The organism is Companilactobacillus kimchiensis, from assembly GCF_001438805.1.
Lineage (GTDB): Bacteria > Bacillota > Bacilli > Lactobacillales > Lactobacillaceae > Companilactobacillus > Companilactobacillus kimchiensis.
In genome coordinates this window covers 1-40394 of sequence record NZ_JQCF01000024.1, presented here as the reverse complement: position 1 = coordinate 40394, position 40394 = coordinate 1, and the positions used below count along the sequence as shown (strand labels likewise).

The following is a 40394-nucleotide window of genomic DNA, read 5'->3' as shown; positions in this document are numbered from 1 at the left end:
TTTATTTTGAGCAGAAAGAGCTATGTTATGTTCCACGTTTATACTGCATGTTTGAGTAAAAAGGCAGTTATGTCCCAAACTCATTTTTATATCTAAACTAATAATATTCCATATATTTATATCATACAAAAATCAAATTCATTTGTTTCAAAAATATACACAAAAAATCCTTTAGACTTCACATCTTGAGGTCTAAAGGAAAGGTAATACTAGTTAAAGATTTTATTTCTTAAGGTTTTTTTCAACAAAATCGCGTACTTCAGCATCCTTCATATCAAGGAATGGTTTTTCTGCTTCTTCTGTCTTAACTGTATCGTGATTGTTGTTCTCCATGAAATAGTCCCAAATAGCGTCACGAACAACTGTCTTATCATCGCTCCAGTCGAAAGCCTCACTCATCTTTAGGTTCAAAACTTCTGGTTCTTTAGCAATAGCTGCATCAGCCATTTTACTTTCGTCAACTTCTGCCATAATTTCAACAACCTCCTTAGTTACGAGTTCATTATAGTTCTAATCTGAAAAAGTGACACACTAAATGCCTATTTTTTTTAATAATTTTATTGCTTGGCATCATTTTTGTACTAATAAGTATTGATATCATTATCTTCTATCAATTAATATTACTTTTATACATTTTGTACAACAAATTTGATTGTGATTTGAGTTAATTATTTGACAGCATCATGATATACTAAGTATTCGCATTAATGTTCCCCAACTTCCCATAAATGGGATATTATTATGGGAGGTTGTCGGTTTTCTCCTTACAAGTAAATCTGACAATAATAAAGGGTCATCCGTTTTTGGATGATCCTTTTTTTAGTTATTCTTAATAACAAATTCATCCGTTGATACTCGATAAGCTACCGTAGGATTCTGATAGTCACCAAGATAAACGATTCGATCAGTTTTCCAAGCCGTATCAGATCCTAATTCTCGACTACTGCTGATTTTTTCTTCATCATTTATCAATGGAGTGATTTTTTCAATGTTTAATACCTTTGAAACTTCCTCATAAACATATGCATCTTTAGCTTCAACCCATTCGTTTGTGGAAACTCGATAATAATGTTTACCTGTAATTGTTGCCATTTGATCAGTAACCCAAGATGTTCCTGGTTTTAAAGCACGTTCACTGACTGGATTAAATTTATTATTACTAATTGCAAATAATTGTACTGGACCACGATCTAAGTAAGTAGCAATCGTTTGATTTAAATAATCATAATTAATCTTTTTAACATTATTATGTGATCCATGATTACTATTAGAATGATGATTTCCACCATTACTATTAGAATTATCATCTGTTGATTCATCTTTAGTATATTCAACGGATTCTAACGGTGTAATCGTACGATCAGGATTAACGGTAGCTTGAATGGTTTGTTTGTCAGCTGTATAACCCTTCACAACTGGTACAGCAACATCAATTGTACTGCCGATAGCCCCATGTTGTTTGGTTACCACTTGATCTGCTAAATTGGATGTGACTGTTACATCCGCTAATACTGGTTCAATAATATCTGGATCTATACTATATTCGGTTTTGGGATTATCAACGTTTTCATCTGAAGGTATCACTCCACTGACTTGCTTGATCCATTCATCAGTTGAAACCCGATAATAAGTAGCTGATTCAGTAGTCATCTTTTTATCAGTGCCCCAAGCAGAACCACCATTAAGCCCTCTGTCTGATAGACTCATATCTTTGTCATATAATGAATAAACAAAGCCCGCTGGTCCCGCTAATTCAATGGTTGCTCCAGCAGGAAGCTCCCCTATTGTTGTCGATAATAATTTAATTTTTACCACGGGAGCATAAGGGAAATCCTTTTCAGAATCACCATTCATTGAGGCAGAAACCGTTTCTCCAGCTTTGCCTTTATAGTCATATGTAAAATCACGACCATAATTGATTGATTTGACCGAAATTTGTCCCGAAATTATTCCATCATTATCAGCTGCTGGTAATATCTTATTAGTGACACTGTTGGCATCATTATATGGATAATCTTTTGGTACGACATTGTAAACCATATAGTCATTACTACCATCATTTGTCGAACCACCATCAACTCCGTTAGCTTGTTTGACCCATGTATCTTCATCAACTAGATGGTAGTATAAATCTCCATTGCTATCTTTCATACTTTGATCAACGTTTAAAACCGAGTCGCCGTTTCTGCCATTTGACATTTTATTACCATATTTATCATAGGTATTATATGAAAATCCAGCTGGTCCAGCGAGTTCTATCCGTGTATCATCTGGAAGCTTACCACTACTTTGCTTATTGATATTTACATAAATTTTATCACCAGCACTATTCTGAGCTGGAGCAATCGTTCCCACTTGCCCTTTTACTGAATACGTTTGATTCTGATACTGAATATCAGCTGTTACATTTCCAGAATCATCAATTGTTTCATTAGATCCACCAAAATATTCATTTGTTTGTGTATCGCTTGGTATCGATGTAGAATCACCATCTTGATTTGATGAATCCTCGTTATTTTCCTTTGAAACATCAGCTTCAGGATCAGCTTCTACTTGATTATTTGGCTGTTCAGAAGAACTTGCGGATTCACCTTCATTGTTACTAGCATTAGTTTCTGATTCAACTGTCGTGTCAGCTTTAACTGCGACCATATTATTTTCAATAGCTAGACCACCTGTAAAAAATAATGTTCCGACGACTAACCAAACTTTACCAGATTTACGTAATTTTTTATGTAAAACAACATTAGCTTGTCTTTTTAATTGTTCAAATCTCATGCAAATTTCCCCCTCAATTTATAAAATTAATTCCTATATTAATCATAAATCAAAAAAGCATTTCACATAACCGGTGAAATGCCTTTTAAATTAAATTATTAATATATTATTTATCTTTATTCTTATCAGCTTGAGCTTTTTTACCTAAGGTTGAATGATGCATTCCGTAAGCAAAGTAAACTACTAAACCAATAGCAAACCAGATACCAGCGTATATTTTAGCCTGAATATCTAGGCCCCAGAAAACAACTAGAGCACCTAAGAATCCTAAAGCTGGTAGAACGGGATAGAATGGAACTTTGAATTGCGGAACGGCGATATCTTTTCCTTCACGTCTTCTCAAGGGATAAATTCCTAGGGAAACGAACATGAAGGCAATCAAGGTACCAGCGGAGATCAATTGTGCTAAGAAAGCAAAGGGACAAAAGGCCCCAATCAAAATACCTACAATAGAAAGAACTAGTAAAGCATGATTAGGAAGATTCTTATCATTCAACTCACCTAACCACTTAGGTAACATGCCATCACGTCCGAATGAATAAACTAATCTGGAACCAGCTAACATCATTCCGATCAAGGCGGTAAACATCCCGACAACGGCAACGGCCTGAATAACACTAGCGATAATTGGATGTCCTGCATGTCTTAAAGCCCAGCCAACAGGTTCAGCATTGTTCGCATATGAAGAATACTTGAACATACCAACTAAGACTAAGGCTACAGCGACGAATAAAACAACCGCAATCAATAATGATCCTAAAATACCACGGGGCATAGTCTTCCCGGGATCTTTGGCTTCAGCTGAATTAGCAGCAATTGAATCAAAGCCGATATATGATAAGAAAATCATTGAAACACCTGCATAGATTCCTTGCCAACCACCAAAAGCAGTTCCATCTGGGTTGACCCGATACTTAGGAATAAATGGGAAATAATTTTCAACGTGAATTGCAGTCAAACCTACAATAATGAAGACAACTACGGCTAAAACTTTTAAAATAACTAAAACATTTTCAACTTTAGCAGCACCACTGGCTCCGTGAGAAATCAGCCACGCTACTGCGGCAATGACAACCACAGCGACTAAATCAACGATTCCACCGTTACTGCCAAAGGTATTGGCAATTGCATTCGGGAAATGGATTCCCAACGGTTCTAACAGTCCCCGGAAATTGGCGGACAACCCCGAGCCAACAAAGGCCAAGGCAATGAAATACTCAGCCAGTAACGCCCAACCAGCGACCCAACCGAAAAACTCACCAAACATAACATTGATCCAAGAATACGCCGAACCAGCAAATGGCATGGCAGCGGCCATCTCAGCATAAGCAAAAGCTACTAAACCAGCCACGATAGCGGCTACGATAAATGAAAATACCACTGATGGACCAGTATGTTCAGCAGCCACAACCCCTGGCAAAGTAAAAATTGAAGTAGAAACAATTGTTCCGACACCTAATGCCAAAAAATCCTTAACTGTTAAAACTCTAACTAAATGTGAATCTTTATCCTCATAAATACTCGGATCTTCTTTTAAGGTCAAACGTTTAAAAAAACCACTCATAAAAAATACCCTCCTCTTGATTTACCAACCTATTTTTTCATTACTCGGAATAATTACTTGATTATTTTCTGCAGCTGCAAAAGCGTCGTCCAAAACATTCAACGCACGATCCAACTCATCACGACTGATGACCAAAGGCGGTTGAAACCGCAATATGTTTCCCTTCAGTGTAATAATAACAACGCCGTGTTGAAATGCATAGTAAATAACTTTGTTAGCAAAATCAGAGTTTGGTTCTTTTGATACTCGATCTGTAACTAACTCAATTCCTCCATCGAGTCCATACATTCTCACATCACCAATCTCTCGATAATGTTTTTGCATTTCAAGGAATCTTTCTTCAGCATAGGCTCCTTCAGAAGTTGATCTGTCGAGTAATTCCTCATCTTCCAAAACATCTAAGGTTGCCATTGAAGCAGCACAACAGATCGGATTGCCAGCGGTGGTAAAAGTATGAGCTGGTGAATCGAGGCTTTCCATAATTTCTTTCTTACCAATTGTAGCTGATAAAGGCATTCCCGAAGCTAAAGACTTTCCAACAGACATCAAGTCGGGTTCAATGTTGTTAAATTGTTGGTAACTCCACATTTTGCCAGTGCGTCCCATGCCTTGATTGATTTCATCAACCGCAAACAAAATACCATTTTCATGACAAAATTTGTAAACTAGTTGCATATATTCTTCAGGCGCTTTACGAATACCACCATCACCTTGAATTGGTTCAATCAAAACGCAAGCTACCTCATCAGCTGGTAAAAAGCTTTCGAACGGTTCCTTAAATTCTTTGAATGACCTAATTGCGACATCGTGTTCGGTTTCGTTAGGATATCGTCGATATAAATCAGGATATGGTACGTGAACGATCCCTGGTAATAAAGGTCCCATCTTACGAGTCATATTTAAGCTGACTCCTGATAAAGACATCGAACCATAAGTTGACCCATGGTAGGAATCCATATAGGAAACGATATATTGACGCCCTGTGTAGGCTCTCGAAAACTTGATAATGGCATCATTTGCTTCGGAACCTGAATTTGAGAATGCCACTTGTTTATCTGTACCCGGAACTAATTTGGCTAGACGTTCAGCTAATTCCTGCCCTGGACGATGATGAAAATAAGCCGGTGTGTAATGAATCAGTTTTTCAGCTTGTTCCTGAATAGCTTTAACAACCTTTTCATTGGTATGACCAACGTTGATAGCAGATGCGCTTGCCAACAAATCGATATACTCGTTTCCATCTACGTCGATTAACGTTGAATTGTGTGCGGATTCTATGACGAGATCGTAATAATTAATGCGTGAAGCTTTGGCGTAATACTTATTTTCGTTTTGAATCAAACGCCGATCCACCTCGTGATCATGATCTACCTTTTGCGTTGTCATAATGACACCTCCTATATGATTTTTATTGATTGAAATATTGTTATTTTAATGTTTTTTTAATTTAGTTGCAAGAATTTTATTTATATCAAAGCCTATTTAATCAAGGATATTTAGCTATATCACATAATTTCACACTATGTAAGCGTTAAAATATTATTAAAGAAATTCTAATTTATAAGAAGTTGCTAATAATTAATTGGCGCACTACTATTGTTTTGGAGGTATTTAACAATTATGAATGACGAAAAAAAGTTGTTAGAATACATGTCGAACTTCTACAGTATTCCTGCTAAGAAATTGACAGAAACATATACAATCGACCAATTAAAAGATGCTTATATTGAAATCGAACACAAAACTAAATATCAAAAACATTTGAATGATAAAAAGGATTTCCCTAGCGAATATCTAATGAGAGAATTTAGTCCACTTTAAGGAAATCCTTAAATCAAAAATCACACCATATTATTGTGAATCCCGTAATTGGGAATATTCATAAACAATAATATAGTGTGATTTTTTTAGTATACCGAAGCCTTCCAATAACAAAACATGGAAAAAATTAAAATAGAAGTGTTAGTCTTTTGTGTACTTTTATTAAAAAGAGTATGATTTTTATAGACATTATTGTGTAATATATATCATGTTTTTGATAATTAAACTTACATTTAATAATAAAGAAGTGTTAATAATCAGGGGGAGTTTTATTATGAGATTTCAACAATTGAAACATAATCCAAATAATATAATAAGAAAGAAACTAGTCAAATCTGGGAAGAACTGGATCACTGTCTCCACTTTAGCAATTGCGGGTGGACTATTTTTAGTTGGTTCTCCTTCTACCACGGTTAAAGCTGACACTGTTAATAATTCAGTAACAACTTCGACACCTGATACAACCGATAATCCAGTTGTCAGTGATTCTCAAACGAATCAGAAACCAGATGTGACTCCAGTATCCGGTCAAGTATCTGAGCCTAATACTGAGACACCAAATAATGGGGCTGGTTCTACTCAACAACCTGCAGCTGCTGTTAATTCCACTCAATCATCAGACAATGGGGATGACACAACATCTGAAGCTACTAATACCATTCAAACTCAGATTCCGGCCGCTACACCAACTCAGGATACTAATAAATTTAATATTCCCGATGATGCTTGGGTCAAAAATGATGGCACTGCAGCCGATACCTCAGGTCCTTGGATTGGTGCCCCATGGTATATCACCCAATCGGGAGAAATGCATATTGGCGAAGGAAACCTCACTTCTGACGCTACAAGTTGGGCTGGTAACACTGGTGGTTCCGATAGCGAAAGCTATGCTAAGAAAATTAAAAAAATATCTTTTGACGGTCCTGTAACGACGACTGATCAATTTACCGATATGTTTCAGAATTTAACTTCATTAACAGAAATAGATAATATCGACAATTTAGATGTTAGTGCTACAACTAATTTGGCCAATGCTTTTTCCGGTGACAGTGCATTAACTTCTTTAGACTTATCTTTCTGGGATACTTCAAACGTTACTGATATGTCATATATGTTTTTAGGTGATACCGCTCTTGGAAAGATAATTTTTAATGATAGTCCATCCAGTACAAAAAAGGTTACTGATATGTCATATATGTTTGCCATGTCATCCGATCCAAATGCCACTGAAGGCATTTCAAGTAAACTTAAAAATTTGGATATTACAGATTGGGACACAAGCAATCTTCAAAGTGTTCAAGGAATGTTCGCTAACAATGCTGGCTTAACTGCGTTGAGTGTTCCTAATTGGAAGACTAAACAGCTTGAAGATTCAAGTGGTATGTTCAAGAATGACACTGCATTAAAATCTGTAGATCTTTCCGCTTGGACAATACCTGGTCTGAGTTATGTTTCTTCCATGTTCCAAAATGATACCGCATTGGAGTCAGTGAATCTTTCTGGTTGGGCAACACCTAGTCCTGGTTTAACTAGTATTACCGCTATGTTCCAGGATGATGTTAACTTGACAGATGTTGATATCTCTAATTTTGATGTTTCCAATATAACTGACTTTACTTATTTATTTCTAAATGATAAAAAACTTAAGGGTTTGGATTTATCTAAATGGGATATGAATACTGATGCTGATGTCGGCACAACCAAACCTGGTGAAAACACATATGGTATGTTTGATGGAACTGATATGAACTATATCATTCTTGGACCAAACAACCATTTCACAACGAACATTACATTGCCATCAACCAAATCAGATACTTGGTACAACACTGATAAAACAGCCACTCCCAAATCATTCTCTGCTACTGATGCTGCATCATCTATTGGTAGCATTTACAATAAGGGAGCAGACAGTCCTAAAACTGCTTTCACTTTTATTCCAAATTTTGATATTACAACCGATGTAACCATTCATTCTAATCTTGGTGATAAAGTTGTTAGCAATGTTAAAGCCACTGTTGGAAAAGATAAAACCGTCACCGTTACTGTTCCTAAAGTCGATGGTTATACAGTTTCTCCGACAACTGTAACTGCAACAGTGAATGACACCGGAACCATCACTACGGATGAAACAGTTACTTATACCCCAGATAAAAAACCTTCAGGTGGTAACCACGGTTCAGGCAGTAACAATAATAACAGCAACAATAACAATAACAACAATAATAACCAACCCAATGTAACTACTGAGCATAAAGTTCAAACAGTTTCAACATACAACGATCTCAGTGATACTCCTTTGTACACTCAAAATACTGATAAAGCCATGTCTTTAGTTACTGATCAAGCTTTGGCTAAAAACTCTGGTTGGTACAGTGATCAAAAAGTAACTATTAATGGTGTTGATTATTACCGGGTCGCTACCGACAGATATGTCAAAGCCGATCAATCATATGTTTACCAAGCAACTAATTCCGATATTAAAACACATACCGATTCACCTAAGAGGCTATATACTGCTAAGGGTGTTTTAGTAATGGATCGTGAATTATCCGCCAACAGCGAATGGTTCACTGATCGTATTATTGACATTGATGGTGTTCAATATTATCGAGTTTCAACTAACGAATTTATTAAAGCTGACGATGTTTCGATCTATTAAAATATATCGTTTCTTTTGATTAATTTTTAAATTATTACCTATAATAATAAAAGCCATATCGAGAGCAAGTTTTGCTTATCTCAATATGGCTTTTTTAATATATAGTTTCGCTTATCAATATTTGATTAATATTTAATTCATAAAAAGTTTTGTTTAACAAATATGTCAATACCAATAAACATTTCTTAACATAATTGAAATAGTTAAAAATAAAAAAATATTATAATTGTGTACGTAATGTATAAATTTAAAAATATAGAGGATTAAAAGGGGCATATATATAATGAGATTCGAACAATTAAAGCGCGACCCTAATAACGTTGTAAAGAAAAGATTAGTTAAATCAAAGAAGAACTGGGTCGTTTTATCTAGTTTATCTATTGCCGGGGGGCTCTTCCTACTTGGTGGTCCAAGCTATGTTGCTAAAGCTGACGTCACTACCGAATCAGTTAAAACAGCCGTAGTTGCATCAAGCAAACCAGCTGCCTCCCCCAGTGCTAGCGATAGTACTGCCAAACCTGTAGCTACTGCACCAAAAGCCACTACAACTGGTACAGCAGTTACTGCATCTACTGAAAAATCCACATCAACTAAAACTCCAGCAGTTACTGCAACACCTGTTACAAGTACACCTGCTGCCAGCACTACACCCGTAACTGTTGAAAAAACTGCTGCCCCTACTGAAAAGGCTGCCTAAATTCCTGCACCAACTAGTTCAGATAAGACTGAAACAGCTAGTGCAGCCCTTAGTGATACTGCTGCCAAGACTTCAGCCATAGAAACACCTGTTGTTACTAAAGATTCCAATGATACTGTAAAAGAAAACGTTAAAGCGTCCACTGATACAGAAACTGTTAAACCTGATCAATCTACCGTTGACACACCCGTTACAAATGAAAACAAAGGTAATACTGATACAACAGATACTACTAAAAAAGATGATGTAACTATTGACGATACATCTGACAATACGAATCCATCAGTTGTCACACCTAACTTAGATTCTTTATCAAAAAATATTTTATCTAATCTATCTGTTAAAGCCACTGATGCTTCACTTATTACAGCACTCGATGCAGCTGCTCCAGTTGCTGAAGACGCCGTTGTAAAATCTAATTCTGGTAATGGTTGGCAAGTTGATACTACTGGTACTACTTTAACTCTAGACAATACCTTTGGTACCGGTACTTTGGCTGAAAGCTCTGGTCAAGACGCTGGTCGTTGGGGTGGTAATTCTAGCACCATCACAACTATTACTGTTAACAATGCCCTACCAGCTCCAAAGAATTCATCATACTTATTCTCAGATATGCCTAAATTAACTACTATTAATAATCTTGAAAATCTCAAATTGGATAATACTACAGATATTCAAGGAATGTTTAAAAACGATAGTAGTATCACTAAAATTGATTTCACAAATAATACTTTGCATGCTATTAAGGATATTAGCCATGCTTTCGAAAATGACACAAATCTAGAATCAGTAGTCTTTCCAACTGGTAATGCAGTAAATCTTAGTGGAGTTTCAAACGCTAACTCTGCATTTGCCAATGATATTAATTTAGTTAATCCTGGTGTTAGTGCATGGCAAGTCGCACAATTAACTGATTCTCGTAGTATGTTTAAAAATGACGCTAAAATAGCAAGCCTTGACTTACACGGATGGTTGACATCTAAAAATTTAAATAGTGGAGATTCCTCAATTGGTGAGGGAATGTTTGATGGTACTGATTTACAATCTATCAGAATTCATAATCAAGCGTATTTCAGTAATTCAACTGCACTTACATCAACTTCAGGTAGTAAATGGCAAAATGGAAATGTAACATTCATGGGAATACCTACTGCTACAAGCGGACTAGGCTTTACATTTACGAAAGATGTTCCTGTTGCTTCTGCCGGTTATACTGCATCATCTGATGGTAATCAAAAGTGGGATCAATACGCTAGATTATATACTGCAGTCTCTTCACCTGACGGTACAACTGTCATGAATTTAGTCACTGTCCCAACAAACCACGGTAATATTACTGTTGAGGCACAAGGTATCATTGGTCAAAGTAATTCTGTTGCATTAAAACCTACTATTACAATTAATGGTCAAACTTATACAACAACAACATCATCCGTAATGGCTACTTTTGGACAAACTATGGCCACAGCTGATAAGGATGCTAAGGGTAACGCCCTTAATGAAGCTAATCCCGTCATTTATTTAGGTGCGGCTGTAAGTGGTACTTCTACTAAAACAATTAAAACTAGTCAAGGTGGAGATGTCACATTAACTATTCCAGCTGGTAACGTTGGTGGAACTAGTTCAGTAGATATTCCTCAAGACCAATTACCTGAGGGTTATCACGCTGTAAATCCAACTTTAACTGTTACTTATACTGATGATGCTACTGATCCTTATTCTCTTGATACTCCTGAAATCGAGCTTGTTGGAAATGATGTTACGCCAGTTGCCAATACATTCGAAACTCCGAATAATGTAACACCAACTGCCGGTTCTATTGTTTCTACTGATGGTTCTGATTCTACTATCATTAATGCTAAGGTTGGAGATAAAGTTAATCTTAAACTACCTACTGCCGAGGGTTACAAAGCCTTTGATAATAATGGTAAAGAAATCACAGAAGTTCCTGGTACCCTTAATCCTGATGGTACTTTCAAACCTGACAATACTGATCTTGATTTAACTAAGGTTACTTATGTCGGTAACGCCGTCGACAAGTTGCCTGTAGTTTCTATTACTGATCCTGATAATAAATCAACTGATGGCTCTTTCATTTCTTCTGATGGTTCTCCTGTTTCATCTGTAAAGGTCGGCGATAAAGTTAGTCTTAAAGTTCCTGACGTTACTGGATATGCCCCTACTGACGCTACTGGTAAAAAACTTGTTGATGCTGATGGTAAAACTCTTACTGAAATTCCTGGTTCTATTAACGCAGATGGTAAATTTGTTCCCGATGACAATAGTCTTGATGTATCTAAAATTGATTACGTTGGTAACACCGTTGACAAGATGCCTGTAGTTTCTATTACTGATCCTGATAATAAATCAACTGATGGCTCTTTCATTTCTTCTGATGGTTCTCCTGTTTCATCTGTAAAGGTCGGCGATAAAGTTAGTCTTAAAGTTCCTGACGTTACTGGATATGCCCCTACTGACGCTACTGGTAAAAAACTTGTTGATGCTGATGGTAAAACTCTTACTGAAATTCCTGGTTCTATTAACGCAGATGGTAAATTTGTTCCCGATGACAATAGTCTTGATGTATCTAAAATTGATTACGTTGGTAACACCGTTGACAAGATGCCTGTAGTTTCTATTACTGATCCTGATAATAAATCAACTGATGGCTCTTTCGTTTCTTCTGATGGTTCTCCTGTTTCATCTGTAAATGTTGGAGATAAAGTTAGTCTTAAGGTTCCTGACGTTACTGGATATACTCCTACTGACGCTACTGGTAAAAAACTTGTTGATGCTAATGGTAAGGCTCTTACTGAAATTCCTGGTTCTATTAATGCAGACGGTAAATTTGTTCCCGATGACAATAGTCTTGATGTATCTAAAGTTGATTACGCTGGTAACTCGGTTGACAAGATGCCTGTAGTTTCTATTACTGATCCTGATAATAAATCAACTGATGGTTCTTTCGTTTCTTCTGATGGTTCTCCTGTTTCATCTGTAAATGTTGGAGATAAAGTTAGTCTTAAAGTTCCTGACGTTACTGGATATACCCCTACTGACGCCACTGGTAAAAAGCTTGTTGATGCTACTGGTAAAGCTCTTACTGAAATTCCTGGTTCTATTAACGCAGACGGTAAATTTGTTCCCGATGACAATAGTCTTGATGTATCTAAAGTTGATTACGCTGGTAACTCGGTTGACAAGATGCCTGTAGTTTCTATTACTGATCCTGATAATAAATCAACTGATGGTTCTTTCGTTTCTTCTGATGGTTCTCCTGTTTCATCTGTAAATGTTGGAGATAAAGTTAGTCTTAAAGTTCCTGACGTTACTGGATATACCCCTACTGACGCCACTGGTAAAAAGCTTGTTGATGCTACTGGTAAAGCTCTTACTGAAATTCCTGGTTCTATTAACGCAGACGGTAAATTTGTTCCCGATGACAATAGTCTTGATGTATCTAAAGTTGATTACGTTGGTGATACTATTAATAAGCCTTCAACTGATGCATTATTTAACACTCCTAATGGTCAAACCACCGGATCACTTGTTACAACTGATGGTAATGCCATTCCTGATGGCACTTCCAAAGTTGGTGATAAGGTAATTCTTAAGTTACCTGTTGTTGGTGGTTATAAAGTTGCTGATGAAAAAGGTAACATCCTTAAGGGCACCGACGGTAATCCTCTTACAGAAGTTACTGGTACCCTTGGTATTGATGGTAAATTTATTCCGGATGATAGGTCATTTGATCCTGCAAAATTGACTTATATTGGTGACACTGTTACTACAATGCCAGCTGTTTCATTTAAGGATCCTAAAGACAAACCAGTTACTGGTTCTATCGTTTCTAATGATGGCCAAGATACTCCTCTTACTAGCACCAAAGTTGGTGATCATGTGGTAGTTAAAATTCCTAAAATTGATGGTTACCATGCAACTGGTAAAGATGGCAAACTAATTGATAAAATTTCAGGTACCATTAACCCTGAAGGCAAGTTTGTTCCAGATTCTACTAAGGTGGAAGATATCGCCTATGTTGGCGATTCAGTATCAAATGCCACTGCAACAGTTAAGGCTACACAAAACGGAACTACTGATTTGCCAGACTTCACTGTTTCAGATCTTACAGGTAAGGTTGGAGACACTGTGGAAGTCAAGGTTCCAACAAAAGCCGGATACACAGCAGACCAAACAGTTGTTAAAGGTGTTATCCAACCTGATGGTAAGACAGTCAAAGTTACTGAACCAGTAAATTACACTGGTAGCAAATACACAGATTCAGTTGCTACTATCCAGACTAATAATCACGGCCCACAACAAGTTCACATTAGCGGACAAGTTGGTCAATCTGTAACCGTTAACGTTCCCACTATTGAGGGTTACACTCCTGATAGAAAACAAGTTAGCGGAATTATGGATGAAAATGGTGATGTTAAGCCTACTGAAGTCGTAAACTACACACCAAATAACATAACCACTGGTACAGCAACAATCAGCACCCCAAATGGTGATCAAACAGTTACGGACTTACATGGTACAGTTAATGATAACGGTAAAGTTTCTATCACTGTTCCTAAAGTCACAGGTTATACTCCTGATAAAGAAACTATCACTGGTACGATGAATCCAAATGGTACCGTAACTCCAGACGAAACTGTTACTTACACTGGTAATCCTGTTACTGGCAAAGCTGTAATTATCCCAGCTACTAAAGATAACCAAAACACACCTCAAACAGTTACTGGACTAAGTGGCATTGTTGGTCAAACTTTAACAATTAGCGTTCCTCAAATCTCTGGTTACACAGCCAATGTCACTACTGTCAAAGCTGTAATTAATCCTGATAATACAATTACAACAACTGATAGTGTAATTTACACTAAAAATCCTATTAGTCACCACAGTAGTAGCAGCAGCGAAACACCGGTAGTGACAACACCTGATACAAACCATGAAGCAACTGCTCCTGTACATCAAAATGTAAATGTTGCAACCTTCTCAGATCAACCTGACGTTCAACTTTACGAAATTGATAGTAGCAGTAATGTCACACCAATCGATAACACGACTTTGAAACAAAATTCTGGTTGGTTCAGTGATCAAAAGGTTACTATCGATGGCACTACTTACTATCGTGTTTCTACAAATCAATGGGCTAAAGCTGGTCAAGTTTATACTTACAACAAGACTAACTTACACATCAGAACTTACGACGATTCCGCTAAGGACATTTACAAAGCCGAAAGCGAATTGGTCAAGAGCAGATTGATTGCAGCCGACTCTTCTTGGTTAACTGATCGGACCATTGATCTTGATGACACTGGTTACTATCGTGTTTCTACAAATGAATTTGTTAAAGCTGCCGATGCCTATGTTTATGAACCTATTAATAATGTAGTCAGAACTCACAGCAATACTCCACGCATCAGTCTTTACACTGCTAAGGGTGAACTTCTTAATGACAGATCACTTGCGGCCAATACTGATTGGTTAGCTGATAGCATCACTTATATCAACGGCGTTGAATACTATCGTGTTTCTACAAACGAATTTGTTAAAGCTTCAGATGTTGATGTAAATTATTAGATTTTAAGCAAAATTTTAGCCAGGTCATTTAATATGATCTGGCTTTTTTGTGTCCTTTTATCCAAATGTATTTTTATCAAATCTTTATAAAAATCAGCATACTTTTTATCGAATATTGGTTAGCCATATCAAGTTGGATATACGTTTCGTAAACCTATACTTAATGTGTAAACATCCCTAATCCAAGGATAGAAGGAGGATATTATGAGGTTCCAACAATTAAAGAGTGATCCAAATAATATTGTAAAAAAGCGATTAGTTAAATCAAAGAAAGGTTGGACTATATTGTCGAGTTTGTCCATTGCCGGTGGATTATTTTTTCTCACTGGCTCCAGTACCACTGTCAAAGCTGACTCTGCCACAGCTTCAGTTAAAACTACCATCAGTGAAAACAAGACCACTAAGTCAAGCACTAAAGCAATTACCACAGCCACACCTACCGTCAAACAAGTTCCTACTGTGACTGTGCAACCAACTAAAAAAATAACTACCACTACAACAGATACCGCCACTAAGACCAGCAAAATTGATCCTACAACTCCTACCACGAATACGGTCAAGAAACCAACTATTTCAAAAACACCTATCACAAGTCCTGCTAAAACAGAAGTTTCCACCACATTAACTGGTAACCGTACCACCGCTACCGTGCCCACTGTACCAGCAAAAACTAACCAAATAACTACTACCGATAAAACTGTCATGACAGCTACCCAACCAACTAAATCCGATAAAGTCGATATATCTGGTCCGACTGATCCAGCTCTACCAATTACTACTCCACTGATCAAGACCAATATTGCCGAGGGTAAACAAGGTACTAGCCACTGGTACATTACAAGTGACAAAACACTTCATATTGGAGCTGGAACCTTAGATGACAGTAAGTCAGTTACCACTTCAACTATTGATTACTCCAAACCTGGTTTTCCAGCTTTAATCAACACCACTCCTAACAATATTCCGCCCAAAGTAATTGATGACGCCAATATAGATACTGAAGATCCAACTACTATCAACAAACTTTCACCTAATGCAGTCCACAGTACTTCAACCTGGATAAATCATGCCAAAGATATTACCTCTATGTCAGTTGACGGACTTGTATCTGCTTCAAAGAATATGCAATATGTTTTTGCGGATCTATCTAAGCTAACGACTATCACTAACATTTCCAATCTCGATACTAGTAAAACCGAGAACATGGAAGGTCTATTTATGAACGACAAAGTTTTGAAAACAGTTGTCACTAATGAGGATCCTGTACCTGATCTAGTGGATCTCTCTAGCCTAAATGTTGGTCAAGTCGTCAATATGAAAAATATGTTCATGAATGATCACGCAATTAAGGCAGTCGAATTTAATCAAACTCCTTCAAAAACTATCAATCAGGTTAAAGATTTTAGTTATATGTATAAAAATGATTATGCCCTAACTTTTAATGACAATGCCGATAATGACAATCCTTATTTTAAAAATTGGCAATTAAATAATGCCCAAGATTTACGAGGAATGTTCCAAAATGATACCTCACTTAAAAAGTTAAATTTATTTGGTATGTTACAAGGCGGAGCAAATGCAGCTCTCAGCACTGGTGATTCCTCCAAAAATGAAGGTATGTTTGACGGAACTGATTTACAATCATTAACTCTGGGTACATTGAATACTTCACTACGTTTTAGCTCCACGACTGCTTTGCCCTCATCAACTTCTAACTCTTGGATCAATAGTCGCAATGAATCGTTTCTAGCTATGCCTGATAACAATCAAACAAATGCTGGTGGAATCGGTTCAGTCTTTGTTCAAGGTGGCGGTGTCCCTACACCAGAGCATAATTTCTCTGTTACTTATACCCCAAATTCAAATTACGATCCTATTCATAATGCCACTCATTTAACATTCAAAATACCTGCTAACATCACTATTCCTACTAATGGAACCGTTGATGTGCCTGATAGTCCCATCGGCAGCACTGTCTCCATCTCAGTTCCACAGGTTAAGGGTTATCTCCCGGATCGTACCAATATCAATGCCTTTGTAGTTGGTGATGGTGACATGACCTCGGATGATAAAGTCATTTATACTGGTAATCCGGTTCAACAATGGTCTGTCAAAGTTACCACTCCTAACCAAACAACTCAAATAATGACTGGAACAACTAATAAAGATGGCCAACCACTAAGAATTGGTGACTCCTTTACCATTAATCCGACCGTTGATGGCTATAAGGTAACCCCCGGAACTGATACTATCAGTGCCGATACCGAGGGAAATCCAATTATTACAATTACTGATACGCCCAAATATTCAGCCGTTCAGGCAGATTCTTCCACAGCGACTTTCACTGCTTCCAAAAATCATACTTCTAGCGTTATCATCCCTGCCGGAAACTTTGCTAATACGACAACTAAAATTAATGTTCCTCAAATTCCCGGATATTTGCTTAGCCCTGATTCCCCTACAGAATTACCAGTTATTTATACTGATCAAGGTAAATCAAGCGTTGACACTTCCAAAGTAACTTACGTTCTAATTCATATCGCTCAATCTACTACTACGATTAAAGTCTCCAACGATAATAATGTTAACGTCATTATTCCTGAGGGCGATTATGGTGATCTACATAATCTTGCTATAATTCCTACTATTCCTGGATATACTTCGAACGAATCAAGCCTTCCTGTCACTTATGACAAAAATGGTAAATCACATGTTGCTACTTCAAATGTCATTTATACTCCCATTAATTTTAAAGCCTCAACTAAAACTTTTACCGATGCCAATAATAATCAAGTCACAATCCATATTCCTGATGTTAACTACGGTGATCAAGGCAAATTTGCTCAAATTCAACCTATTCCTGGTTTCCAATTAACAGCTGACAGTTCCACACAATTGCCAATTAAATATGTCGATGGAAAAATTGTAGTTGATTCTACTAAGATCAAATTTGTCCCCATTCAAATTGCCGCTTCAACCACGAAAGTAAAAGATTTTAACAATCATGATGTAATTATCACTATCCCAGCTGGGTTCTTCGGTGATTCTAAAGAAAAAGCTCAGATTCCAGAAATTCCTGGTTATCAACTGGCTCCAAACAGTCCTAAAGAATTGCCGGTTCACTATACAGCTGATGGTGCAGCCATCGTTGATGCATCTAAAGTAAACTACGTTCCCATTCAAATTTCTGCCTCAACTACAACTATTCTAGGTCCTGATAATAAGCCTGTTATCATCAATATTCCTGGTAGTCAGTTTGGCGATAAAACACAAGTGGCAATAATTCCTCAGTTTCCCGGTTATAAAACTAAAACGGATCATTTATCAGTCAATTACTTAACCACTGGCAAATCATGGATCAATACGGATAATTTACATTACATCCCAATCCATCTTTCAGCCACACAAGTTATCGCCAAGGATTTCAACAATCAGGATGTTATCATCCCTATTCCCGATGTCGACTATGGAAAGAAAGACCAATTTGTTAATGTTACGAAAGTTCCAGGCTACAAATCTAATATTACGAAATTGCCAATTCAATACACTACCGACGGCAAAGCTACGATTGATTATCAAAGTATTAAATACACCCCAATTCATATCGATAAAACTTCTACAACCATTAACTATGCGCAGAATAAACACCTGACAATTGATATTCCAGGTGGTAATTTTGGTGATAAAAATAATATAGCTTTAATCAATCCAGTTTACGGTTATACAAATAATGTTTCTCAATTATCGGTTATTTATAAAACTGACGGCATGGCTCAAATTGACACTTCAAAACTTCAATTCACTCCCATTCACACAGTTGCCAAGGCAATCACGATCTCTTCACCTGATGGCAATAAAACTAAAGATGCCACATTAATAATTCCTGGCATTAACTTTGGGGAAAATGAAACTGTCAAAGTTCCTACATTTGCAGGATACACACCTCAAACCCCTAATTTACCAATTCAATTTGATAAAGATGGTAAAGCCTTCGTTGATCTAACTAAAATCAAATACTTCGGTAAACAGATTGCCACTGGAACAACCATTATTAATACACCTAATGGTCCGCAAACGATTAAAGTTCCGTCCGGCAGAGTCGGTGATACTGTCACTATCCAAGTTCCTAACATACCTAATTACACCCATGTTTTGCAGACAATCACTGGAAAATTAGACGGTCAAGGACATTTCGTTTCTGATACTAAAGTTATTTATAATAAAATTTCACGACATGCTGAAAAAATTACTGTTCAAGATAATTCGATTGAAAAACATAATTATTTAATTGCCACCTACGCTGACCAACCAGCCGTCCAAGTGTATTATTTGAACCATGGTCGAACAATGATTACCTTAGATAAAACCTTGAACAGCGGTACTGACTGGTTCAGTGACCAAGAAATCACTATTGCCAACGAAAAATACTATCAAATTAATGCCACCCAATGGATCAAAGCTAACCAGATCTATCGGTACGAAGCAGTCAAACAAAATATCAGTATCAAAGCAATTTCTTCACTCTACACTGCTGAAGGTAAATTGGTTACTGATCATCAGCTATCTGCTGACACTGTTTGGTTTACAGACCAAATTATTTACATTAATGGTATTAAGTATTATCGTGTTTCAACTAATGAATTTGTCAAAGCTAGTGATGTTTCTGAATTCTAAATGATGAAATAAATTTATTCTCATTATAATTTTATTGTTTTTATATACCAAAAAGTTCTATAATTTTGTTTATAAGGAAATTATTTTAATTATAGGATGGAAGGCTATATTTTATGAAGTTTCAACAATTGAAATCCGATTCAAATAGCATATTAAAAAAACAATTAGTTAAGTCTAGTAAAAATTGGATAGTTGTTTCTAGTTTTGCTATTGCTAGTGGCTTACTCTTGATGAACTACACTAACGTTCAAGCTGATGCAGTTGACGATTCATCCTCAATTACACCAGTTTCAGCTCAACAAGTCGATTCAAATAATAATTTAGTTGAACAAACGCAGGAACCTGCTAAAGCAGTTAATGATTCTGAAATAACAGCAAAATCAGTTGAATCTAATGGCTCTAACTTAACAGAAAGTCAAAATACTGGCTCAGTTCAACCTGCTGAGGACAAAACTCCAAAAGAAACTGAAACAGTGGATCCAGAAGTTTTATCTAAAGAAACAAACGACAATTTAGAAAATTCACTTGCTGATGATCCAACCGTCACTGATAAAACAACAAATGTAGATACAAGAACTGCTGATTTTAATATTCCAAATGACGCTCTTTACCAAGGATCAATTACTGATAATCCAGATAGTAGCAAGTGGTATATCTCAACTAATAAAACATTACATATTGGTCCTGGTACGGCTGGGACCTTTAATTATGATGACAGTCCCTTTAAGGAATATTCCGATAATATAGATACTATTTCTATTGATGGTCCAGTTATAGCGACTGATTATCCCGTAACAATTAAAAATCCTGGAATGACAGATCCCGCGTCTTCATTTGGTATTACTGGGCTATTTTCAAATTTAACCAATTTAACCAGTATTGATAATATTGATGAATTAGACGTTTCTCAGACTAGTTCCATTTCTTTCCTTTTTAAAAATGATCCGGTCTTAACTTCTTTAGACCTTTCTAAATGGGATACTAAGAATGTTACTTCTATGGCCGGAATCTTTCAGGGTGATCTTCAATTGAGCACCCTGAATATTAAAAATTGGAACGTTGAAAAAGTAACCGAAATGGACAACTTATTTGCCGATACAAATTTATCTTCTATCGATCTGTCAAACTGGCATGCTAAAGCTATTCAAACTATGAGTGGAATGTTTTCATATAATGAAGATATCAACCTCACTTCGCAACCTAGGTTGACTTACATTGATTTTTCAAATTTCGATACGAGTCATGTTTCCGCTATGGATTACTTATTCTATGGCCAAACCAAATTGACCACTATCAAATTTCCTCAAAATTTTAATACTAGTAAAGTTCAATATATTTATTTCATGTTTTATGGCGACGAATCACTTAAATCGATTGACATCTCCAACTATGACACAAAAGAATCTTTAAACGATGAGAATAACCTCGGTACCACTATTTTTTATGACAATCCTTCACTTGAGGCCGTTACTTTAGGGCCAAAAAATTATTTTAATAAATCATTCTCTTTACCATCTGATATTTCAGATACTTGGATTAATATTGGTAATGGTTCATTTGAAAAGCCTGAAGGTAATATCATTTTCAAAACGATTCTACCCGGAGGTGATCCATATGGTGACGTTTACAAAATATATAATGGTGATCCAAATGCACCAATAGATACCTTTGTCCCCAAACGCAACACTGTAACCGCCGATGTAACTATCCCATCCAACCTCGGTGATCAAATCGTCACCGAGATTACTGGCAAGGTTGGCACTACTGTAGATGTACCAGTACCAAATATTACTGGTTACACAGCTGATAAAACGACGGTTAAGGCCAACGTTTATAATAACAACACCATTGTAGCCGCTGAAAAGGTTACCTATACCAAGATAGACAATCCTAATAGTAATCATAGTAATAACCATAGTAGTAACCATCATAATCATGGTAGTTCAAACAGTAATTCTAATAGCAACAATAATTCAACTGAATATTATGATCAGGATATTGCTACTTATTACGACAAACCTGCTGTCCCACTCTATAACATTAATTCCAATAATACTTCTAACATTTCCAATCGAGAATTAGCAAATGGCACTAGTTGGTTTAGTGATGAAAAAGAGACTTCTGATAATCAAGTTTATTATCGCGTTTCAACAAGTGAATGGGTCAAAGCTAGCCAAGTCTATCCTTATTGGAATCTTGACCAAAATATTTTGACTAATAGTGACTCCAATAAACGACTTTACACGGCCGAAGGAAATCTCGTTTATGATCGTGAACTCGCTAAAGATAGTGCTTGGCATACTGACCGTTTTATTAAGATTGATAACGTTAAATACTATCGAGTTTCGACTAATGAATTTGTCAAAGCTAGTGATGTTTCCGAATACTAATTAAACAAAACAAATAAGTGATGTATTGGGGTTTAATCCAGCCTCAATACATCACTTATTTTTTAGTTAATTATCATAAAAGTCATTAATTGATATATATATATTACATATGTTTATTTCATTTAGGATTTTAGTCTATATTAAAGAGTTATATACTTATACTTGTAAGGAAAAATTTCTAATTATAGGATTGAAGGTAAAATTTATGAGGTTCCAACAGTTAAAACAAGATCCAAACAACGTACTAAAAAATAAATTAGTCAAAGCCGGGAAAAATTGGATAGTTATTTCTAGTCTCTCCATTGCCAGTGGTTTATTCCTAATGAACTCTATCACTGTTAAAGCCGATACTGCTCCTAACTCTACACCTATTACTCAAGACCAAGTACAACAACCTACTGCTACTAGTAATGAGCAACCACAGTCGACTCCATCAACTTCCACCCCTGAAGAAACAACTGCACCAGTTAAAGCTGATGTACCAGATCAAATTGCAGATTCAGATTTAACTAGTAATCAAGAAGGCGGAATTACTAAACTAAACACCAATCAACTCGAAGCTGAACAAGTACCAGAAAATGAGCCAATAAATTTAAAAGGCAACCCAACAATAACTGAACCAACTCCAACAGATGAACAATTGGGGAACCAACCTGATAATAAATCAGATTTTACTGTCCCTAAAGACAATATTGCTAATGGCGGAGGAAGTACATATAGTACAAGTCTTTGGTATATTTCAAATAATGGAACTCTTCATATCGGTCCCGGCACTTTACAAGGAGGAGGAATGTATACCGATAAACCTTGGCGAGATAATGATGATGACATTAAAGAAATTTCATTGGATGGTAAAGTTGAAGCTACAATGAATCCTAGCATTAATGTAACCCCGGGTATATTTCGCTACTTCGGAGACATGAAAAATCTAACTACTGTCAAAGGTTTAAACAATTTAGATTTGTCCAAATGTCCTGATATTTCCTTATTATTTTGTCATGATCCAAAATTAGTAAACATTGATGTTTCACAATTGGATGTCAGTGCCGTCACCAATATGGACTCAATATTTGAATATGATTCTAGTTTAACCAATCTCGATTTATCTAATTGGGATACTAGAAATACAGTAAATATGGGGGGGCTTATCTCTTATAATACTAGTCTGGAAACCATAACTCTTCCAAAGAATACGAGTAATGTTAAATACTTCGAGCTGATGTTCGCCGGAGATTCTAATTTATCCAACATTGATCTTTCTAATTTAGATACTGGAAATGCACTAGATATAACGGGAATGTTTGCTGATCTTCCAAAGTTAAAATCACTAAGCTTTCCTAAAAGCTTCACTACTGATAAGGTCGTAAATATGGGATTTGTTTTTGAAAATGATACCTCGCTCAAGAATATTGATATTTCCAATTTTAATATGATCAAAGCAGCTGGTCCTAATACCGATGGCTATGGTGTTTCTTTATTTGAAGGTACTGATCTCGATTCTATTACTTTAGGGCCTCAAAATGACTTTAATAACAAGGACCTTCCATTAGTAGTTCCATCAAGTAAAGCTGACCAATGGGTCAATATCGGTAATGGCACCAAAGAAAATCCTGAAGCCAACCTTAGTTTCACTACTGGTAATGATTCTGAAAATTCCACTATTGCAGACCTTTACGATGGCTCAGGTAAAAACGGTGTGGAAATATTTATTCCCTTTGGCAAGAAGACTATTCCGACCGTCCCTGCAGCTCATTTTATTGAGAATATTTATTTAAATGGCAACCTATTACCTAATCCCACTAAATATGATGTTGAGATCCCCAAAGATGGCCCCATCACTCCTGGTTCAGTCACTGAACCTAAAATTGACCCCACTTGGAAAATTGATCCTAGTCAAATTAATCTAGTTCTACCAGACTCTTCTGCGGATCCAATTAAATATGACCAATTAAAAGAAGCTCTTGGTGATAAAGATGTTTCGTTGACTAATTTAGTGGCTGCCATTTTGAATGGAAGAATTCAAGATAAGGATGTTTACACCTTAAATATGTATTATACGGGTAAAGAACCTGTTAAAACTCCCGATACTAATCCCAATCCTGCTCACCATTCGACATCCCATAATAATCACAACCATGGCAATAAACCAGTTGATAACATTCAAACTAAACAAATTAACCAAACTATTGCCACATATAGTGATAAGGATAATGTCCCACTTTATTTCAGAACTGATGATAACTTGATGAAATTATTAGATAATCAGGAATTAAGTCACGGTACTGATTGGTTCACCAATGAACAAATGACTATTAATAATGAAAGTTATTTTCAGGTTGCTACCGATGAATGGGTCAAATCAGGACAAGTTTATCCATATACTGCTATTTCTGAAAATATTCAAACCAATAGCGATTCTGCCAAACGACTTTATACGGCGGAGGGAAAACTAGTCATGGAACGTGAGTTAGCTCCTAATTCTGTTTGGTTTACTGATCAGCTTGTCACTATCAATAACGTTAAATACTATCGAGTTTCGACTAATGAATTTGTCAAAGCTAGTGATGTTTCCGAATACTAATTAAACAAAATAAATAAGTGATGTATTGGGGTTTATCTATCCTCAATACATCACTTATTTTTTATTTATGTTCGAGCTTGAATTGGTTTTATAGAAATGACCGTAAAATTTCTTTCATTGGTGGTAATTCTGGTAATGATTTCTTATCGATTACATGACCTAATCCAAACTTAGCATAACCATGTGCTTCATCCATCATAATTTTACCTGGAAGTGGAGCCTCATCAGTTACAGCAACATCCAACAAAACAGGTTTCTCCGGATTACGATATTTCTTAATGGCAGCTTCGAATTCAGCATCCGTTGTAATCCTTTCACCAATACCACCACAAGCTTCAGCAATTTTGGCAAAATCAATCTTAGGCAAACTGATTCCGTAATTTTGTTGACCGGCAGATTGTTGTTCGTATTCAATAAAGGCTAACAATTTATTATTCAAAACAATATAAATCATTGGCAAATTATATCTCACAGCTGTGGCAAAATCTTGCATAACCATTGAGAAAGCTCCGTCACCAGAAATTGCATAAACGGGACGATCTGGATAGGCCTCCTTAGCAGCAATTGCTCCTGGCAAAGCACACCCCATCGTTCCTAACCAACCAGAAATCGTATACTTCTGAGTTGATTTAGCAGTTAAGAACCTAGCCCCAAAAGCAGTCGAAGTTCCAACATCGATTGACCAAATTGTGTCACTAGGGGCACTCTTACTGATATTATGAAACATCAATGATGGCAAGACACCAGTGTGTTTCTTACTATAAACATCTTGCATCCAACTACGCCATTGACCAATTTTTGCAACAGCTTCATCTAGGAATGGACGTGATTTAACAGGATCACCTAAAGCATTCAAACGACTTAAAGCTTCTTTGGCATCAGCTTGAATAGCAATGTTAACATGACGACGTTTGCCTAATCTATCAGCATTGACGTCAATTTGAATAGCATCAACTTTTTGATTCAAATATGGTGAGTACGGATAATCCGTCCCAATCATAATAACTAAATCGGCCTTTTGCATCATTTCAAAGGATGGTTTAGTTCCCAGTTTACCCAATTGGCCTAGGTTATACGGATGATCATCGTCTACTAATCCCTTGGCCGGCATGGTTAAAATCAACGGGATCTTATACTTTTCAATGAACTCTTTGGTTTCTTTCTTGGCATCCTTGATACCAACTCCAGCTAACACGATTGGATTAGAGTGAATCTTGATCATGTCCAAAACCGATTTAATTTGATCATCATCAACTTGATAATTCTTCATTTGGAAATTATCAACATTAGGTGTGAAATTATCTTTGATCATATGGGCAGGAATATCATCCGGAATTGTCAAAACAGCAACACCTTTTTTGGCAATAGCCGTTCTAATAGCTTCATCAACGATTCTTGGTAAAGATTGTGGATCCATGATTATTTTATTATAGACAGCGACGTCTTCAAACAAAACGTGCGTGTCAACTTCTTGAAAGAAATCGGTATTCAATAATTTTGACTGAACCTGTCCAAGAATGGCTAACACTGGCGCATGATCCATCTTGGCATCATATAATCCGTTCAACAAATGAATGGCGCCTGGTCCACCAATTGACAAACAGACGCCCAATTTCCCAGTCAGTTTAGCATGAGCTGATGCAGCCAAAGCCGCTACTTCTTCATGTAACACGTGAGTAAATTTGATTTTATCCTGAGCACGATACAAGGCATCAATCGTTGTATCAACTGAGTCCCCTGGCAAACCATAGATATTATCTACGCCCCATTTTGATAGAACATCAATCATCTTATCAGATGCACGAACAGTCATAATTATCTCCTCCTACTATCTCATATACCTATAACGTACCACATTGATTTCACAATGAAAGTAATATGCTCTTCGTTGCTATTAGGCACTACTTATATAGTGATAACTAAGTTTGTGAAAGTTAGCTTTAGGTTTTATTCTATTTTGCAAGTTTTCTGTTATCATATAAATATAGGTTATTTAGGGGGAGTTCAAAATGGTTAGACAGTTCCAACTTTATCGTTGGCTACGTTTTATTTTTTTACTAGTGGCGGGGATTTTGATTGTGATCGAACCAATTAAAAGTTTCGACATTATCATCTATATTGTGTCAACTTACATCGCAATTTATGGAATTCTTTCCATTATAGACGGTTTGTATATTCGTAAAACTACTGGTGAAAATAATATTGCGATTGGCCTAGGTGTTGGAGCATTATTTCTGGCTCTAGGCGTTCTACTATTTGCTAGATTTTTTGTCCCTCTAGTACCACCAGTCTTAGGAATCATCTTAATCGTCAACGGAATCAACCAATACCGTGATTCTCATGAGATGACAAAAAGAGTTCAGATAACACCCTACTTAGACTATTTTTACTCAGCCTTATTGATTCTCGCAGGAATTGTGTTTATTCTGAACCCTTCTAAAACAATCATTTTTATCTATCAATTATTCGGCCTAAGCTTGGTAATTCTAGCTTTCTTCGAAATAATCAATTCCAGAATCTACCGTGGTTAGATCTGGATTTTTTTTAATGTTATCGTACTTAGACTATTAGTAATGGCACTTTTATCAAAGTGTGTCGTTGCTTGCCAAGTCTGAACGTTATTACCATTACGAACGGAAATCGCTTCAACGATTAACTTTCCTAATTTTAAATTATTCAAATTATGTAAAGAAACACCCAAAATTGCAGCTGAATTATCTTTCTCAACATTCAAATTAGCACCAATACTGGCAGCTGTTTCTGATAACATCGCATTAATGCTGCCAGTCTTTTTTTCTTCCATTTGGAGATGTTCTGAATTCAAATCCATCTGTAAAACTACCTTATGTTTTCCCTGTTCAACTACTTCAATTCCCATATCATCCAGCAAACTCATTTTGTACCTCAATTTTTTTCAGTAATTAACTCAATTCTATTGTTTAAATGCTTTACAATCAAGTTATAGTATTTTAATCGTATCAAATTTTCAAAGGAAAAGAGGTCATATTTTGGAAAACTGGTTAGTCAAACGTGCCAAACTCGATCCTGATAAAATTGCTTTAATTCTAGAACATGCGGATTTTACCTTCAGTGAGCTTAATTCTACTGTTCAATTATTTGCTAGCAAATTATTTACTAACGGAATTCGCAAAAATGATCCTGTCGCTTTGTTCTCTGATAATTGTTTTAATGGCTATGTTGCTATTTTAGCACTCCAACAACTTGGGGCACGGACGATTTTCCTAGATACCGAACTTCCTGCCGACACCTTGGAGTATCAAATTAAAGACTCTCGCCCCAAAACAATTTTGATCAGTGATTCTGTCGATACTTCAGAATTGGCCCAAGTCAACTATGATCAAACATTAATGTCAGAAATACTGAGTTTAAATTCTGATAAGAAATATCGGTCGATCTCTGAATTTAACGATAATCAAGTAGCCTCAATTTTTTATACACCCAACGCAGATAGCAACGATACGGGAGTTTTACTAACCTATGGAAACTATTTTTACTCGGCCATGGGTACCACTTTAAACCTCGGGATCACTAAACAAGACACTTGGGTTCTAACTATGCCCATTTTTAATGTTCCTGGTTTCTCGATTGTCATGCGCTCCTTAGTTTACGGCATTGGGGTCTATCTTATTGATGGTTTCAACATTGAACATATCAATAAGGTTTTGATCAATGAACAGGCAACGATTATTTCTTTGACTCCACCCCTATTACGTAAGCTTTTGAACGCCTTGCCACAGGGAAAAAACTACAATGACAAATTCAGATGTATTTTCCTAGGTACCGGTTTGATTGATAATTGGACTTTACTACGTTGTAATATGCTCGGCGTTCCCGTATTACAATCATATGGAATGACCGAAACAACTTCCAACATTTCTGCTTTAAACTTTAACGATGCAGAGATCAAGGCCGGTTCCTGTGGTCAACCCTTCTTTACCGCTCAAGTTCGAATCACTGATATCAACCAAGATAATATCGGTTCTATTGAAGTAAAATCTCCCACAATTGCTATTGGTTATCTCAATAAACGAGCCTTGTATCAATCTCGTTTTACTGACGATGGTTTTTTCAAAACTGGGGACGTTGGTTATTTAGATGATGACAATTTCCTCTATCTAAAAGGACGTCAAGCTGATTTGATCTATTCTGGAGATAAGATTATTTATCCAGAAGAAGTTGAAAATATTTATCGTGGCATCCAGGGACTCATTGATATCTGTGTTGTCGGTATGACTGACAACAGTGGTAAACATATTCCCATTGCCTATTTGACATTAAGAGCTAATGCCTTTTTGACTGGTGATAATTTAAAAGAATTCGGCCAACATAATCTGATCAATTATCAAGTTCCAACTGAATATCGGCTAATAGAAAAATTCCCCAAAACTACTAGTGGAAAAATTTTAAGAAATAGATTGCAACATTTATCCTATAAAACAATTTAAAAACTGTCATTTCAAGTATTAAAGTATAAATCAATGAGGGGATTATTATATACTTCCGTCTTCCACAAAAATTGAATTTGGCTGGAACGTAGTGGGTCGATTTGGCAAATAAGGTTTCGTTTCTAAAATAGTTAAATCCGTACTAGCTGACATTCTCATTTCAGTTAATACGGATTTTTAATTTAAAACATATTCCATTGATAAAAAATGAATTTGAATGGACGACGAAAGTTATAATAAATCCCTGCTTTATCTAGTTTTGAGTAAGAATCATATTTAAATTATAACTGTTTTCCTTCTTGTATTGCCTACTGACTCAGTGTAAGATAATTAATCGTTAGTTAACTAACGATTATTAAGGAGTAATATTAATGTCAGAGAAATATACCAACCGTTTACTAAAAATAGCTACCAATCAGATTACTCGTGAATTAGATCTTTTTGCTAAAAAATACGACATGACCTGGATGCAAATGTCAGTTATTGATTACCTAAGCCGGCAGAGTAATACCGAAATATTTCAACGTGATATTGAACAAGAATTTTTCATTCAACGTTCAACTGCTACGGTTTTACTCCAAAGAATGGAGAAGCAGTCGTTACTCTACCGGAAGTCGTCTCTCGATGATGCCCGACAAAAATCAGTTTATTTAACCGAAAAATCTCGTAATTTGGAACAACAGATCAATCAGTTTATGAAACGTCGTCAAGAAATACTGGTCGAAAATTTTTCTACTACTGAAATTGCTACTTTCGAAAAAATATTAAAATTCTATATCCACGGAGGTGAAGCCTAAATGAATCAATCTGAAAGAATTCCCTTAAAAGTTCTACTGGCCGTTATCGCCACCGGCATCATGTCTTTTTGCGGTGTGATTGTTGAAACTTCGATGAATATATCATTCCCTACTTTGATGAAAGAATTTAACGTCACCACCTCAACTGTTCAGTGGATGACTACAATTTATCTTTTGGTCGTCGCTGTTATTGTTCCTTTGTCATCATTCTTAAAAAAGAACGTTCCTACTAAAACTCTTTTTATTGCTGCCAACCTCTTCTTCATTCTGGGAGTATTGATTGATGCGCTTGCTCCATTTTTTTCAGTCCTGTTAATCGGTCGAGTCATTCAAGGTTTGGGTACTGGAATTGCTTTGCCTCTAATGTTTAATATTATTTTAGAAAATGTTCCGCAGCATAAAATCGGTTTAATGATGGGAATTGGTACTCTGATCACAGCTGTAGCCCCTGCTATTGGACCAACCTTTGGTGGTTTAGTCGTTAGTTCTCTAGGCTGGCGTTACATTTTTGTTATTCTATTGCCCATTTTGATTATTTCATTCTTTTTAGGAATTAAAAATATCCAACAAAAAAGTCAAATTCAACATTACAAATTTGACCTCGTTAGTTTGCTATTATTAGTGTTTACTTTTGGTGGTTTAATCTACGGGTTCAGCAATATGGCACAAATAAATCTACTTGCCATCATGGCCTTTATTGTCGGCATTTGTGGCCTAATCGGTTTCATTCAACGCTCCGATAAAATTGCCCAGCCGATAGTTAATTTAAAAATTTTACACAATCCTCATTTTAGAAGCCATGTACTAAGTTTCTTCATCTTCCAAATCCTATCTTTAGGTTTCGCTTTTATTCTACCTAACTATATTCAACTGGTTAACGGTGATTCAGCCACCGTTGCTGGTTTAGCAGTCTTTCCCGCTGGTGTAATTGGCGCTATTTTGGCACCCTTAGGTGGTAAAATTTTGGATGACTTAGGTCCACGTTTACCAATTCTCTTGGGTACGATTTGTGCTGATATTTCACTTTTACTTTTTACTATTTTTAGCTTGAAACTTAGCAATACCCTAATTATCTTTGTTTACATCCTGTATATGTTTGGAATGGGAATGGCTTTCGGAAATATTATGACTAATGGTTTGAAATATCTTTCCGGTCAAGATCAAGCTGATGGAAATGCCATTTTCAACACCTTACAGCAGTTTGCCGGCGCCACCGGAACTTCTATTGTTTCTGCCATTATTGCCCAGAGTCAGAATAATACTGCCCTTAGTAGTAAAATAGCCACTGCCATTGGCACTCAACACGCATTTATTGTTCTTCTGATTCTCGGCTTGATTAATTTTCTGATTATGTTAAGGGCTTTACCCAGAACTGATCATTCCAAGTAATATTCAAAGAAATTAGCAATTTTATCCATCAAACGAGTTTCTACTAAATGACCAGCTTTGTAGCCGGTAATAAAAGCCACTTGTTCAGCAAATTTTTCTGAATGGATTCGATCAAAAAATTGTTTTGACTGTTGATAAGGGATTCTTGGATCAGCTGTTCCATGCCAAAACAAAACTGGACGGTGATCAATGGCTTTAGGATGCCGATTGAGATCATAATGTTGCAACCAACTGGTCAAATATTCCATATCTTCAGGTAGATAAATTCCTCTCCGTTTAGCATCTTGTCGCACTAATTTAGCATACGCATCAAGATTAGGAGTCCCCATAATTATTGCAGCTGCCGTGATCTCTGGATGAACCGTCAACAAAGCCCCTGTGGTCATTCCACCCATTGAATAGCCCCCGACACCAATCTTGTTATCTTTGATCAAATCATTTTTCAAATAAAAATCCTTAATCAACGAGAACTCAGCTAAATTTCCCTGAATACTATTCCAAAAGGTCATTGAAGGAATTGATGAAATATCCGTATGTCTTTGCCCATGATTAAGTGCGTCAGGCAAAATTACACGGATATTTTTTTGTGCTAACTTGCGTGCTTGCGTCAACACCAATTCCTTACTGGATCTCCACCCATGATAAAAGACAATTAATGGTAATTTTTCATTCGATAAATTATCTGAAACAACTTCCAATATTGGGACATCCTGAATCATTTTTTGATATATTTTTACCATGCTGACACCTCTTGATAATAATATCATCAAGACAAAATAAAAATGCAGGAATAAAATATATTCCTACATTATATTAAATGTATGGCAAATTACGATTTTTGATTTTGAATAATAACTCTTCAACATCGCGATTATGGCAATGTCCAGTATTAATATCATATTCTAATAATTCACGTCGAAAATTGATTAATTCTGTTTCTAAATTATCATTATATTCCAACAGCTTTAAATGCTTAAACACTAGGTTAATTAACGAACCCTCAGAACCCAAATTGAAGGATCCAACTGATTCTTCAACGGAACGAATAAAGTTATCCCGTTCAACGTTGGAAACGCGTACTTGTTTCAAAATGTAACCACCCTTCTATTTGAAATTCCTTAAATTCATATACAATTATTTCTCTTCATCGTGAACATTATGCCCTATTACTCGGACAATATGTTTTCAACTTTATATAAAATACTTATACTTTTTTGAATTTATAATCTAGATACTTAGTTCTCTGTATTTTGATTATGCCATGGTTGAATTTTCTTGTCAGGTTTATCAGACAAGTGAACAAAATAATGTATCAATATAATGAATATTTTTAATATATTGCTATAATAATCAAAATATTTTTCCTTAATTGTAGAAAAAGTTTTATATACGACTTATAATTAATTTGGTTATATAAGCGGGATGTATTAACCTGACAATATTTTTATTGTTACCCTTTTCAAAAGTAGTACTCCTTCTCAACTGCTTAGGAATCAGAGTTAGTGGTAGGCTCTGATTAATATCCCGTAAAAATAAAGACTTGTGGTAGGTCTTTATTTTTTTTGCTTAAATCTAAACAATTCTTTATGCTAAACTGTTTATACATTAAATATATGTTTTATATTAAATTTATCGGGGGAATTATGTTAAACAAGCTCAATCTTAACGCCAAAAAAGTTTTTACGCTTTTAGCATTTTTGGTTTCTTTTATATACTTTGGAATTTTTAGATTTCTAATCATTCCATCTGGTGATGACTACTTCTGGTGGGGTGATGAAGGATCATACTTAGTACATCATATGTTCTACGGTCCACAATCAGTTTATGGCGGTAGTAGTAATGGTCGTTACTTTGGAAATCTGACTGAAATTATTACTATGCGTCATTTATCCCTAGCCACACTGGGATACGCTCTGGGATGGACACTTCTAATCTGGTGTCTCTGGAAATTATCCGGTAAAACAATTACAGCACTGCTATTATCACTCTTATTCGTTTTCACCTTACAAGGAGCCTTTATCAATAACATTCTCGTTTGGAACGCTGGTTTCGTTAATTACGTTCCACCAATGGTTTTGGTATTATTTTATGTTTTGATTTTGAACGCCGGGCGAACCCAAAAATTTAACAAGCTTATGCCCGTTCTAACGTTTTTAATCGCCTTGGCTGGCGGTTTGTTCACCGAAACGGTGACTCTAACAGCCATCTGTCTAGGAATCATCGTAATGCTTTACTTTAGAAAAAATTTAAAACTTTATCACATTACCTATTTTTTGGGAACCATCGTCAGTGCCGTTACGATGTTCAGTCATCCCGGATATCGTGGTCAAAGTGCCTATCGCAGTACTACTTTTGATCCCGCTCAAATCTGGAACAATTATGCAAAAGTTAATCATTTTTGGTTAATAACTTTTAACGTTGCTTTGTTAATTGCTATTCTATGTGCAATTTTGATTTTAGTTTTGAAATCTAGTTTCCCAACAATTAAAAAAACTATTTTAGCTATAATATCAGCAGCTTTTTTAATCTATTACATTGGAATAAATATCTATTTAAAATTAAATATTCCACTTAACGATTCTTATAACTACAATTCTATTAGCAATGGCCTTGGTAATTTGGAAGGTATCGTCAGTGTGGCGTTGATTATTTTTATCGGCTATTGTATCTTCACTTTCTTTAAAAATGATCCCAACCTTTGGCTTTACTTCCTATTAACTGGTGTTGTTGCCGGACAACTATTATTCGTTAACACCCCACTTAACTGTCGTGGGTACTTCTTAACTTATATCTTCATGTATTTAATCGGTATGAAATTTGTACTAGCGGCTATACAGGACCTCGCTTTCACTAAAACTGCTTTCAATATTATCTTGTTAGTTGGGCTAGTCTTTATGGCAGGTACCTATCAGGCAAAATTATATGCTAACAACCAAGCTAACCTAGAACGGGTCAACCACCCAGCCTTTTATAACAAGGGTGTCTTATTTACTAAACATGTCCCTTATCGTAAATTTGTTTGGGCTAACGATTTAACTGACCAACAAAATCCTCGTTATTGGAAATATTATCTTCAAAAGCATTAATCGATTAAGTCTAATCATCCTTGATGATTGGGCTTTTTTTATACTAGGGACAAAAAGGGGGTAAAACAAGCTCAAAGAGAGTTGATTTGTTTTGCCCGGCACAGTTATCCTACCAAAGCCTATGGTAGTAGCATTTCTGGACAATACAATACCATATCCTTAAAAATCAATTTACCAGATATGAATTAATTTTGTATCCATTTTTTCTCATAATTTAAGCCCAAAATTAAGCATAAAAAAATACAAGCTAACTAAAAATACGTTAATATTTTAGTTAGCTTGTCTACTATTATTCATTTTTATTATACTCAGGATCATCAAGATCTCTGACAATATCGACACCATATAATTTGTTAACTTCAGAATCTTTATCAGCTGGATGTACGACTACGATAGCAATAGCGCCCTTGCTGCTTACATAACCAACAAAGGTGGTCACCTCTTCCACATAATATGGTAAGCCATCAGAATGGATCAAATATTGCCCGGCAACTGGCATACTTTCGATGTAAACTTTGTTCATTCGGATATAGTCGTCACCGTCATGAAGCATGATTAATATTTTATACATGAAATACACCCTTTTCTTATTCTACCTATTGTTCTATCGTAATAGTATTGGGAATTAATTACTAGTTTTAAAGTTAATGAATATTTTTATGAGGAAGAAAATATGCAAAATAAACGCTCCATTACTGCCAATCGCATTGTCGTCAAAGTTGGAACAAGTACTTTAATCCGTCAGAATAGTAAAATAAATTTGAGCGTCATTAAATCACTTGCTCGAGTTCTGAGCAATTTGAAAAAAAGTGGCAAAGATGTCGTCTTAGTTTCATCCGGTGCTATCGGGGTCGGAATGGGTATTTTAGGAATTGAAAAACGACCAACTAAGATTTCCCGTCAACAAGCCGTAGCTGCCGTTGGTCAAGCTGAACTGATGCAAATTTATAATGAAGCTTTCCATGAATATGGAGTTTCTGTGGGTCAAATGTTGATTACTCGTGATATAATCGATTATCCGGAAAGTCACACTAATGTGATGAATAGTTTCCAAGAATTGCTTTCAATGGATAATACTATCCCCATCGTCAATGAAAATGATACCGTCACTGTTTCCGAACTAGATCACCATACTAAATTCGGTGATAACGACCAACTTTCAGCAATCGTAACAAACCTCGTTGACGCTGACCTTTTAATCATGTTGTCTGATATTGATGGTTTTTATTCTGCTAATCCACTCAAAGTACCAGATGCTGAATTGATTCAACGAATTGACACCATTACACCCTCAATCATCGCCGCCGCTGGTGGTCACGGAACAAAATTCGGTACCGGTGGGATGACTACTAAGTTAAAAGCTGCTGAGTTGATTTTGAAACACAACCAAGAGATGATCCTAGCAAATGGTAAAGACCCAGATATCATTACCAACATCATGGCTGGCGAACCAGTTGGTACCCTATTTTCTAAATACTAAAAATAATTAATAGTAATTGCAATGTACATGTTCACTAGCTCTCTTCACAAAGGGGAAAATATTTATTGATTTTTAATGATCTAAAATTTATATTTCAGTAATACTTCTATTTCTAGCTCAGATCATTATATATAAAGTCATAAATAAACAAAATAAAGCCAGCATTCTAATCTGGAACAAAAATTGGAATTGGCTCAATAGTGAACCACCAATACCAACCAAACCTTAAAAGTTATTGGAGGCATAATAATGAATTCTAAGTTCCCTATCGAAAAAGCCATTATTAACCTTATAACAAGCTATAAAAATCTTATCACCACTAATATGCGTCCCTTGGGACTTTATCCTGGTCAAGATATGATCTTGTTAGAACTGTTAAAAAATGATGGAGTTTCTCAGAATATTCTGGTAGTAACTCTGTGTGTCGATCACTCAACAATTGCCAAATCAGTCAGTCGCATGATCAAAAATGATTTAGTTAAAACTGAAAAATCAACCAAAGATAAACGTGTTACCCTAGTCAGTCTGACTGATCATGGTCGTGAGATTGCTAAACAAGTCGAAGCTATCTGGGTTGAATCTGAACGTAAAGCTACTGCTGGTTTCAGTGAAGAAGAACAACGGCTATTTATTGAAATGATCGACCACATTACACATAATTTAAATAATTAGCATTTTGTGTTGACGGCAACATAAAATAATGGTAAATTATCATTACGTTGACGGCAACACATTAATCGACGATATAAAAAAAATCAAATATTACTTAGACGTTAGATTAAATAGTGGATACAGCCGTCCACTATTTTTTTGTGCAATGATATACTTAAGACAAATTAAAAAGCGTTTTAGGAGTGATGGATATGACTGATCTTGAAACTATGGGTAAAAAAGCTCAAAGTGCTGCCTTTGAACTAGGACAACTAGGTACTATGCAAAAAAATGCTGCCCTACTGAATATGGCAAATGCTTTGGTAATGAATACTGGAAAAATAATCGAAGCTAACAAAGACGATATTGCTGCTGCCAAAAAAAATGGCATCAAAGAAGCGATGATCGACCGTCTTTTGTTAACTCCTGACCGTATCAATGATATGTCTGACGGCTTACGCCAAGTAATGGATCTACCTGATCCTATTGGCAAAGTTACTCGTGGCTGGGAAACCATGAGTGGTTTGGATATCACTCAAGAACGAGTTCCTTTAGGTGTAATTGGCATGATTTATGAAGCCCGTCCTAATGTCACTGTTGATGCTGCAGGTCTATGCTTTAAAGCTGGTAATGCAGTAATTTTACGTGGTGGCAAAGAAGCCATCAATTCTAATATCGTTTTATCAGAAACCTTACGTGCTGCTCTGAAAGACTCCAACATCAATCCCGATGCTGTCCAATTGATTGACGATGTTAGTCATGAAACTGCTCAAAAAATGATGGAACTAAAAGATTATATCGATGTATTAATTCCTCGTGGTAGTGGCAAATTTATCAAGATGGTCGTTGATAAAGCTAAAGTTCCCATCATTGAAACTGGTGCCGGTAATTGTCACATCTACGTTGACAAAGATGCCGATCTCGACAAAGCTTTGAAGATTATTATCAATGCGAAAGTTCAACGCCCTTCTGTCTGCAATGCTGCTGAAAAAGTTGTCTTGCACAAAGATATTGCAAATGAATTTTTACCAAGATTATATGACGCTCTAAATGCCAATAATGTTGAAGTTCGTGGCGATCTGCTTGCTAAAGCAATTGTTCCCGAAATTGTTCCGGCTACTGAAGAAGACTGGGGCACTGAATACGATGATTATATTATTGCTATCAAGATTGTTGATAATCTCGATGATGCCATCAAGCATATCAATAAATACAACACTAAACACAGTGAATCAATTATCACTGAAAACTACAGTGCTAGCCGTCAATTTATGAAACAGATCGATGCAGCAGTAGTTTACACTAATGCTTCAACTCGCTTTACTGATGGTCAGCAATTTGGCTTCGGTGCTGAAATTGGTATCAGTACCCAAAAACTACATGCTAGAGGTCCAATGGGTGCAAACGAGTTAACCACAACAAAGTACTTGGTTCAAGGCGATGGTCAAGTTAGAAAATAATTTAGTGATCCGTCCAATCAAGAAAGTAACTGCTCAACATTATCAATTATTTTTGAACGCTGACCCTTCTCGAAAAGTAGTCAATAGCTATTTAAACCGTGCTTATCAATTTGAGTTGGTTCATGATGAAACTCTTTTAGGAGTATTATTGCTGATCGATACTCGTCCGGAAACTATTGAAATAGTAAATGTAGCCGTCGATGAATCAGTTCAAAATCAAGGACTTGGTGAAAAGTTGATTCAATTTGCAATTGATTGGTCGAAACAACATCGATATCATACGATCGAGATTGGTACTGGTAGTACTAGCTTTGCCCAACTTTATCTCTATCAGAAATGTGGCTTTCGAGTTGTCAGTGTTGACCATGATTTCTTTGTAAATAATTATGATGAACCCATTATTGAAAATAAATTAGTTTTGAAAGATATGATTCGATTAAAAAAAGAACTCCACTAATAAGACTATTTCAAATGCTATTAGAATACTGTCGTCTTTCGTTCGGTAATATCACAATCTGAGCTCACGAATTGCTATCGATTCAGACTAACTAACACTTTGATTATTTGTTTCCGTTAATGAAAAAACATGTTTTCAACTCAAAAAGCCTGTATTAACTGATATTTTCAGTCAATACAGGCTTTTGTCGATTCTTAGAAAGATACATATTAATACTAAATATCTATTTTAAGGCGGTAACATAAAATAGTTCTCAATTATACAATATAGAAACTAATCAAGCTTGAGTAAGAACCTAATACCTGTTGATATAGGCTCTTTGTGTCCAAAATATTATGTGGAATAAATGGTTTAATAACAAATGATTTTTCATTAACAAAATAATTAAAACATGATTTAATCTGGAGTAAAATTTGGGAAATTAAAATACACCTCCGTCATAATTGAGTTTAAGAATCTTATTCTTTTCTATTATTTACGATAATGTTGTGCAATTTGATCAATGCGATAATCAGTATCCACCATAACTGCCGTTTGCACTTCTGCAATAGAAGTCTGTGTTCGTCCCCAATAATTAATAGCATTCGTTTGATGCTCAAGTTGGGCAGATACATGGTCATCAACATCACTAAGTTTATTGGTAATATCTTGGGCAGATCTACCAATCTGGGTAACTATCTTATCTGTAGACTTTTCAATTGCTTGGGTAACTGTATCTGTCATTTTTTTAAATTCTTCACTTCGTGAAACAAGGTTGTGTGCTTGATACCAAGTTTCAACTCCTGTCTCCAGTTCCATGTATATTCCGATCATATGAGGAATATTAGAGGAAATAGTTGGTGGAAAGAAAATTATATTATTTTGAACTGTTTCAGCCAATTTGTTCAATTCACTTGCGGTTCTACTATGCAATTGTTGCATCTTTAATACATAAGTTGAATAAATTGCTGGAAAACTAGCCGTATATTTAAATTCTTTGTCCAATGCTTCATCGCTACAATCATGTTCTTTACGATATTTCTCATCTGCATCTAAAATTGCTTTTCTATCCATCGCTATTTTCATATTTCGCCGAGTTGCCCAAGGTTGGGAAATGTGAAAACCACTTTTGGCAAAAAAAGAAAATAGTAAAGCTACCGGCAACAGTATAGTACCAAGAAAGATATCGAGTATTGCAAACATACTCAAAACCTCGGCTGGTGTACCTGGTCGATCAGAAATAGTTCCTAAAACAATTCCAGAAATAATCATAATTATGGCCGTTTTTATTCCCCGATGACTAACGGTAGTATCACTATAATCGATTGGTTGTTTCTCAGGTAATTTGCCATTTACCTCACAATAAGCTGCTTCATTAGGATGACGTTTTAAATATTTAAAATGTTTAAACTTATCATTAATCTGGTCGATTTTATCATTATAATAATTAAGCCCATCGTTTACACTTTGAGAATAGCTATCAGACAACTGTTCCATTGAATATTTAGCTCCCAAGAATGCCCCTAAATGATCGATCAATTCATCAACCGGTATTTTTTTAAAAGCACTGACCTGTGAACCATCCCAAGTATATTTTGGTAACAGCCATTCGCTATCATTTTCAAATTTTGTCACTGTTTGATATATATTTTGGACATCCCTATATGAATTTGACTTATATTCCGTATCTGCCATATTTAATCCCCACTTATTCGTATGTATTTTCATTATTATTATAGATTGCAGGGGTGTCACAATATGACATTAATTTAGTGTTAAGAAAAAATTTAAAACATAATTATTTTTGCTCTTTCAACTCAAATCAAACAGGCCATAGTAATTAAAATACGGTTCTTTACCAAGTTCGGTTGTT

28 protein-coding genes are annotated in these 40394 nt (G+C 35.9%); 16 read left to right on the top strand and 12 right to left on the bottom strand.

The window, feature by feature from the left end; all coding sequences use genetic code 11:
* Window positions 1-222: 222 nt before the first annotated feature.
* From IV57_RS10170 to IV57_RS10155, 4 genes are all read right to left on the bottom strand, one after another.
* Window positions 223-471, bottom strand: a complete 249-nt coding sequence (locus IV57_RS10170; RefSeq protein ID WP_157051949.1) for a P8 family protein — start codon at window positions 469-471, stop codon at window positions 223-225.
* A gap of 348 nt (window positions 472-819) precedes the next feature.
* The gene (locus IV57_RS10165) at window positions 820-2778 is read right to left on the bottom strand and encodes a KxYKxGKxW signal peptide domain-containing protein (RefSeq protein ID WP_057881414.1); all 1959 of its coding nucleotides are present in this window, start codon (window positions 2776-2778) and stop codon (window positions 820-822) included.
* 106 nt (window positions 2779-2884) lie between these two features.
* Window positions 2885-4342, bottom strand: a complete 1458-nt coding sequence (locus tag IV57_RS10160; protein WP_057881413.1) for an APC family permease — start codon at window positions 4340-4342, stop codon at window positions 2885-2887.
* Window positions 4343-4363: 21 nt separating this feature from the next.
* Window positions 4364-5728: an aspartate aminotransferase family protein gene (locus IV57_RS10155; RefSeq protein WP_057881412.1), complete on the bottom strand. Its 1365-nt coding sequence runs from the start codon at window positions 5726-5728 to the stop codon at window positions 4364-4366.
* 234 nt (window positions 5729-5962) lie between these two features.
* Here IV57_RS10155 and IV57_RS10150 point away from each other — a divergent pair, with 234 nt between their 5' ends.
* The 3 genes from IV57_RS10150 to IV57_RS10140 all read left to right on the top strand — a co-directional run bounded on the left by IV57_RS10150 (window position 5963) and on the right by IV57_RS10140 (window position 9522).
* A complete protein-coding gene (locus IV57_RS10150; RefSeq protein WP_057881411.1) occupies window positions 5963-6163 on the top strand; it encodes a hypothetical protein in 201 nt (66 codons plus the stop codon).
* Between the two features lie 274 nt (window positions 6164-6437).
* On the top strand, window positions 6438-8825 hold the full coding sequence (locus tag IV57_RS10145; RefSeq protein ID WP_057881410.1) for a BspA family leucine-rich repeat surface protein: 2388 nt from the start codon (window positions 6438-6440) through the stop codon (window positions 8823-8825).
* Between the two features lie 283 nt (window positions 8826-9108).
* On the top strand, window positions 9109-9522 hold the full coding sequence (locus IV57_RS10140) for a hypothetical protein (protein ID WP_057881409.1): 414 nt from the start codon (window positions 9109-9111) through the stop codon (window positions 9520-9522).
* Here the strand turns inward: IV57_RS10140 and IV57_RS13190 are convergent.
* Window positions 9519-9665, bottom strand: a complete 147-nt coding sequence (locus IV57_RS13190; RefSeq protein WP_157051948.1) for a hypothetical protein — start codon at window positions 9663-9665, stop codon at window positions 9519-9521. The two genes, IV57_RS10140 and IV57_RS13190, sit on opposite strands and share 4 nt — an antisense overlap.
* A 24-nt stretch (window positions 9666-9689) precedes the next feature.
* Window positions 9690-9995 (bottom strand): hypothetical protein, encoded by a 306-nt coding sequence (locus IV57_RS10135; protein ID WP_057881408.1) that lies wholly within the window; start codon window positions 9993-9995, stop codon window positions 9690-9692.
* 19 nt (window positions 9996-10014) lie between these two features.
* On the opposite strand from IV57_RS10135, the gene IV57_RS10130 reads away from it, so the two are divergent.
* The 4 genes from IV57_RS10130 to IV57_RS10115 all read left to right on the top strand — a co-directional run bounded on the left by IV57_RS10130 (window position 10015) and on the right by IV57_RS10115 (window position 24756).
* On the top strand, window positions 10015-15111 hold the full coding sequence (locus tag IV57_RS10130; protein ID WP_057881407.1) for an SLAP domain-containing protein: 5097 nt from the start codon (window positions 10015-10017) through the stop codon (window positions 15109-15111).
* A gap of 204 nt (window positions 15112-15315) precedes the next feature.
* Window positions 15316-19785, top strand: coding sequence for an SLAP domain-containing protein (locus IV57_RS10125; protein ID WP_057881406.1), 4470 nt, complete (start codon window positions 15316-15318; stop codon window positions 19783-19785).
* 113 nt (window positions 19786-19898) lie between these two features.
* A complete protein-coding gene (locus tag IV57_RS10120) occupies window positions 19899-22175 on the top strand; it encodes a BspA family leucine-rich repeat surface protein (protein WP_057881405.1) in 2277 nt (758 codons plus the stop codon).
* Between the two features lie 205 nt (window positions 22176-22380).
* Window positions 22381-24756: a BspA family leucine-rich repeat surface protein gene (locus IV57_RS10115; protein WP_057881404.1), complete on the top strand. Its 2376-nt coding sequence runs from the start codon at window positions 22381-22383 to the stop codon at window positions 24754-24756.
* Between the two features lie 88 nt (window positions 24757-24844).
* On the opposite strand, the gene IV57_RS10110 is transcribed toward IV57_RS10115, so the two are convergent.
* On the bottom strand, window positions 24845-26569 hold the full coding sequence (locus tag IV57_RS10110) for a pyruvate oxidase (RefSeq protein WP_057881403.1): 1725 nt from the start codon (window positions 26567-26569) through the stop codon (window positions 24845-24847).
* A gap of 196 nt (window positions 26570-26765) precedes the next feature.
* On the opposite strand from IV57_RS10110, the gene IV57_RS10105 reads away from it, so the two are divergent.
* Entirely contained in the window at window positions 26766-27287 is a 522-nt protein-coding gene (locus tag IV57_RS10105) for a DUF308 domain-containing protein (protein WP_057881402.1), read from the top strand.
* Here the strand turns inward: IV57_RS10105 and IV57_RS10100 are convergent.
* Complete coding sequence (locus IV57_RS10100) at window positions 27284-27652, bottom strand: hotdog family protein (RefSeq protein ID WP_057881401.1); 369 nt, start codon at window positions 27650-27652, stop codon at window positions 27284-27286. The genes IV57_RS10105 and IV57_RS10100 overlap by 4 nt on opposite strands.
* 112 nt (window positions 27653-27764) lie before the next feature.
* Between IV57_RS10100 and IV57_RS10095 the strand changes: the two genes are divergently transcribed.
* The 3 genes from IV57_RS10095 to IV57_RS10085 all read left to right on the top strand — a co-directional run bounded on the left by IV57_RS10095 (window position 27765) and on the right by IV57_RS10085 (window position 31408).
* On the top strand, window positions 27765-29222 hold the full coding sequence (locus IV57_RS10095) for an AMP-binding protein (RefSeq protein ID WP_057881400.1): 1458 nt from the start codon (window positions 27765-27767) through the stop codon (window positions 29220-29222).
* Window positions 29223-29593: 371 nt separating this feature from the next.
* Window positions 29594-30019, top strand: a complete 426-nt coding sequence (locus IV57_RS10090; protein ID WP_057881399.1) for a MarR family winged helix-turn-helix transcriptional regulator — start codon at window positions 29594-29596, stop codon at window positions 30017-30019.
* On the top strand, window positions 30020-31408 hold the full coding sequence (locus tag IV57_RS10085) for an MDR family MFS transporter (RefSeq protein WP_057881398.1): 1389 nt from the start codon (window positions 30020-30022) through the stop codon (window positions 31406-31408).
* Here IV57_RS10085 and IV57_RS10080 read toward each other — a convergent pair.
* Together IV57_RS10080 and IV57_RS10075 are read right to left on the bottom strand one after the other, a co-directional pair.
* Window positions 31396-32148, bottom strand: coding sequence for an alpha/beta fold hydrolase (locus tag IV57_RS10080; protein ID WP_057881397.1), 753 nt, complete (start codon window positions 32146-32148; stop codon window positions 31396-31398). The two genes, IV57_RS10085 and IV57_RS10080, sit on opposite strands and share 13 nt — an antisense overlap.
* A gap of 73 nt (window positions 32149-32221) precedes the next feature.
* Window positions 32222-32497: a hypothetical protein gene (locus IV57_RS10075; RefSeq protein WP_057881396.1), complete on the bottom strand. Its 276-nt coding sequence runs from the start codon at window positions 32495-32497 to the stop codon at window positions 32222-32224.
* 554 nt (window positions 32498-33051) lie between these two features.
* Here IV57_RS10075 and IV57_RS10070 point away from each other — a divergent pair.
* The gene (locus IV57_RS10070) at window positions 33052-34494 is read left to right on the top strand and encodes a DUF6056 family protein (RefSeq protein WP_057881395.1); all 1443 of its coding nucleotides are present in this window, start codon (window positions 33052-33054) and stop codon (window positions 34492-34494) included.
* Window positions 34495-34783: 289 nt separating this feature from the next.
* On the opposite strand, the gene IV57_RS10065 is transcribed toward IV57_RS10070, so the two are convergent.
* Window positions 34784-35065 (bottom strand): hypothetical protein, encoded by a 282-nt coding sequence (locus IV57_RS10065; protein ID WP_057881394.1) that lies wholly within the window; start codon window positions 35063-35065, stop codon window positions 34784-34786.
* Between the two features lie 102 nt (window positions 35066-35167).
* On the opposite strand from IV57_RS10065, the gene proB reads away from it, so the two are divergent.
* The 4 genes from proB to IV57_RS10045 all read left to right on the top strand — a co-directional run bounded on the left by proB (window position 35168) and on the right by IV57_RS10045 (window position 38542).
* On the top strand, window positions 35168-35974 hold the full coding sequence (gene proB, locus IV57_RS10060) for a glutamate 5-kinase (protein ID WP_057881393.1): 807 nt from the start codon (window positions 35168-35170) through the stop codon (window positions 35972-35974).
* A 249-nt stretch (window positions 35975-36223) separates the two neighbouring features.
* Complete coding sequence (locus IV57_RS10055) at window positions 36224-36646, top strand: MarR family winged helix-turn-helix transcriptional regulator (RefSeq protein WP_057881392.1); 423 nt, start codon at window positions 36224-36226, stop codon at window positions 36644-36646.
* Between the two features lie 185 nt (window positions 36647-36831).
* Window positions 36832-38085 carry a glutamate-5-semialdehyde dehydrogenase gene (locus tag IV57_RS10050; RefSeq protein WP_275472416.1) on the top strand — a complete coding sequence of 418 codons (1254 nt, stop codon included), beginning with the start codon at window positions 36832-36834 and terminating at the stop codon, window positions 38083-38085.
* Window positions 38066-38542 (top strand): GNAT family N-acetyltransferase, encoded by a 477-nt coding sequence (locus tag IV57_RS10045; protein WP_057881390.1) that lies wholly within the window; start codon window positions 38066-38068, stop codon window positions 38540-38542. Before IV57_RS10050 ends, IV57_RS10045 begins: the two co-directional genes overlap by 20 nt.
* Before the next feature lie 471 nt (window positions 38543-39013).
* On the opposite strand, the gene IV57_RS10040 is transcribed toward IV57_RS10045, so the two are convergent.
* Complete coding sequence (locus IV57_RS10040) at window positions 39014-40216, bottom strand: hypothetical protein (RefSeq protein ID WP_057881389.1); 1203 nt, start codon at window positions 40214-40216, stop codon at window positions 39014-39016.
* Between the last annotated feature and the right edge of the window lie 178 nt (window positions 40217-40394).

Coding starts and splice junctions, on each gene's coding strand:
- IV57_RS10070 (WP_057881395.1), top strand. CDS start 33,052: ATGTTAAACAAGCTCAATCTTAACGCCAAAAAAGTTTTTACGCTTTTA.
- IV57_RS10115 (WP_057881404.1), top strand. CDS start 22,381: ATGAGGTTCCAACAGTTAAAACAAGATCCAAACAACGTACTAAAAAAT.
- IV57_RS10055 (WP_057881392.1), top strand. CDS start 36,224: ATGAATTCTAAGTTCCCTATCGAAAAAGCCATTATTAACCTTATAACA.
- IV57_RS10155 (WP_057881412.1), bottom strand. CDS start 5,728: ATGACAACGCAAAAGGTAGATCATGATCACGAGGTGGATCGGCGTTTG.
- IV57_RS10160 (WP_057881413.1), bottom strand. CDS start 4,342: ATGAGTGGTTTTTTTAAACGTTTGACCTTAAAAGAAGATCCGAGTATT.
- IV57_RS10080 (WP_057881397.1), bottom strand. CDS start 32,148: ATGGTAAAAATATATCAAAAAATGATTCAGGATGTCCCAATATTGGAA.
- IV57_RS10045 (WP_057881390.1), top strand. CDS start 38,066: ATGGTCAAGTTAGAAAATAATTTAGTGATCCGTCCAATCAAGAAAGTA.
- IV57_RS10065 (WP_057881394.1), bottom strand. CDS start 35,065: ATGTATAAAATATTAATCATGCTTCATGACGGTGACGACTATATCCGA.
- IV57_RS10050 (WP_275472416.1), top strand. CDS start 36,832: ATGGATATGACTGATCTTGAAACTATGGGTAAAAAAGCTCAAAGTGCT.
- IV57_RS10145 (WP_057881410.1), top strand. CDS start 6,438: ATGAGATTTCAACAATTGAAACATAATCCAAATAATATAATAAGAAAG.
- IV57_RS10100 (WP_057881401.1), bottom strand. CDS start 27,652: ATGAGTTTGCTGGATGATATGGGAATTGAAGTAGTTGAACAGGGAAAA.
- IV57_RS10110 (WP_057881403.1), bottom strand. CDS start 26,569: ATGACTGTTCGTGCATCTGATAAGATGATTGATGTTCTATCAAAATGG.
- IV57_RS10090 (WP_057881399.1), top strand. CDS start 29,594: ATGTCAGAGAAATATACCAACCGTTTACTAAAAATAGCTACCAATCAG.
- IV57_RS10150 (WP_057881411.1), top strand. CDS start 5,963: ATGAATGACGAAAAAAAGTTGTTAGAATACATGTCGAACTTCTACAGT.
- IV57_RS10105 (WP_057881402.1), top strand. CDS start 26,766: ATGGTTAGACAGTTCCAACTTTATCGTTGGCTACGTTTTATTTTTTTA.
- IV57_RS10040 (WP_057881389.1), bottom strand. CDS start 40,216: ATGGCAGATACGGAATATAAGTCAAATTCATATAGGGATGTCCAAAAT.
- IV57_RS10170 (WP_157051949.1), bottom strand. CDS start 471: ATGGCAGAAGTTGACGAAAGTAAAATGGCTGATGCAGCTATTGCTAAA.
- proB (WP_057881393.1), top strand. CDS start 35,168: ATGCAAAATAAACGCTCCATTACTGCCAATCGCATTGTCGTCAAAGTT.
- IV57_RS10165 (WP_057881414.1), bottom strand. CDS start 2,778: ATGAGATTTGAACAATTAAAAAGACAAGCTAATGTTGTTTTACATAAA.
- IV57_RS10140 (WP_057881409.1), top strand. CDS start 9,109: ATGAGATTCGAACAATTAAAGCGCGACCCTAATAACGTTGTAAAGAAA.
- IV57_RS10120 (WP_057881405.1), top strand. CDS start 19,899: ATGAAGTTTCAACAATTGAAATCCGATTCAAATAGCATATTAAAAAAA.
- IV57_RS10085 (WP_057881398.1), top strand. CDS start 30,020: ATGAATCAATCTGAAAGAATTCCCTTAAAAGTTCTACTGGCCGTTATC.
- IV57_RS10125 (WP_057881406.1), top strand. CDS start 15,316: ATGAGGTTCCAACAATTAAAGAGTGATCCAAATAATATTGTAAAAAAG.